The organism is Streptomyces sp. NPDC041108 (assembly GCF_055592645.1).
In genome coordinates, this window is the sequence record NZ_JBVIYK010000019.1 from 1 (window position 1) to 56358 (window position 56358).

Genomic DNA, 56358 nt, shown 5'->3' on the forward strand with positions numbered 1-56358 from the left:
CTGCGCGATCTGGCACAACCGCACCATCGGCGCACCCATCACCAGGTCCCTGACCGCCTACGACCACTGAGCCACATCGGAACTAATCATCTAGAGGTTGTCCCGTATGAGGTGTGAGTTATCCGGCGAGGGAGAGGTTGTGGAGCCGGGCGATGCCCAGCATGGCCTGGTGAATGCCGTTGCCCTTGAGCCGGCAGTCCCGCAGGATCTTCCAGTTCTTCAACCGCGACAGGGCGTGTTCCACCCGGGCTCGCGCCCGTCGGTGGACGGCATTCTCCGCTTCCTGCTGCAGGCTGAGGTGCGTCTGACCTCGTCGTTTGCGGTGCGGGATGAGCAGGCCGGTGCCCTGGTATCCGCCGTCGGCGTTGGTCGGTGCGCCGCGGCAGGCCCGGTCGACGCCGGACTCCGTGAAAGCCCGGCAGTCGTTGCGGCTGCCGGGCAGCGGCAGGCCGATCGCCACTACCAAGCGGCTGTTGGCATCGATCACGACCTGCACGTTCGTCGAGTACCGATAGTTCTTACTGGACGCGGCCACGCTGCGATCACGGGTGGGCACCAGAGTCCGTCGACGATGTAGACGGTGTCTTTGCGCGGTCGGCGGGCCGGCGAGATGGCCAGCAAGCGCGCCAAGTGATCGAGGATGCGGTCGGCCGCAGACTTCGAGACCCCGAACAACGGGGCCACCTGCCGCAACGTCAGGTTCGTGCGCCAGTACGTAGCGACCAGCAACACCCGGTTCTCCAGCGGCAGCCGCCAGGGACGGCCGCGCTGAACGTCACCACCGCGACGCCGCACCAACGCGACCAGCCTGGTGAACTGCGACTCGGTCAGCCCGGAGAACGGCTCGATCCACTTCGGATCATCCGCTGAGATCACCCCACCCATGCCCAGCCAACGCACCAGCCGCCCCACCAGTTACGGGACAACCTCTAGCCGACTCGCCCTGTCGGGTTCTCACGCCGGGAGGAACAACGGGGACGGGATGCCGTCCCACGGGTCCCGGACCTTGCCCGACCGGGTCTGCTCAGGTGGGAAACTCGCCCAACCAGTCGTGCTGGAGAAGGTGCTTGGGCAGATAGCCGGACTCGATTCCGATGGGGAATCCGCCGTCGTACGCGAGGCACGCGACGGCAAGAGGGCCGAGGGCTACAGCGCCGTCGATGTCCGTCTCCCGACTCTCGTCGCGAGTCCAGTACAGCCTGTGCAGTTTCAGCGCTTCCTCCAGGGCAGGACCGAAGCCCGCCTCGTTCCTGCGCACGAAGTTGTAGAAGAGATTGATCGGCGGATAGAGGACGCCCTGGAGCAGATCTCGTGGCGCGATCCGGGCAACCGAGGCGTCCGAGGACTGGAAGGTGACCGTCAGCTTCTCCACCAGCCCCGGACGCCGCAGCCAGTAGGTCTGCAGAGTGTCGACCCAGTGGTAGACGTACTCGTCATACTGCCCCTCCGGCGCACGCAGCCGCTCCACCGGAATCTCACACAGTTGCGTCATACGCTGCTGGTCACGGCAGATGACAGCCAGCCAGAAAGCCGTGAGCCAGTTCCCGGCATCGGCGGCGGACAGCCGGCCGGTCGCGGGAAGGCGACGCGTCTTGTGGTTGATACGGCACTCGACGTGCCCCTCGCTCGCCTCCGACACCGCGAACAGTGCCGAACCCAGCTGCATCGCGGTCACCGCGGCTTCCCATGTCTCCACGGCCGCCGCTTCGGGGTCGTCGACGCAGCGTGCCTGCAGAGCCATGACGGCACTGGGGAACGCGAAGTCGATCATCTCCGTCGACTCTTCGAGTTCGTCGATGTCCCGGGCGACAGCTTCGCCGAGGCGCTCCACAAAGCGCTCGGTATCGGGGATCACCACACCATGCCTGGCAACAGTCACGGTCACGGAAGGGTCCCCCTACTGATGTCGAACCGTCGGTACTGGTAGCCAGTGTACGCGCCCGAGTTCCTCTCCCCCTTGACGACCACATATTCCAGCTTGCCCTCTTTGAGCGCCGCCCTGAGATTCTCCACGAGGTCGATCTCTCCTCGCTTTCTCATTTCCCGGAGAATGTCGAAGAAGTACTCCCTGCTTCCCTGGGAAACCTTCTTTCCGTTCGGAAGGGATCGACCGCCGAGCTCCGTTCCCGTACTGCTCTTCGCCTCGACGACGACCACCCGGCCGTCATCGTGCTTCCATACTTGGTCGAACTGGTCGTTCCCATTCTTCGGACCGAGCAGGGTCTGTTTCTCGAAGTCCGGGTAGCGCTCGGCGATATAGTGGTGCTCCGCCGCGTTCTCACCGAACGCCTCGGTTGCCTTCCCCATGGCCGTGTGAGACTCCTTGTAAGCCCCTCGCGCCTCTCCCCACTCCGCAGCAGAGTCAGCCGTGCCGTGGATTTCGTGGGCTTTTCCGGTCTCCGCCCGCCACTCCTTGACGATGTTGTCCAACTGAACAGCGAAATGACGTTCCCGTGCCGCCCCGTCGAGAACCTCAAGCCTGGCCTGGCTTGTGACGGTGTCCGCGCCCACGCTTATGTAGTCGTCATCGAGGAAATGCGGTTCAGGTGCTGCAGGAGTGTCCTTGGCCTGAATCCAGGGTGAGTCCTCCGAGAGCCGAGCGAGCTGGGGCGGCGTGAACCCGCTCTCGTCCTGGAGTTTCAGGTTCTTCCGCCAACCGTTCTCCTTGTAATACCGCTCCATGTATCCCGGTTCATGGTTGGCGCGGTAGACCTGAATCTCCTCGATCTGCTCCAACGACAGGGACCCCCTGGGCCCATAGGGATTGGCTCCCTCGCGCATGAAAGCAGGTCGCGTCGTCTGCCCTGTCGGACCAGGACCGTCGCCGTCGGAGCGCGGACCGCCGTTCGATCCGTCGCTTGCCGCGTCGTCACCGGTGCGCCCGACCTCATCCGGACCACCGCCACCCCGGCCCCCTGGCGCATCGTCACCACGGCCGCCGGAGGCCCCCGGCCCGTCACCCCCACGGCCGCCCGTGGTGACCGTGTCGCTTCCGCGACCGCCCACCGCCGCGGCATCCCCGCCCCGCGCCCCAGCCCCCACCGCGGCCGGCTCACGTCCGCCCGCCGCCGGCGTCCGCTCCTCTCGCCCCGCGCTCTCCCCGGCCCGCTGTTCCGCCGTGTTCTCGTGGCGGATGTCGTCCAGGGACTCCCGTATCGTGCCGTCGGCGTTGTGCATGAGCAGGGTCTTGGTGTCGAGGTAGACGACCTGACCCTCGGGGGTGGTCATGCGGACGGAGTTGTCGGGGGTGAGGCCGGCGGGGAGGTCGTCCGCCAGGGTGGGGGCGTCGGTTATTCGGTAGGTGCCTTCGCCGAGGCGGATGTGGGTGCCGTCGGTGATACCGCGCAGGCTCGCCATGACGTCGCCGATCTTCACCGCCGTGCCGCCGATGCCCTTGGCGATGTACGTCATCGGGTCGACGATCCGGCCTGCCTTGCCTGCGAAGGAGATGGCCCTGGCCACGGCTCCCGCTTTGCCGGTCGCCGCGGCCGCGCCTCCCGCGCCGCCCGTGAAGACGGTCGTCAGGACGTTGAACGTCACCGCTCCCGCCGCCCGGGAGGGGTTCTTGCCCCACTCGTCGTACGCGATGAGCGCCTTGCCGGTCTCCACCACCGCTGTGCGGGAGTCGCGCAGCCAGGAGGGGAGTTTGTCGGCCGGGGTCAGCCAGTACGCGGCGCCCAGCGGCGTTCCCGTGATCAGGATGCCGGTGGCGAGTTTGCCGAGGCCGACCCAGGCCTGCCCCGCGGCGTCCCAGCCGTTGAAGCCCACGAGCGTGCCGAGGCCCTTGATGGTGCCCCACACGCCGTCGACGACGAAGCCGACGGTGAAGTCCCAGGCGTGTTCGTGGATGTAGTACCAGGGGTTGGACTCCTCCACCGGGTCGCCCCACGGCAGCCCGCCGGCGTTGTTGAGATCCTCCGCGCGGTAGCCGTACATGTTCTCTTTGTTCGAGCCGTCGTTGACGACGAGGGCCTCACCCCCGACCAGCGCGACGATCTTGTTGTGGCAGGCGAGTTCGGCGGCCTGGAAGGCCGACCAGGCGGCGTTCACCGCGTTGCGGCGGCCCGTGTTCTCCTCGATGAGGTCGCCGTCCGCGACCCAGTCGTCGTCGTCCGCGACGCGCCGTTCGAACGCCGCCGCCTCCTCGCGCAGCGAGTTGAGGCGGTCCACCAGAGGGCGGACCTCGGCCGCGTAGTCGAGCAGCGCCCTGGAGACCGTGCTCAGCTCGGTCTGCAGGTCATGGCCGGCCGCGGCGACCGGCGCGGTCGTCGCGAAGAGCTGGTCGGCCTCGGGAGCCTTGTAGAAAGGCTGCAGCAGGTTGAAGTTGGCGTCGATCAGCAGACCCGCGGCACCGACCGCCATCCCGTCGAACGCGATGTCCCCGGCGTCCGTCTCCAACTGCTCCAGATTCCCGGTGAACTCCGGTATCTCGGCCGAGACGACGGGCCTGTCCTCGCTCACGTCTACCCCCGTGGACGCCCTCGCAGATCACTCAGTCGATCATTTGTACCAAAGTTGCGATCGCGATCCCATGCAGTTCTGGCCAAAGCTCAGCCCCGCCGGGACGCCCGGCCCCCACGCGCGGCTCCTACGTTCACAAAAGCGGCCCAGGGAACCGCTGCCACCGCCGCCGCCCGTCCTCCCGGGGCGTCCGAGGAGCGGGCCGCAGAGAGCGAACCTGCCCCGTGGTGCCGGATGGTGGACTGCGCGGGGGGCTGCCCTCGGGCCTTCCGCAGGCCCGAGGGGAGCTGGTGCCGTGATTGTCGCGCCGAGCGCGAGCGCCGGGACCGCGCGTGGGCGGTCACCGGAGCCGTGGCGCGGCAGGACCCGGATCCGTCCGTGCCGCCTGAGCCGCCCGTCGGCTTCGACCCGCGGAAGCTGCTGGAACTGGCGGCGCACTGGCGGGACGCCGCGTCCGATCTCGGTGAGTTCGCGCCGGATCCCGTGTTGCGGGTCGTGAGGGGAGCGGAAGGGGCGGCCCGTTCGACGGGGGACGGCACGCAGGGGGCGTGGAAAGGGAGAGGCGCTGCCGACGGGGCGTCGGCAAAGGGGGTGGTGGGGCGGGCGTAGCGTAGATGTATGTCGAAGTACGGATCGTTTCCCGGTACGCGGCCCCGCCGGCTTCGTACGACGCCCGTGATGCGGCGCATGGTGGCCGAGACGCGGCTGCATCCCGCGGACTTCATCCTTCCCGCGTTCGTGCGGGAGGGCGTGAGCGCGCCGGTGCCGATCTCGGCGATGCCGGGGGTCGTGCAGCACACGCGGGACAGTCTGAAGAAGGCCGCCGTGGAGGCCGTCGAGGCCGGGGTCTCCGGGATCATGCTGTTCGGGGTGCCGGAGGACGACAAGAAGGACGGGCTCGGCACGCCGGGGACCGATCCCGACGGGATCCTGCAGGTCGCCATCCGTGATGTGCGGGCCGAGGTCGGGGACGAGCTGCTCGTCATGTCCGACCTCTGTCTCGACGAGACCACCGACCACGGTCACTGCGGGGTGCTGGACGCGGAAGGGCGCGTCGACAACGACGCGACCCTGGAGCGGTACGCCGAGATGGCACAGGTGCAGGCCGACGCCGGTGCCCATGTGGTCGGGCCCAGCGGGATGATGGACGGCCAGATCGGGGTCGTCCGGGACGCGCTCGACCAGATCGGGCGCGAGGACGTCGCCGTGCTCGCCTACACCGCCAAGTACGCCTCGGCCTTCTACGGCCCCTTCCGGGAGGCGGTCGCCTCCTCGCTGAAGGGGGACCGCAAGACGTACCAGCAGGATCCGGCGAACACGCGGGAGTCGCTGCGGGAGCTGGCCCTCGACCTGGAGGAGGGCGCCGACATGGTGATGGTCAAGCCGGCCGGGCCCTACCTCGACATCCTCGCGCGGGTCGCGGACGCCGTGGACGTGCCGGTCGCCGCGTACCAGATCTCCGGTGAGTACTCGATGGTCGAGGCCGCCGCCGAGAAGGGGTGGATCGACCGGGAGCGGGCGATTCTGGAGACGCTGACCGGGATCAAGCGGGCCGGGGCGCGGAACATCCTCACGTACTGGGCGGTCGAGGCGGCTCGGATGCTGCGCTGAGCATCCGGCACCCCCTCGCTTCCGCCTCCCGTACGCTCCCCCTTCCGCTCGCTCCCCCTCCGTCCGGCCCGGTACGTGCGGCGTGGTCCGCGCTCAGTACTGGAGGGCGTCCGCCGCCGTCGACTGCCAGTAGGTGACGGCCACGGAGCTGTCGACGTAGACGCCCTTGGCCGGGAGGGCGGGCGAGGCGGGGGAGCCGGCGTCGCTGCCGGGCTTGCGGCCCTGGAAGTGGACGACGACCTTCTTCTCCGTCGCGCCGGGGCCGCCGCTGCCGTCGCCGGAGGAGAGGCGGACGCCCCCGTAGCCGGACTCACCGGGGGCCAGTGTCACGACGGCCTGCGGCTGGGACTCCTCCATCACCTGCGGGGCGGACTGGGCCGCGCCGAACCGCACCGACGGGTAGTAGTAGAGGTCGCAGTACTTCGAGCCGGTGTTCTTGACGGTGATCAGCAGGTGGTTGATCGGGCGGGTCACCGGCTTCGCGGTCACCGTGGTGTTGGAGCCGTTGCAGGTGACGCGGTTGGCGGGGTCCCAGGGGTCGGTGGAGGTGGCGCTGTCGCCGCCGGTGGCCGTGCCGGTGCCGGTGCCGGTGCCCTTGGCCTTGCCCGTCCTGGCGGACGCCTGGTCGGTCGTGGAGCCGCCGGTGGACGCGTCCGAGCCGCCCGTGGTCGTCGTACCGCCCGTGGCCGAGCCCGAGCCGCCGGTGGTCCGCGAGGCCGAGGTGTCGCCGTTCACCGAGCCCTCGACCCTCGTGCCCATGCCGTTGTCGCACGCCGTCAGAGCGAGGGCGGCGAGGGCCACGCCGGTCGCCGCGAGCAGACGGGCGGGGCGGGCGGAGCGGGTGGAGCGGGTGGTGCGGGCGGTGCGGAACGTGCGCATGACGAATCCCTTTCGGACAAAGCTGGTTGAGCAGGCTGAGAACAGGTGGTCGAAGCCGTGCCGCTCGACCGGTGTGCCGGGAGCGGCGTGCTTGGATGACCAACAGCTTGTGGGGTGACCCGTCCCGGCCGCCACGGCCGGCGGACGATCCGGGACGCTGGAATGCCCGCACCGACTCTGACCTGGGGGAACGTTCCTTCTCTGGAACGCGGAACGGGACGTGCGGGTATGAGAAGACGGAGGAAGACGTGTCGGGGAGCGGTACCGAGAACGGTCTGGGGGCCGATTTCGCCGAGCTGCTGCGGGAGTTGAAGAAGCGATCCGGGCTGAGTTACGGGGTGCTCGCCAAGCGGCTCCACATGAGTACGTCCACGCTCCACCGGTACTGCAACGGGGATGCCGTACCGACGGACTACGCCCCCGTCGAGCGGCTGGCCCGTCTGTGCAGGGCGACCCCGGACGAGCTGGTCGAGCTGCACCGGACGTGGGTGCTCGCGGACGCGACCCGGCGGCGCAAGGGGAGTGACTCCGGCGGCGCGGCGGCGGCCCTGCAGACGGCGGCCCTGCAGACGGCGGCCTCGCAGGCGGCGGCCCCCGAGGAGACGGCCCCTGAGGAGACGGCCCCGGATGCGGAGGTCGAGCGGGGGCCGGACATGGACGAGGGCACGGTCCCGGAGGAGGGCGCGGTCCCTGTGCAGACGCTGGTCGGAGGCGGCGGTTCCGCGAGAGCGGGAGTACGCCTGCCGGCTCGGCGGCGTACGCGGGTCGCGCTCGTCGCCGGTCTGGCCGTGACCGCCGTGCTCGGAGCGGTCACGCTCGCCGTGAGTCTGCCGCCCGACGCGGAGGGGGACGGGACCGGAGCACGGTGGGCCGGGGACGTGTCCGTCGGCGACCGGGAGATCCCGGGGGAGGAGAAAGGCGGCTCGGGCTCGTCCGCGCCGTCCGGTGCCTCGCCCTCCGTCTCAGCGAGCGAGTCGGGTGACAAGGACGCGAAGGGCGCGAAGGGCGCGAAGGACGGGAAGGACGGGAAGGGCACCGACGAGGCCGGCGCGGCCACGGCCGGTACGACCCCCTCCGGCTCCGGCGCGGCGGGCGCGGACGCCTCCCGCTCGGCGCCCCTGTCCGTGAAGGTGGAGCCGTACACCTGGGAGAGCCCCTGCTCCCAGCGGTATCTGACCACCCGTCCGCCGGCCGAGGTGGGGCCGCCGCCGCTGGAGCAGGACGCGGGGGCCTGGGTTTCGGCGGTGGACGCCGTGTCCTCGGGGCAGCAGTTCCTGACCCTGACCGTGCAGGGCTCCGGCAAGGAGACCGTGGTCGTACGGAGCCTCACGGTCCGTACGGTCGACAAGCGGTCGCCCCTCGCCTGGAACGACTACGCCATGGGCTACCCCGGGGTCGGCTGCGGGGCCGGTGTCCCGACCCGGTCCTTCACGATCGCCCTCGACGGGGCGCGCCCCGACGTGAAGCCCAAGGCGGGCACCAGGAAATTCCCGTACTCCGTCAGCGAGTCCGACCCGGAGACCTACTACATCACCGCCGACGCCTCGGCGTACTACGTCAGTTGGTACCTGGAGCTGAAGTGGACCAGCGGCTCCCGCAGCGGCACGCTGATCCTCGACGACGACGGCGGGCCGTTCCGCACGAGCGGCAACAACGGGCGCCCGGCGTACGAGTACCCGCTCGGCGGACCGAAGTGGGTCGAGGAGGGGACGACGCTGGGCGAGGACGCGGGGAGCTAGGGCCACCGGTTCCCCGTGGCGGTGGGCGGGCTTCCGTTTCCGGGCGGCGCCAACTCGTGGTGAGGGTTAGGTTGTTGGTCATTCAATGCCCCGACCCCCAGGGAGAGCCACATGGCCGGTGACGCGCTCAGTCAGGATCCCGCCGAGCTGCGGAGAAGGATCGACACGACCAAGGCGCACCCGGCACGGGTCTACGACGTCTTCCTCGGCGGCAAGGACAACTACCCGGTGGACCGGGATGCCGCCGCCGCCGCGCTGGCGGCCAATCCGCGTGGCTACCTCGACGTCCGCCACAACCGGGACTTCATGCGCCGCGCGGTGACCTCGCTCACCGCGGACGAGGGCATCCGGCAGTTCCTCGACATCGGCACGGGGCTGCCGACCGGCGAGAACGTCCATCAGATCGCCCAGGGGCTCGCCCCCGGCTCCCGGGTCGTGTACGTCGACAACGACCCGGTGGTGCTCGCTCACGCGCGCGCCCTGCTGACGAGCGGGCCCGAGGGCGTCACCGACTACATCGACGCCGACCTGAGGTCACCGGCGGGAATCCTGGAAACCGCCGCGAAGACCCTCGACTTCGACCGGCCGATCGCGCTGTGCCTGGTGGCGATCCTGCACTTCGTGGCGGACGACGAGGCGTACCCGGTCGTGCGGGAGCTGGTGGACGCGCTGCCCGCCGGGAGCCGGCTGATCCTCAGCCATCTGACCGAGGACCTCAACCCGGCGAGCATCCGGGCCGTCCAGAAGACCTACACCGAGCGCGGGTTCACCTTCGTGCTGCGGTCCAGGGACGAGGTCGCGCGCTTCTTCGAGCAGAGCGGTCTCGTGGTGGACGAGCCCGGGGTGGTGCCGGCGCACCACTGGCGGTTCGAGGACGGCGCCCCGACGCCGGCGGCGGTGGAGCCGCATGTGCTGGCCGCGATGGACGACATCGAGAAGGTCCGGCACCGGGACATCAACGACGTGACCGACGCGGACATCAACGTGTACGTGGCGACGGGGCGCAAGGAGTAGCACGGCAGGTGGCCTCGCCCCGGGGGGCGCCTTCCCCCCGGCGCCCTCACCCTGGGGGCGCCACCCCCGTCGCCCTCACCCCAGGCGTCCTCACCCCCCGGTGCCGAACCACGTCTGCGCCAGTGACTCGAAGTCCTGCCGCGGTGGAGCGGGCAGAATGCGCAGGTACCAGTCCAGGTCGCTGTAGACGTGCAGCAGGGTGTAGGCCATCAACTCGCGCGGGTCGAACGGCTGTCGGCCGTACGCCTCGTAGAAGAGCTTCAGCAGGGCGGGGTCGGCGCGGGTCAGGAGCAGGCCGACGCTGACGAAGTCGTAGGCGGGGTCGCCGACCATGGCCGGCTCGAAGTCGAAGAGGCCGGTGAGGCGCCAGCCGTCGTGCGGGTCGACGGTGAGGTGCTCGCGCATGTACTCGGTGTGCAGCAGCACCGGGCGGCGCGTGGTGGTCAGGGGCACGGAGCGCAGGAAGTCCGGGATCTGTTCCAGCCAGGGGCCCGACAGGCCGCTGATCTCCTGCTGTTCGACCGCCGTCGAGCGCTGTGCGGCGAGGAACCTGCCCCAGTCCGGCGGCCCGGTCAGGGGGACGACCGGGGTGGCGTCCAGGGCGTGCAGGGCGGCGAGGCCCTCGGCGGCCTCGACGACGACACGTTCCTGGTCGGGCCGGGGGATCCGGGGCCACGCCTTGCTGAGATCCTCACCGGGCAGCCGGGACATCAGCACATAGCGCCAGCCGTTCTTGTACTGGTCGGCCGAGTGCAACCGGGGGGTGGGGATGGGGAGTTTGCCCCACAGTATCGACAGCAGGCGGGCCTCGCGGACGGCTTCCGTCGCTTCGAAACCCGGATAGAGCTTGAGGACGAGGGCATCGCCGACGGCGTACACCGGCAGCGAGCCCTCGGGGAAACGTACGATTCGCGCGCCTGCGAGACCGAGCTGAGCACAGAGATCCTGGGCAGCCGGTCGCAGCAGCGCCTCGTCACCGACGACTTCTTGCAACTCGTCGTTCGTGTCCACGCTGGGCAGCATGGGCGCAGCCTAGGGGGTCCGGAGCACGGTCCGCATGCCGGAAATGGTGGGTGTAGGGGGCACGCATCTGTCTAGGGTGCGGGCAGGGGCGGGATCGGGCCGTCCGCGAGTGGTGAAGGAGCCGTGGGATGAGTGCCGTGGAAGCTGTGCGGGCCGCGCGTGACGTGGGGTTTGTCGCCCGGACGGAGGGCGGGGACGCTCCGGGGGATCCGGCCGAGGGTGGTGGCGGGGCGGCCGTGCCCGGCTTCGCAGAGCGGGTCGCGGCGGTCGGGGGTTCCCCCGTTCGGGACATCCTCGCCGTCACCTCGCGTCCCGAAGTCGTCAACTTCGCGGGTGGGTTGCCCGCCCCGGAGCTGTTCGACGCCGAGGGGATAGCGGCCGCCTACCGCGATGTGCTCGCCGAGTCGGCGGGTCGCGCCCTGCAGTACGCGACGACCGAGGGCGAACCGGTGCTCCGGGCGGCGCTCGCGGCACGGTACGGGGCGCGCGCACTGCCGACCGGCGCGGACGAGGTGCTCGTCACCACCGGATCGCAGCAGGCGCTGTCGCTGCTCGCCACCGCGCTGCTGGAGCCCGGCGACGTCGTCCTGGTCGAGGACCCCTGCTATCTGGCGGCGCTCCAGGCGTTCCGGTTCGCCGGGGCCCGGGTGGTGGCCGTGCCCGGCGACGGGCACGGGGTGGACCCGGCGGCGCTGGAGGACCTGGTGGCGCGGCTGCGCCCCAAGCTCTTCTACACCGTGCCCACCTTCCAGAACCCGACCGGGCGCACCCTCCCCGCCGAGCGACGGGCGGCCGTCGCCTCCGTCGCCGCCCGGCGCGGGCTGTGGATCGTCGAGGACGACCCGTACGGCGAACTCCGCTTCGAGGGCGGCCGGGTGCCGTGGATCGCCTCGTACCCGGGGGCCGAGGACCGCACCGCGCTGCTGGGCTCCTTCTCCAAGGTGATGGCCCCCGGAATGCGGCTGGGCTGGCTGCGCGCGCCCGCGGGGCTGCGCCGGGCGTGCGCGGTCGCCAAGCAGGCGGCCGACCTGCACACCCCGACCGTCAACCAGCTCGCCGCCGCCCGCTATCTCGCCGACCGCGACCTGGACGCCCATGTCGCCCGGGTCGCCGATGCCTACCGGGAGCGCCGCGACGCCATGCTCGACGGCCTCGCCGACGCACTCCCGGAGGGCTCCGCCTGGAACCGTCCCGAGGGCGGCATGTTCCTCTGGGCCCGCCTGCCCTCCTCCTACGACACCGGCGCCCTGCTGCCGCGCGTCGTCGAGCAGGACGTGGCGTACGTGCCCGGCGCGCCCTTCTACGCCGGTGAACCGGACCGGTCGACCCTGCGGCTCTGCTTCGTGACGCAGACGCCGGAGGAGATCCGGGAGGGGCTGCGCAGGCTGGGGGCGGGGTTGCGGGGGTGAAGGCCGCTACGTCAGTCCCACCAGAAGGACCAGAGAGGTGCGCCGAGCAGGGTGCGGGCGTAGGAAGCGCGGGTGCCGTCGGTCGTGCCCTGCCAGATGTTGTCGGGGCAGAAGGCGAAGTGTTCGACGGCCAGGGCCTCGGCCTCGGCCCCGGTGGTGGGCGGGGCGGCGACGGAGACGACGAGCTGGTCGAAGGTGAGGGCGACGACGCGTATCCCGAAGCGGTCCTCCCAGGAGCGCAGGACCGCGCAGAGCCTCGCCACGTCGTTCTCGTGGTTGACCGGGCCGGTCCAGCCGATCGCCGCCGGGATGTCGGCGCTGCGACGGGCGGGCACCAGGGCGAGGCGGGGTTCCTTCAGCCGGGAGGGGTCCTGGACGAGGGCGTCGGCGGTGGCGGCGGCGAGGGTATCGGGGTCACCCGGGGGCTGGACCGGGGCCGGGGCTTCGGTGAGGCCGGGCCAGTCGGGGTCCTCGGTGCCGGCGCACTCGTCCCAGAACTCGGCCAGCACCTCGTCGGCGTCGTGGTCGCCGGGATAGGACGTCTCGCCGGGCATCAGCTCCCACTCCTGCGGCCCGCCCCGGCTGCCGCCGACGTCCAGGAGCACCGGGAGCAGACCGGCCGTACGGCGTACGGGCCGGACCGCGGCCCAGGCGCCGGGTGCGGCCGGCTCGTCCGCGCACCACAGCAGCGGTTCGTGCCACGGACCTTCGTCCGTCGCGTCGATCAGCCGCCCCTGCGGAAGCGGAAGTTCGAGCCCGAGCACACGCCCGCTCGGGTCGGCCGCCAGCTGGGGCAGCGGGTTGGGAAGGGTCGCCATGCGAGCGACTGTAGGGGCAGGCACTGACAGCGGCCCGGCCGGTCGCGCCTGAGCACGATCGGCCGGGCCGCGGCAGTCCGTTCGCCGTGGGCGCTCAGAGCTTGTCGGGGGTCCTGATGCCCAGCAGGGCCATGCCCCGGTGCAGGGTGCGGGCCGTCAGGTCGACCAGGAACAGACGGTTCTCGACCTGCGCCTGCGTCTCGGCCTTCAGGACCGGGCACTGGTCGTAGAACGAGGTCAGCAGGGTCGCCAGCTTGAAGAGGTACGCGGCCAGCTTGTGCGGCTCGTACGACTCCGCGACCTCGGCCACCGTCTCGCCGAACTGGTCCAGGTGCAGCCCCAGCGCGCGCTCCGCCGGGGCCAGTCCCAGCTCCGGGTGGGCGGCCGGGCGGGCCTCGCCCGCCTTGCGGAGGATCGACTGGATACGGGCGTACGCGTACTGGAGGTAGACGGAGGTGTCGCCGTTCAGCGAGACCATCTGGTCCAGGTCGAACTTGTAGTCCCGTACGGCGGAGGTCGACAGGTCGGCGTACTTCACCGCGCCGATGCCGACGTACCGGCCGTTCTCGACGATCTCGTCCTCGGTCAGGCCCACCTTCTCGGCCTTCTCCCGGACCACCGCCGTCGCGCGGTCGATCGCCTCGTCGAGCAGGTCGACCAGGCGGATCGTCTCGCCCTCACGGGTCTTGAACGGCTTGCCGTCCTTGCCGAGGACCGTGCCGAACGCGAGCTGGAACGCCTTGACGTCGTCGTCGTTCAGCCAGCCCGCCCTGCGCGCGGTCTCGAAGACCATCTTGAAGTGCAGGGACTGGCGCGCGTCCACGACGTACAGGAGGGAGTTCGCCTTGAGGTGGAAGACACGGTCCCTGATCGCGGAGAGGTCGGTCGCCGCGTAGCCGTAGCCGCCGTCGGACTTCTTGACGATCAGGGGCACCCGGTTGCCGTCCGGGCCCTTGATGTCGTCGAAGAAGACACAGAGCGCGCCCTCCGAGCGTTCCGCGACCCCCGAGTCCTCCAGGAGGCGGCAGGTCTCGTCCAGCATGTCGTTGTAACCCGACTCGCCGACGATGTCCGCGTCCCGGACCTCCATGTCCAGCTTCTCGAAGACGGAGAAGAAGTAGATCTTCGACTCGTCGACGAACTTCTGCCAGGTGGCGAGGGTGTGCGGGTCGCCCGCCTGGAGGTCGACCACCCTGCGGCGGGCCCGGGTCTTGAACTCCTCGTCGGAGTCGAACAGCTTGCGGGCGGCCTTGTAGAGGCGGTCGAGGTTCGACATCGCCTCCTCGCCGCTCACCTGGGCGTCCTTGTGGTCCAGCTCGTGCGGGTGCTCGTCCAGGTACTGGATGAGCATGCCGAACTGGGTGCCCCAGTCGCCGATGTGGTGCCTGCGGACCACGTTCTCGCCGGTGAACTCCAGGATCTGGACGACCGCGTCACCGATCACGGCGGAGCGGAGGTGGCCGACGTGCATCTCCTTCGCCACGTTCGGCTGGGCGTAGTCGATGACCGTCGTGCCGGGGTGCTCCGCCGTGGGGACGCCGAGACGGCCGGTGTCGTCCGCGTACCGCGCGGCGAGGTTCTCCGTGATCGCGCCGTCGGTGAGGGTGATGTTGAGGAAGCCGGGGCCGGAGACCTCGATCTCGCCGATCAGCTCGCCGGACTCGACCCGGGCGACGACCTGGGCCGCCAGCTCCCTGGGGTTGGCCTTCGCCTTCTTGGCCAGCGCGAGGATCCCGTTCGCCTGGTAGTCCGCCCGGTCGCTGCGTCGCAGCAGCGGGTCCGCGTCCGCGGTCGGCAGGGTGGCCGAGAGGGCGGTTGCGAGGCGCTGGTGGACGGAGGCGGTGAGGGACGTGACCGAAGCCATCAGGGGGAGCCGTTCTCCTCGGGGTACGGGTGGATGTCGTTCAGTATCCCACGGTGGGCAAAGGGGTTTTTCTGTGGCGCGGTGGGGGGTGGGGGGTTCTGGTTCGTGGGCGGGTGCGGGTCCGGTGGGGCTTCTCGGGCGGCTCCCCGCACCCCCTGAAAGCCCAGGCCCTGCGGGCCTGAAGAGCGACGGGCTGCGGGCCTGAGAAGCACGGGGCGCAGCCGCTGTTTTCAGGGGCTGCGGGGAACCGCGCGACCAGCCCCCACTCACCCGCACCCGCCCACGAACCGGCACCCCCGGTTTATTGGGCGCCCGGTTCGACCCACGAAGTGAAAGGCTGGGAGGATGGGGCCGTCGGCCGGGGACCGTACCGGGCGGCCATGGACAACCTTCGGAAAAAGAGGACGTGCCGATCGTGGCTCAGAGCACCGAGACCACCGACTGGGTCTCCCGTTTCGCGGATGAGGTCATCGAGGAGTCGGAGCGTCGGGCCCCGGGCAAACCGGTCGTCGTCGCGTCCGGACTCTCCCCCTCCGGCCCGATCCACCTCGGCAACCTCCGCGAGGTCATGACCCCGCACCTCGTCGCCGACGAGATCCGCCGCCGCGGGCACCAGGTCCGGCACCTCATCTCCTGGGACGACTACGACCGCTACCGCAAGGTCCCGAACGGCGTCGACGGTGTCGACGGCACCTGGGCCGAGCACATCGGCAAGCCGCTCACCTCCGTCCCCGCCCCCCGGGGCTCCGCACACCCGAACTGGTCCGAGCACTTCAAGGCGGCCATGGTCGACGCGCTCGCCGAGATGGGCGTCGAGTTCGACGGGATCAGCCAGACCGAGCAGTACACCTCCGGTGTGTACCGCGAGCAGATCCTGCACGCCATGAAGCACCGCGGCGACATCGACGCGATCCTCGACCAGTACCGCACCAAGAAGGCCCCGGCGAAGAAGCAGCAGTCGCAGAAGCCGGTGGACGAGGCCGAGCTGGAGGCCGCCGAGGGCTCCGGCGCCGCCGCCGAGGACGACGGAAGCTCCGGCAGCGCGGGGTACTTCCCGTACAAGCCCTACTGCGGGCAGTGCGGCAAGGACCTCACCACCGTCACCGCCTACGACGACGACACCACCGAGCTGACCTACACCTGCACCGCCTGCGGCTTCTCCGAGACAGTCGCGCTGAACGAGTTCAACCGCGGCAAGCTGGTCTGGAAGGTCGACTGGCCGATGCGTTGGGCGTACGAGGGTGTCGTGTTCGAGCCGAGCGGGGTCGACCACTCCTCGCCCGGGTCCAGCTTCCAGGTCGGCGGCCAGATCGTCGGGATCTTCGGCGGCGAGCAGCCCATCGGGCCGATGTACGCCTTCGTGGGCATCAGCGGTATGGCCAAGATGTCGTCGTCCAAGGGCGGCGTGCCGACCCCCGCCGACGCGCTGAAGATCATGGAGCCGCAGCTCCTGCGCTGGCTCTACGCCCGTCGCCGGCCCAACCAGTCGTTCAAGATCGCCTTCGACCAGGAGATCCAGCGGCTCTACGACGAGTGGGACAAGCTCGACGCCAAGGTCGCGGACGGGTCCGCCCTCCCCGGCGACGTGGCCGCCCACGCGCGCGCGGTGGGGACCGCCGCCGGTGAGCTGCCGCGTACGCCCCGCCCGATGCCGTACCGGACCCTCGCGTCCGTCGCCGACATCACCGCGGGCGCCGAGGACCAGACCCTGCGCATCCTCGGCGAACTCGACCCCACCGACCCGCTGTCCGGCCTCGACGAGGTACGGCCGCGGCTGGACAGGGCCGAGGCGTGGATCAACACGCAGGTTCCCGCCGACCAGCGGACCATCGTGCGCGCGGAGGCCGACGGCGAGCTGCTGAAGTCGCTCGACGAGCCGTCCCGGCAGTCGCTGCGGCTGCTCCTCGACGGGCTCGCCGAGCACTGGTCCCTCGACGGGCTCACGCATCTCGTCTACGGCGTGCCCAAGGTGCAGGCCGGATTCCCGGCGGACGCCACGCCCAAGGAGCTGCCCCCGGAGATCAAGACGGCCCAGCGGTCGTTCTTCGCCCTGCTGTACCACCTGCTCGTGGGCCGTGACACGGGCCCGCGCCTGCCCACGCTGCTGCTGGCGGTGGGGCAGGAGCGGGTGCGGTCCCTGCTCGGGGAGTAGACGGGCACCGCGGTGCCGTGAAGGGGGTGTCCACCGGGCACCCCCTTCGTGCTGGGGCGGCGGAAACGAGGCGGTCGCGGCGGCCGGGCCCAGGACGACGCCGGTCCGCGGGGAAACCGATCTGCGGGCAAGCCGTTCTGCGGGGAGGTCGATCCGCGGGCAAGTCGATCTGCGGAGAAACAGTCACGATCATCACGCATCACCCGTACGCTACGAATCGGCGGTCACTTCCGGGTCGTACCGTCATGCCCTTCCGCAGCAACTCCTCCGCACGGGTCGGTCGCTCTCGGTCACGATGCCTCGGGTGCCGTCCCGCAGACGTCATCGGGAAGCCATGCCTGCCACGTCAGATCCCCTGTGCCGGGTCGTCATCACCTACGCCCGTGTGGAACAGCACCACCGGAAGACCTTCCGCGGTCACGCGGCGGACCTGGAGCGCAACGGCGTCGAGTTCTTCGACGATCAGGACATCCCGCCGGGCGCCCCGTGGGAGGCCACGCTGTTCGACAAGCTCGACCGGGCCGACATCATCGTGCTGCTCCTGTCGTCGCACTACGTGTCGTCCGACTACTGCATGGAAGTGGAGTTCCCGCGGGCGATGCGACGGTGGCAGGCCGGCGAATGCCGGCTGTTCCCGGTGAACGTCGCCCCGTTCGACGTGACACAGGGATCTCCTCTTCGGCAGCTTCAGTGGATTCCCAGTGGCAAGTCCGTCACGGAGTACGGGACCGCCGCGGCCAGGGAGTGGAAGAAGGTGACCCAGGAGCTGCGGAAGATGACCGAAGGCATGGGCGGCGGCGCCCCCGCCGCGGGGACGCCGGTGGTCCCGTACGCAGCCGGTGGCGGGGCGAGGACCCCGGGAGGCGGGCCGGCCGCGCCCGGCAACAGCATCACGGGAAGCATCGTGCACGGACCCGCCGTACAGATCGGTGAGTTCACCGGGAACCTGACCATCGACTCGGCGCAGCACCCTCCGGCCGACAGGCGCGGCAGTTGAGCGGTTCCTCGTCCGGCGACAACATCGTCGTCGACAGCACGATCGGGACCCTGGTCCAGATCGGTGTGATCAACGGGCCGACCGTTCTCCGGTTCGTCCAGCAGGCCCCGTTGCCGGTCGAGCCGCTGGAACGGGCCGCCCAGACGCTCGCCAAGAACGTGCTCCGCCAGTGGCGTGCGGAGGCGAACGCCTGGGACATCGCCAAGCCGGAGCCGATCCGGGTGCGCTGGAGGGCCAGTTGGCCCGACGCCGATCACGCGTACAACGTCGGCGGCGAGGTGGCGGGACGGGGCGACCGGGTCGGCACCATGGCCGAGGCGTTCCTGGCGCTCAGACAGCGCCGCCTGGTCGTGCTGGGCGAGGCCGGAGCCGGAAAGACCACGCTGGCGGTCCTGTTGACGCTGGATCTGCTGACCCGGCGGTTCAGGGGAGCCGGCAGCGGTCCGGTGCCGGTGTTCCTCTCCCTGGAGACATGGAACGCGGAGCGCGACCACCTGCACACCTGGCTGGCGCGGCGCATCGCCGAGGACCACCCCGGCCTGCCGCACGTCGGCGGCCGGCACCCGGCGGATCGCCTGGTCTCCGACGGCCTGATCCTGCCCGTGCTCGACGGGCTGGACGAACTGCCTGCGCACCGGCAGGGCTTCGTCGTCGAGGCCCTCAACCGTGCGCTGGGGGACGGCGATCCGCTGATCCTCACCTCGCGCACCGCCGCATACCGCAGCGTGGTGCGGGACATGAACGGAATCACCTCGGCGGCCGCCGTCGAGGCGCTGCCGGTCGGCGGCCTGGACGCGCTCGCCTACCTGGAGAGCGGCACGCACCCACGCCACCTTGACCGATGGCAGCCGGTCTTCGAGGAACTGCGGGAGAGCCCGCCCGAGCCGATCGCCCTCGCCCTGTCGAACCCGCTGATGCTCTGGCTGGCCCGCCGGGGGTACGCGGCGCCGTACACCGACCCCGCGGAGTTGATCGACCCGAGGCGGTTCCCCACACCCGCCTCGATCGAGGATCATCTGCTGGAACACATCGTGCCCGCCGTCTTCAGCCCGCTGCCGCACGCCCCGGACCGGTTGCACGCCCCGAGCCACCGGGATCCTGCCCGCGCCCGACGCCATCTGGCCTTCCTGGCCACCCATCTGACGAGCCGTGGCAGAACCGAGTTCGCGTGGTGGCGGCTGCACCGCGTCCCCGCGGTGCGCGTCGTCGCCGTGCTCGCGGTGCCCCTGCTGTGCGCGCTGAGCGCCTGGGGCATCAAGGTGCTGAACGCCTGCCTCGACCGTTCCGTGCCCGAGTCGTCCCCGTTACGGATCGGGGCGGAACTCCCTTTCTCTACGGCCCTGGTCCTGACCGGGCTGCTCCTGGCGTTCCGCAGACTGTGGTTCCGCCGCTACGACGACGGACGGCCACGGCGGCTCGCGAACCCCTTCCGGTTGGCCGCCGCCCTGCGCTCGGCCGGTCGGGCCACCACCTTGCGCAAGGCACTGACGGCCGCCGCGGTCCCGGTCCTGCCGACGGCCGCGCTGTCCCTCTGGGCGCTGACGGCCGGCTCCGCGTACGCCGCACCGCTCATCGCGATGGCCGTGTGCTCCACGCTCCTCGCACCCCTTCTGCTCGTGGTGATCTCCGCGCCGTCGGACACCGCGGACACGAGCAGCCCCGACGAACTGCTGCGGGACGAACGCCGGGCCCTGCTCCTCTCGCTGGTCACGATCGCCCCGCTCATCGGCGTGGGGCAGGGCGCGATGGACTGGCTGCTGCCCGAGCTGTCGGGTGCGGGAGTGGTGTGGGCGCTGCTCGGCTGGTCGGGCGCGGCCCTGGTGATCGTGCTGTTCAGCCCATGGACCCGGTGGCTGCTGGCCAAGACGTCCCTGGCGGTGGTGGACCGGGTTCCGTGGTCGCTGATGACGTTCCTGCGGCAGGCGCACAGGGCCGGTCTGCTGCAACGCGGCGGCGGCGTCTACCGGTTCCGCAACCTGCGGCTCCAGGAACACTTCTCGGGACGTGCCAAGGCCGCTTCGGCGGGAGGTTCCCCGGCACGGGAGGACACGGCGGGGGCCGGCCGTGACGTTCTCTGCGCACCCCGCGGGGGGCCTTTCGGACATCCGCTGACCACCCCCCGGCAGTCGCTCGCCGACATCGAACGGGAACCGCTGGCGGGGCGGCCCAAGTGGGCGGTGCACGAGGACGAGCACGGTTTCCGGGCGTGGGGGCGCCACCGGGGTCTCACGGTGGCGCACTGGAACACGGTGGCCCTGGTCGCCCCTCTCCACTTCGTCCTCTTCGCCGCGTACGGAGACTGGCGCACCGGGTACCGGTTCGTGCTCTTCTGGCTCGGGGTGGGTGTGGTGGTGATGCTCGGCGGCCTGCTGAAGAGACCACTGGTGCTCGACCTCCGCCTGACCCATGAGGGCCTGGCGTACACCGTGGGCCGTCACGAGGCCGCTGTCGCCTGGCATGACATCGCCCGCGTCGAGGTGTCCAGGCTGTCGCAGCGGGGCTGGAAGGACGGCACCTACGGCGTGGTGATCACCGTGTACCCGGGCGCCGCGACGCATCACCGCAGGCTGCGGGTGGGCGAGCGGCGGTACGCCGTCCTGCCGCTGCTGTCACTGAGTCCTTCGGTGCCGTCGGATCTCGGGGCCGCCCTGGCCCGCTTCGCGGGTCCCCGCTGGAGCCCACCCGCGACGGGTCCGGGGGCGAGCCGCGCCTGACGGGGACGGAGGCCGAGGAGAACCGGAGGGGCCGGCACGCTGTGGAGGGTTCGGGGGAGGGGCCTGATGAGGACATTGATCGCGGTCGTGGGCAGCGCGGACGCCACGCGCACGTATCAGCCGCCCGTCGTCGATGTGGAGAAGGTGCCGGGCGCGGCCGAACAGATCGGCAGGGCACTGGCCGAGGAGGGGTGCGACCTCGTCGTCTATTCGAGCGAGGCGCAGTTCGTGGAGGACAGTGTCGTCACCGGCTATCTGTCGCACGGTGACGTCCGGAACGGCTCCATCCATGTCCGCCCGCCGTACGGACAGGGCGAGAGGGACTTTCCGATGCTGCGGGAACGACCCGAGGCATTCGACGTGCGCTTCGAGTCCGGCGACGACTGGGAGGTCAGCTTCTACCGCTCACTGCGCGAGGTGCACGGGGTCATCCTCGTCGGCGGCCACCGGTCGACCCTGGTCACCGGGATGATCTGCCTCGCGTTCGGCGTCCCCGTGTGCCCCGTGGCGTGCTTCGGCGGATCCGGCCGCAAGGTGTGGGACATCATGAACCGCGTTCCCCACGACGCCGTCGCCGAGGAGGTGTCCTCCATGGGCGCCGAGTGGTGCGACGACACGGCGCCCCGTCTGGTGCGGTTGCTGCGCGCCCAGCGACAGCGCCGGGACGCCCGGGAGGACCGGCGGGACCGGGAGCGGCGCGGTGCCGCCTGGCGCGGCGCGCTCGCCATCACCCTCGGGCTGGTGCTGCTCTGTCTCGGGGTGGGCATGATCCCGCTCGTCTACGCGTTCGACGCGAACGCCACCGTCAACCTGACCGCGCTGACCGTGGGAGCCCTCGCCACCGGCACGGCGGGTGCCATCACCCGCAACGCCTTCGATCACGGGGAGCACTGGGCCCGGACGGCGGCCCTGGGGATGTCGGCGGGTGCCGTCTCCTTCCTGCTCTTCGTCTCCGCTCAGCTGGCCGCGTCCCCGGGCATGCTGGCGGGCGAGGGCGCCAGGAGACTGCTGTTCTTCGTGCTGACCGTCGGTTTCGTCTCCGGCTTCACCTTCGACGCCGTGTACGGCCGCCTGAAGCAGACGGAACCCGTCATCGCCCAGCCGCCCCCGTCGCTGCCCCTGCCTCCCGGTCCCCCGCGCGGAGACTGAAGCCGGACCCCAGGCCCTAGGCGATGTGCTCGTCCGTCAGTTCCGCGTTGAGGCGGTTGGAGAATCGGTTCACCATGCGCTTGGCCTCGGCCTCGTCGAGCGTGACGCCGTACGTCGCCTCGATGTCGGCCATGAGCCCGCGCGGGGTGGGCGCTCCGTTCCCGCCCTTGGTGACCTCGCGGAAGACCTGGTAGTAGTCCTCCTCCGTCGGTTCCGGGGAGCCGCCGCCGTCACCCAGCTCGCGCGTGCGGCCGGGGCCGGCCGGGATGGGGAAGCTGCCGGTCTCCTCCGGGGAGGGCTCCTGCGCCCGGAGGTCCTGGCCGTCCGGCTCGGGGGTCTCCAAGCGCTGCTGCCGGTAGCGGGGGTCCCTGGGGTCCGGCTCGAACCGCTGGTACTGCGGGTACTCCGGGTCCTGCCGGTACTGGTCCGGGGCCTGCTCCTCGTACCAGTCCTCGTAGTGTTCCTCGGGGTCGTACGAGGGGTCGTAGCCACCCTGGTAGGGGACCTCCTGGGGGTGGCGGGCGTGCAGCCAGGGGCTCTCGTCGACCGGAGGTTCCTGCTCGGCGTACGCCTGTTCCCGCTGCTCGGCCTGGTCGGGGCGCTGTCCGGCGGGAGCGCTCTCCAGCTGGGGGCGCTGCTCGGCCGCGGAGGCCGCCGTGTCCGTACGGGCCGCGCCGGGGCGGACACCCGAGGCCGGGGCGATCTCCGCCGGAGGCAGCACCGCGGGCTCTATGCCCGCCGCCGCCAGGCCCGCCGGGGCCGTTTCCGCCAGGGGGACGCCGTAGCGCGCGAGGCGCAACGGCATCAGGGACTCCACCGGGGCCTTGCGGCGCCAGGCCCGGCCGAAGCGGGAGCGCAGGCGGGCCTGGTAGACGAGACGTTCCTGCTCCAGCTTGATGACCTGCTCGTAGGAGCGCAGCTCCCAGAGCTTCATACGGCGCCAGAGAAGGAACGTCGGCACGGGGGAGAGCAGCCACCGGGTGAGGCGGACGCCCTCCATGTGCTTGTCGGCGGTGATGTCGGCGATCCGGCCGACCGCGTGCCGGGCCGCCTCGACCGAGACGACGAACAGGATCGGGATCACCGAGTGCATGCCCACGCCCAGCGGGTCCGGCCAGGCCGCCGCGCCGTTGAACGCGATCGTCGCCGCCGTCAGCAGCCACGCCGTCTGGCGCAGCAGGGGGAAGGGGATGCGGATCCAGGTCAGCAGGAGGTCCAGGGCCAGCAGGACGCAGATGCCCGCGTCGATGCCGATCGGGAAGACGTAGCTGAAGTTGCCGAAGCCCTTCTGGAGGGCCAGCTCACGCACCGCCGCGTAGGAACCCGCGAAGCCGATCCCGGCGATGATGACGGCGCCGAACACGACCACGCCTATGAGAACGCGGTGCATTCGAGTCAGCTGCATTGGCGCGGCCACCCGTACTCCCCTCCCCTTGCGTGTTGTTGCGCGCAACAGAGTGGCACATGTGTACGGCGGACGAGCGGGCGGAGGCCACCGAGCCCGGCCCCCGCGGGGACCGGGCTCGGGTGAAAGCGCAGGTGGCGGGAGGCTATGACGAGGTCTTCCGGCTGCCGGACCTGGACGAACCCGAGTCCGAATCGGAATCCGAGCCACCGCCCGCGTCGGAGCTGACGTCCGCGCCGGAACCACCGGACGACGACGACTTCGTCTCCTTCTCCGACGGCTTCGTCGCCTTGTCCGAGGGCTTGTCGGAGGCGCCCTTCGACGGCTTCCCGGAAGCGCTCTGCGACGGGGACGCCGACGCGTCCGTACCGTCGTTCGCGTCCTCGATGGCCTTCACGGCCTCCTCGGCGGCGGACTTCGCGGACTTCAGCAGCCCGGCCGCGTCCGGGGTCTTGTCACCGGCCAGACCGGCGCCGTTGTAGTCGAGCGTGATGACCACGTTCGCCGTGCGCACCACGATCGTCTGCTGCTTGAAGGTGTCGCCGTCCTTCTTCAGCTCGTACTTGACCACCGTCGCCTGGTCGCCCGTGCCCGTCAGCGGCTCCGTCTTGACGTTCTTCGCGCCGTCCACGGCCTTCGCCGCGGTCACCTTCGACTCGTACGCCTTGGCCGCGCGGTCCTCACCGGGGCCGTTCGCCTCGTCCGAGGCCAGCAGATGCAGCGACACGCTCAGCCAGCGGTACTGGGAGCCGTCCACGCCGTTGTTGTCGAGGCTGATCCAGCGGCAGTCGCCGGTCACGTTCTCCTCGGCCTTGTTGATGGCCTTGCCCGACTTCACACCCTTCGGGACCACCGACTTCAGCGTCTTGTCGGAGAACACCTCGCAGGCGTCCGGCAGCGACGCGTACTTCCCCGCGACCACCTCGGGCGTGGCGCTCTCCGGCGCCGACCGGTCCGCTCCCACCGGCGTCCTGTCACCGGAGGCGCTGTCCGAGCCGGAGTCCGACGAACAGCCGACCGCCAGCAGCATCACCGGCACGACCGCCGCGCCGACGAGAACCCGGGCCCGGCCCGGACCCCCGAGGTGCCCGACGCGCGTCATCCGCGGCGAACGCGCGACGCGCGGCGACTGATGCTGATCTGACTCTGCGGCTCGTTGCATGGTTCCTTCACAATCGGATCGGGTCTCCGAGAGGCCACCGTACGCGGTGAAGAAGAAGTGCGGTTCTGATTCAGGTGGTTCACGCGAGCGCCCGAATCGCCCCCGAGAGTCCCTCAGTCGTCGAACGCGGCGGCCAGCCGGTCCGCCAGATTCCGGGCCCTGTCCTGCATTTCCTCACTGTCCGGCACCACCGTCGTGGTCGCCGGCTGCTCCTCGTACTCCACGGTCACGATCACGTTCGACGTGCGGAAGACCACAGTCACCGTCCGCTGCTTGCTCGTCCCGAGCCGGTCGTCGAGGAACGCCTCGTCGCCCAGGCCGTCGAGCGTGCGGGGCTGCAGGGAGGCGGGGGTGCCGGACGGGGAGGGAGAGGAGGAACCGGAGGAGGTGGAGGAGCCGGAGCCGGAGGAGCCGGAGGGGGATGCCGCGCGCGACGCGGAGACGGTGGGACGCGCCGACGGTTCGGCGGTGCTCGCACCCGTCTCCGACGGCTCGTCGGTCTCCTCGTCCGTCGCCCCGGTCTCCTCCTCGGAGTCGCTCGGCGCCGGCTCCGGGAGGTCGGCCGCCTCGACCTTGCCGCCGTACACCTCCTGCGCCTTGCTGTCGTCGCTGACGGCGTTGCCCCAGGACACGACGCGCTCGAAGCGGACGAGCAGATAGTCGGTGGCGTCCGGGGACTCCACCTTCCAGCGGCAGCCGGCGTTGCGGTCCGTGTCGTACGTCTGTGTGGCCTCGCCCGCGTACGCCTGCTTGCGCTGGGTCGCGCCGGGGAGTTGCCTGATGCCGGGCAGGAGGAGGTCGAGGGTGCTCTCGTCGATCGAGCCGCAGGGTTCGGGCAGCGTGTCGTAGCGGCCGGGCTGGGCGACGGTGGCGGTCGTGGTGGGGTCGCCCGGGCGTGGGTCGTCCTTGGAACCCTCGTCGCCCGAACCCGTGCACGCGGCCAGCAGTGCCGCGAGGAGCACGGCGACGCCGGGTACGTACGCCTTCCGCTGCACGGTGGGGCTCCTCTCGACGGGGTCCCTCGGGACGCCTGCGCTGTCCTGCCTGTGGTTATTGACTTGCCGCCCAGGGGTGACCCCCGGGCACCATGTGTATCGCACGCACTGCCGTGGACGCCGGTCCGGCATCCCTTTTCACCGCCCTTGGCGCCGGTTTTGCGTTCTGAGACTTTCATCTGTTTTCGGGGGAATGAGGGCGTTATGTCGTACGTCGAGATACCGGGCGCGAAGGTACCCATCCGTATGTGGGCCGACCCCGCGTCGGTCGAGGAGGGCGCCCTGCAGCAGCTCCGCAACGTCGCCACCCTCCCCTGGATCGAGGGCCTGGCCGTCATGCCGGACGTCCACTACGGCAAGGGCGCGACGGTCGGGTCCGTCATCGCGATGCGGGGAGCCGTCTGTCCGGCCGCGGTGGGGGTCGACATCGGCTGCGGAATGTCAGCGGTGAAGACGTCCCTGACGGCCAACGACCTGCCCGGCGACCTCTCCCGGCTGCGCTCGAAGATCGAGCAGGCGATCCCGGTGGGCCGGGGGATGCACGACGACCCCGTCGATCCGGGCGGGCTGCACGGGTTCGCGGCCGCCGGGTGGGACGGCTTCTGGGAGCGGTTCGACGGGGTGGCGGACGCGGTCAGGTTCCGTCAGGACCGGGCCGGAAAGCAGATGGGGACGCTCGGCGGAGGCAATCACTTTGTCGAAGTCTGCACGGATTCGACCGGTTCTGTCTGGCTGATGCTGCACTCCGGCTCCCGGAACATCGGCAAGGAGCTGGCGGAGCATCACATCGGCATCGCCCAGAAACTCCCGCACAACCAGGGCCTGGTCGACCGCGACCTCGCCGTCTTCGTCGCGGACACCCCGCAGATGGCGGCCTACCGCAACGACCTGTTCTGGGCGCAGGAGTACGCGAAGTACAACCGCTCGATCATGATGGCGCTCCTCAAGGACGTCGTCCGCAAGGAGTTCAGAAAGGCGAAGCCGGTCTTCGAGCCCGAGATCAGCGCCCACCACAACTACGTGGCCGAGGAGCGCTACGACGGCATGGACCTTCTGGTGACCCGTAAGGGCGCGATCCGGGCGGGTTCCGGGGAATACGGGATCATCCCCGGCTCGATGGGCACCGGTTCGTACATCGTGAAGGGCCTCGGCAACGAGAAGTCCTTCAACTCGGCCTCGCACGGCGCCGGTCGGCGGATGAGCCGGACGGCGGCGAAGCGGCGCTTCTCGACCAAGGACCTGGAGGAGCAGACGCGGGGCGTGGAGTGCCGCAAGGACTCCGGTGTCGTGGACGAGATCCCGGGCGCCTACAAGCCGATCGAGCAGGTCATCGACCAGCAGCGGGACCTGGTGCAGGTGGTGGCGAAGCTGAAGCAGGTCGTGTGCGTGAAGGGCTGAGCCCGCACCGCGTACGGCCGCACCGCGTACGGCGGGGTCCTCGTGGCCGGGCAGGTCGTTGCGGTCGCGTGGGGCACGGGCATGCTTGGGCGGCTGCCGGCCCGGCCGCCGGGACATGGCGGGCGGGCCGGTCCGCCTCGCGGGCAGGGGCGTGATCGGGTGGGGGCCGCGCGGCGGGTGGCGGCGGCTGTCGGCCCTACGACGGCTGCGCCAGTTCGTCCGACAGCAGGCCGAGCTGGTTCAGGAAGTCCATCTGGTCGAAGTAGAGCCGGTAGCTGGTGATCTGCCCGTCGTGGACGGTGGCGAGGTCCACGCCGAGAATCCGGATGTTCCGCTGGGTCGCGGGGATCGACGTTCCGTCGGGGAACTCCAGCGGGCCGGTGTTCCTGCCGCTGTAGATCCCCTCGTCGATGGCGGTGTCGCCGACCTCGAACGACGAGAGCGACTCGAAGGTGGCCTCGGGCACGGCGTCCGTCATCTGGCGCCAGTACTCGGCGATGTCGTCCCGTCCGTGGATCTCGCCGCCGTCGGGGGTGTGGGCGACCGCGTCCTCCGCGAAGAGGTTCGCGATGGTCTTGGGGTCCTGGTGTGTGGTGAGCGCCTCGGTGAGCTGGTCCATCAGCTCGCGCGCCTGTCCCATGATCCACCTCCTGTGCAGGGGATCACCCGTCTCATTGTCTCACCGCGCGCCTATCCTGGCTTCGCGGATCGCCGTTCGATTCGTCCACCCGCGCACACACGCTCAGGAGCAGCTCATGGCCACCGCCGTACCGTCCGCCGCCTCCCGCATCGCCGTCGTTACCGGTGCGAGCGGCGGGATCGGCGCCGCCACGGCCCGGCAGCTCGCCGCCGCGGGGTACCGCGTGGTGCTGACCGCGCGCCGCAAGGACCGGATCGAGGCGCTGGCCGAGGAGATCAACGACGGGGGCGGGCAGGCCACCGCGTACCCCCTGGACGTCACGGACCGCGCGGCGGTCGACGAGTTCGCGACCGCGTTCAAGACGATCGGTGTACTGGTCAACAACGCGGGCGGCGCGCTCGGCGCCGACCCGGTGGCCACCGGCGACCCGGCCGTCTGGCGCGCGATGTACGAGACGAACGTCATCGGCGCGCTCCACGTCACCCAGGCCCTGCTGCCCGCGCTGACCGCGAGCGGTGACGGCACGGTGGTCGTGGTGTCGTCGACGGCCGGGCACGGGACGTACGAGGGGGGCGGGGGCTATGTCGCCGCCAAGCACGGCGCGCACGTCCTCGCCGAGACGCTGCGGCTGGAGATCGTCGGCACGCCGGTCCGGGTCATCGAGATCGCGCCCGGCATGGTGAAGACGGACGAGTTCGCCCTGACCCGCTTCGGCGGCGACGCGCAGAAGGCGGCGCGTGTCTACGAGGGTGTCGCGGAGCCCCTGACCGCCGACGACGTCGCCGACACGATCACCTGGGCGGTCACCCGGCCCAGCCACGTCAACGTCGACCTGCTCGTCCTGCGCCCCCGCGCCCAGGCATCCAACACCAAGGTCCACCGGGAGCTGTGATGCCGACCGGCGGAGCCCCGGCTCCCGACGACGGGGAGCTGACGCCGGAGAAGCGCCGGCTCGCCCAGGAGAAGAGGGACGAGCGGTACGTGTGGTGGTACCTCGCGTACTTCCTCTTCGGCATCCACCTGGTCGCCTTCGTGATGATCTACGCGGTCATGCACGCGAAGTAACCGCTGCCCGTTTGCCTGCCGCCTGCCGCCTGCCGCCTGCCGCCTGCCGCCTGCCGCCTGCCGCCTGCCGGCGGTCAGGCCGGGGACACCGCGTCCGCGTACGCCGTCGGCGGCACCCCGACCGTCGCCGTGAAGTCGCGGACGAGATGGGCCTGGTCGGCGTACCCGAGGTCGGCGGCGAGGGCGGCCCAGTCGACGGCCCGGTCGGTCTCGGCGCGTTCCAGGGCCTCGTGGATGCGGTAGCGGAGGATGACCCACTTGGGGCCGACGCCCACGTACGCGGAGAACAGGCGCTGCAGGAGTCGCACGGACAGGCCCTCGGCGCGGGCGAAGTCGGTGACGCGGCGGATCGTGCGGTCGGTGCGGATACGGTCGACGAGGGCCATGGCGAGGTCCGCCTGGGGGTCGGGGTCCGGGGCCAGACTCGTCAGGAAGGCGTCGAGGGCGGCCACGCGGGCGTCCTCGTCGTCGGGGCCGAGAACCGCGGCCGGGGAGATGCCGTGGCCCGGGAACGCCTCGGGGTGGCGTACGCGGCGGCCGGTCCAGTGGGTCGCGGGGTGGGACGGGGTGAAGGGGCGGAAGCCGCCGGGGCGGAACTGGACGCCGCAGACCCGGCCCCGGCCCTCCAGCTTCTGGGTGAAGAGACCGAGGCCGATGCCGGAGATCTCGGCGAAGGGCTCCTGGCCCTCGTGGCGCTGGAAGACGACGTTCACCGAGGGGTGCGGGACGACCTGGGAGACGTACGGCTCGGGCAGGTCCCAGTCGATCAGCCAGTAGTGCTCCAGATACGGGCGCAGCGGCTCGGCGGGTTCGCGGCGGCGGAAGCGGACCCGGGCGAAGAGTTCCCCGGCGTCGACGATGCCTCGGGTGTCACGGCGTGGGGCGGCCATGAGGAGATCGTAGGGACGGCCACTGACAGTGCCCGGGTCCGAAGAAGGAGAGGAATAGTGGAGAGGGGGCCTTCGTTCACGGGTATAGTTGAATCGTAAACAACCTGGGAGGGTGGCAGCGATGATGCAGTTCGGGATCTTCAGTGTCGGAGACGTGACTCCGGACCCCACCACGGGCCGGACGCCGACCGAGCGCGAGCGCATCAAGGCGATGGTCGAGATCGCGCTGAAGGCGGAGGAGGTCGGGCTCGACGTCTTCGCCACCGGCGAGCACCACAACCCGCCGTTCGTGCCGTCGTCGCCCACGACCATGCTCGGCTACATCGCCGCACGCACGGAGAAGCTCGTCCTCTCCACCTCCACCACCCTCATCACCACCAACGACCCGGTGAAGATCGCCGAGGACTTCGCGATGCTCCAGCACCTGGCCGACGGCCGGGTGGACCTGATGATGGGGCGTGGCAACACCGGACCCGTCTACCCGTGGTTCGGGCAGGACATCCGGCAGGGCATCAACCTCGCCGTCGAGAACTACGCGCTGCTGCGCCGCCTGTGGCGCGAGAACGTCGTGAACTGGGAGGGCAAGTTCCGCACCCCGCTGCAGGGGTTCACCTCCACGCCCCGCCCGCTGGACGACGTGCCGCCGTTCGTCTGGCACGGCTCGATCCGCTCGCCCGAGATCGCCGAGCAGGCCGCCTTCTACGGTGACGGCTTCTTCCACAACAACATCTTCTGGCCGGCCGACCACACCAAGCGGATGGTCGAGCTGTACCGGCAGCGGTACGCCCACTACGGGCACGGCACGCCCGAACAGGCGATCGTGGGACTCGGCGGCCAGGTGTTCATGCGGAAGAACTCGCAGGACGCGGTACGGGAGTTCCGGCCGTACTTCGACGTCGCGCCGGTGTACGGCAACGGGCCGTCGCTGGAGGACTTCACCGACCAGACACCGCTGACCGTCGGGTCGCCGCAGCAGGTGATCGAGAAGACGCTGGCCTTCCGGGAGTACGCCGGTGACTACCAGCGGCAGCTGTTCCTGATCGACCACGCGGGGCTGCCCCTGAAGACCGTCCTGGAACAGCTCGATCTGCTCGGCGAGGAGGTCGTGCCGGTGCTGCGCGCGGAGTTCGCGAAGGGACGGCCGGCGGAGGTGCCGGACGCGCCGACGCACGCGTCGCTGCTGGCCGCGGCCGGGAAGGACACGGGGAAGTCGGGCGTGGAGGCGAAGGGCACGGAGAAGAAGGAGAGCGTGGCATGAAACTGGTCGTCGTCTCCGCGGGGCTGAGCGTGCCGTCGTCCACCCGGCTGCTGGGGGACCGGCTGGCCGCGGCGGTCGTCGGGCAGGACTCCTCGGTGGAGGTCCAGGTCGTCGAACTGCGCGACCTGGCCGTGGAGATCGCCCATCACCTCACCAACGGGTTCCCGGGCCGGAAGCTCGCCGCCGCGCTGGACGCGGTGGCGGGGGCCGACGGGCTGGTCGTGGTGACGCCGGTGTTCTCCGCCTCGTACAGTGGCCTGTTCAAGTCCTTCTTCGACGTGCTCGACCGCGACGCGCTGGCGGGGAAACCGGTGCTGGTCGCCGCCACCGGCGGGTCGGCCCGGCACTCGCTGGTGCTGGAGCACGCGATGCGGCCGCTGTTCGCGTATCTGCGGGCCGTGGTGGTGCCCACGGCGGTGTACGCCGCCTCCGAGGACTGGGGGGCGGAGGGGCTGGCCGGGCGGATCGAGCGGGCGGCGGCGGAGCTGACCGGATTGATGGGCGGGCTGTCCCGGCAGGCGGCCGCCGCACCGCCGGCCGAACCGGAGGGGCTGACCGTCGTTCCCTTCGCGGAACGGTTGGCGGCGCTGCGGGGCTGAGCGACGCCGGTGGCCGCCCGTGTGCCGAGGGCTCCAGGCCGCGTGTTGTCTCAAGCCGCGTGCTGCGTCAGGCTGCGTGCTGTCTCAAGCCGTGTGCCTGCGTCAGGCCGCGTGCTGTTTCTGGCCGCCCGCGCAGGTCCCCGCGCCCCTGAAGTACGCCGGAGCCGTCCTCTTCCAGGAGCGCAGCCCCCGGCCCAGCCAGGCCCGCGCCCGCGTCGCCCCCCGTTCCCAGGTGCGGTGGACCCTTGTCTCGCGCAGCTCGGCGAACAGGCGCTCGTACTCGGCGACGATCGGCGCCGGGTCGTAGCGGTGGGCGCTCGCGAGGGCGGCCCGGCCCATGGCGCGGCGCAGGTCCCCGTCGGCGGTGAGGTCCAGGAGGGCCTCGGCGAGGGCGTGGGCGTCGTCGACCGGGACGAGGCGGCCGTCGACGCCGTCGGTGATGATCTCGGCGGGGCCGAGCGGGCAGTCCGTGCTGACGACGGGCACGCCGCAGCGCATGGCCTCGACGAGGGTCATCCCGAACGACTCGGCGTCCGAGGCGCTGACGACGATCGACGCGCGGGCGAACTCCTCCTCGATCGGGGTGTGCGGGCCCATCAGATGGGCCCGGTCGGTGAGGCGGAGGTCCTCGACGAGGGCCTCCAGTCGGCCCCTCTGCTTGCCGCCGCCGTAGATGCGCAGCTGCCAGTCCGGCTCCTTCGCGGCGACCTTCGCGAACGCCTCCAGCAGGAGGTCGAACCGTTTGCCGCGGGCCAGCCGGCCGGCGGCCGCGATGACGGGAGCCGTGCCGTCCGACGGCGCGACCGAGGCCGGCGGGACGATGTTGGGCACCGACATCACCCGTACGCCCGGCAGTTTCATCCGCGCGCGGTACACGGCCGCGTCCGCCGCCGTGGTCGTGACGACCGCGTCCAGGGCGCGGTAGTGGCGGGCGAGGACCTTGCGCAGCTGCTTGCCGTGGGCGTCGTGGCGCAGGTGCTCCTGGCCGATGCGCAGCGCGCGGCGGGGGGCGAACCGGGAGGCGTAGACGTTGATGCCGGGGCGGGTGCCGATGACCACGTCCGCGCCGCAGCGGGCCAGATAGGCGCGGACCCGGTGGTCGGTGAGACGGCTGTACTGGCGGTGCCGCTTGTCCGCCGCGGGGAAGTCCACGGCGGGCTGCACCTGTGCCGGATCGCGCAGGTCGGGGCTGTAGGGGCGGATGTCCACCAGGGGGACGAGCGTGACCCGCGGGTCGACCGTGAAGCGTGGTTCGTCCAGGTGACGGGCCATCGAGGCGATCTCCACGTCATGGTGGTCCGCGAGCGCCGACGCCAGGTTCAGCGTCGTACGGACGGTGCCGCCGATGGCGTACGCGTTGTGCAGCAGGAAAACGATCTTCATGCGGCGGCTCAAGGCCCTGCCTTCCCGACGGTGAGGGGTGCGATGGCGCGATTGTGCGAAGATGGCACGGTTGTCCGATTGTGTTGCTTGTGATGATGATTCAGCTGCTTCGGACCCTTTGTACTCCATCTGTTCGCTCCGGCCGGGTTCCCGTGCGGACGGGTGTCACACGGACACGCTGCTCCGGAGGGGTAGGCCGGGCGCGCGGTCGGGGTGAGAGGCCGGTAAGAAGGGCCGTCCGGCGACCCTGGCGAGGTGGTGGGCGCCGGTGACCTTGGCAGACTGGTGGGGTGCCCCAGAACGTGCTGCTAGCCGAGGACGACCGCGCCATCCGCCATGCCCTGGAACGCGCGCTGACCCTGGAGGGGTACGAGGTCACGGCGGTCGCCGACGGCGTCGAGGCGCTCGCCCAGGCCCACCGCACCCGGCCCGACGTGCTCGTGCTGGACGTGATGATGCCCGGCATAGACGGGCTCCAGGTCTGCCGTGTGCTGCGCGCGGAGGGCGACCGGACACCGATCCTGATGCTCACCGCGCTCGTGGAGACCGCCGACCGGATCGCCGGTCTCGACGCCGGCGCGGACGACTACGTCGTCAAACCGTTCGACGTGGAGGAGGTGTTCGCGCGGCTGCGCGCGCTGCTGCGGCGCACGGGCACCGCGGACGGCTTCGCCCGGCCCCTCCCGCCGCCGGCCGGCGCGCCGGCCTCCACCGTCGGGGCCGCGGCCCCGGACGCCGGCGGGCTGCTCACGGCCGCCGGGCTGCGGATGGACGTGCAGGCGCGGCGGGCCTGGCGCGGGACGCGCGAACTGGAGCTGACCCGGACCGAGTTCGACCTCCTCGAACTCCTCGTCCGCAACGCGGGCATCGTCCTCGACCACGCGACCATCTACGACCGCATCTGGGGCTACGACTTCGGGCCCGGCTCCAAGAACCTCGCCGTCTACGTCGGTTACCTGCGCCGCAAGCTCGACGAGCCGGGCGCGCCGGCGCTGATCCACACCGTGCGGGGTGTGGGGTACGCGCTGCGGGAAGACTGAGGCGGCGCCCGGTGCCGCCGCGTCCCGTGCGGGCACTGTCCCGGCTGCTCTCCCGGCTGCGGCCGGTCCCCTCGCTGCGGGCCACGTTCACCGTGTCGTTCGTGGCGGTGGCGTGTGTCGTCACCGTCCTCGTCGGGATCCTCAGCTACAGCGCGGCGGCGCGGCTGGTGCGGGTCGACGAGCAGACCGTGTTCGCCGAGGTCGTGCGTGATCTGCGGGAGCTGGTCGAGCAGGACCGGCTGACCCCGGAGGACTTCGCGCCGAGCGGCAGCGGCGGCCCGCGCGACGACCTGATCCGCTCCGGCCGCACGGACGTCCAGGTGCTCGGCCCGCACGGGGAGATCCTGGAGAAGGGCGCCCCCGGCCTGCCCGTACGGGACGCGGACCGCCACACCGCCGACGCGGCCCTGCCCGGGGTGATGGTCGAGCACGGCGAGGTCGAGGTCGGCGACGACCGCTACCGGGTGGTGACCGTCGCGCTGGGCGGCGGCCGGGGTGCCGTGCAGGTCGCGCAGGAGTTCAGCGACACCGAGGACCTGCTGCGGGAGCTGCAGCAGCGGACCCTGCTGTTCGTGTCCGGCATCGTCATCTCCGCCGGGCTGTTCGGCTGGTGGCTGGCCCGGCGGCAGACCCGGCGGCTCGTGCAGCTGGCGGGGGCGGCGGAGGACGTGGCCCGCACGGGGCAGCTGGGCATCCAGGTGCCGGTCGCGGGCCGGGACGAGGTGGGGCGGCTCGGCCGGTCCTTCGACCGCATGCTGGTCCGCCTCGCGCAGTCGGAGGAGGATCAGCGGCGACTGGTCCAGGACGCGGGGCATGAGCTGCGCACTCCCCTCACGTCCCTGCGTACGAACATCTCGCTGCTCCGGCGTATCGACGAGCTGCCGCCCCGCGTGCGCGCGGAACTCGTCGACGACCTCTCCCAGGAGGCGCTCGAACTGACCGACCTGGTGAACGAGTTGGTGGACCTCGCGGCCGGGCAGTCCAGCACCGAGCCCGTGCAGCGGGTCGAACTGGCCGACCTCGCCGAGGAGGTCGCGGGGACCGCCCGCCGCCGTACCGGCCGCGAGGTCGTCGTCCGCGTGGCCGGTGACACGACCGTCGAGGGACGGGCGGGGGCTCTCCAGCGGGCCATCTCCAACCTGGTGGAGAACGCGGCGAAGTTCGATCGCGAGGGGTCCGGCGCGATCGTGGTGGTCGTGGCGCGGGGTTCGGCGGGAAGCCTGGGGGAGCTGGGCGGCCTGGAGGAGCTGGGGCAGCGGGGGGAGCCGGGGCCGGGGAGCTTCGGTGAGCCGGGTGGCGCGCGGGAATCAGGCGGCGCGCGAGAAGCGAGCGGTGCGCGTGCGTCGAGCGGTGGGCGTGATGTGGGCGGCGCGCGGGAAGCGGGTGGCGGCTCGGAAGTCGTCCGCGTCGAGGTCCTCGACCGGGGGCCGGGCGTCCCGGACTGCGACCTCGAACGCATCTTCGACCGCTTCTATCGGGCCCCGGACGCCCGCAGCCTGCCCGGGTCCGGGCTCGGACTGTCGATCGTGCGCGCGGTGGCGGCCGCCCACGGCGGCGCGCCGTTCGCGTTCCGGCGGGAGGGCGGGGGGCTGGTGACCGGGTTCACGGTGCGGGGCGTGGGCGGGTGACCGGGTTCACGGCGCGGCGGGACGAGGGCGTGCCTGTGCAGCGGGCGGAGGTCCGGGGGGCGGGGGCGGCGGCCGTGGGGCTGGTGTCCGGGTCGGTCGTCTCGCCTCCTGGGCGATCCGGGTGGCGTGACCGTGGTGCCCAGGGGCGTCTGAAGTGAGGAAAGTGTGAGGGAGGTGGCCGTTCCCTGACCGGGGCGGGTGCGGGGCGGCCTCCCGGGACGCCGTCCGCACTCCGTCAGGCGGTCGGGCGGGCCGCTCCCGCGCTCCAGCGGCCGAGCACCGGCTCGCCGAGGGTGCGGGCCGTCCGGCACAGGGTCTGGCCGTGCCGGGCGAAGAGTTCGTCGCGGTCGTCGAAGTGACCGAGGTCGGCGACCACCTGGGCGGAGAGGTCGCAGGCCGCGCCGGGGGCCGTACCGCAGGCGTCCCACCGGACGCCGGTACGGGCGATCGCGTCGAAGAGGGTCTCGCCGCCCTTGTTGGAGAAGCCGTCGCCGCCCCGGGCGGGGGCGTCGAAGAGGTCGCCGATCGGGAGCCACGCACCACTGATCCTGAACTCCGGCCAGGCCAGCAGCACCTGCTCCGGCACGAACGGCTTCAACCTGGGGAACCTCGGATACCAGAAGGTGCCGTCCACCAGCAGCCCGCGCACCCGCGTCCGTACGCGCACGGCCCGGGCGACCGCCTCCAGCGCGGCCATCCGCTGACTGCACGAGCCGCGCCGCAGCCGCAGGGTCCGCGACACGCGCCGACGGTCCTCCACCGAGTACACCGGGCGCACGTCCCGCGCGATGATCCGGTGCGCGGTCCGCAGCGCGTCACGCGGCGTCGCCTCGCTCAGCACCCGGCGCGCGAGCACCCCGACCAGCGGGTCGTCGTGGTCCAGGATCGCCGTGGCCCGCGTGGACCCGGCCACACCCGCCGATTCCCGGACCGGGGCCCCGGCCCGCCCGGCCTGTTCCCTGTACGACATGAGCAGCCGACTGGTCATGACAGTTCCGTCCCCGTACCCGTTGCGTTCCCGCTCCCCGCGGGGAGCGCCGCCCGTCCCCTACGGGCGCCCGCCGCCCATCATCACACGGCGTCCCGGCCGGACCGCGGGCCGCTCGCGGCGAGGGCCGGACCGTGGCGCCCCCGCCCGGGCGGCCCCGCTTTCGTAGTACTTCCACCGACCCCATTGCGGCGGCGCGAACACGCCGACTACGGTCGATCCTGCGCTCACGGAGAGTGCTCATCTGGTTACTCGCGCGCATCCGCCCGCACCCGGCGCCGTACTCAGACTCCATCCCCTGGAGTTGATCACCCATGACCGAAACCGCCCATGGCCCCGCGGCCCCGCTCGCGGGCCTCGCCCCCTGGCTCTCACCCGCGACGACGACGTACACCCTCTCCTGTCCGTCCCTCGACACCTCCCCGCACATCGCCCGCGACTTCGTCGCCTCCGTCCTGCGCGCCCTCGGCCTCGACGCCCTCGTCGACGCGGCGGCCCTGTGCACCTCCGAGCTGGTCACGAACGCCTGTGTGCACGCCAAGGGCGGAGGGTCGGTGCTCCGGCTGGCGGTCGAGTCCTTCCGGGTCCGGGTGATCGTCTACGACGGCGACGAGAACCCGCCGGTCATGAGGGAGCCGACCGCGGGCGGCTGGGAGGAGGGGGGCCGCGGCCTCCACCTCGTGGACGCCCTCACCGAGGGCCACTGGGGAACCTCCCGGGGCGACGGCCGCTTCCAACCCGACGGCAAGGCGGTGTGGTTCGACCTGCACACGCCCGGCGGCCGGTACGAGCGGTGCCCCGGGGAGGACGGCCGGGCGGCCGCGCCGGGCATGTGGTGAGGCCGCCCGGGAGGCCCGTTCAGGCGCGGTCGATGTGCACGTTGGTCGACTTCACGCGGGCCGTGGCCTCCATGCCGACCTCCAGGCCCAGTTCCTCCACCGCCTCCCGGGTGAGCAGGGACACCAGGCGGTGCGGGCCCGCCTGGATCTCGACCTGGGCCGCCACGTCACCGAGTTTCACGGCGGTGACGATGCCGGGGAAGGCGTTGCGGGCCGATGTGTACGGGGCGTCGGCCTCGTCGGCGGGGTCCGAGGCCAGCTCCACGGAGAAGGCGGCGAGGTCCGTGCCGTCGATGAGCCGGCGGCCGTTCTCGTCACGGCGGGTCGCCACCCGGCCCGCGTCCGCCCACCGCCGGGCGGTGTCGGGGCTGACCCCGAGCAGCCGCGCGGCCTGACCGATTGTGTAGGACTGCATGGCGCCAAGATATGCGCCGTCGGCGGCCCGCTCGGCCCCGCCACCGACGGACCGGCCGGCGCCGCCGACGGGACGGCCGACACCACCGGTCACCGCAGGGTCGTCAGGAACTTCCCCAGCCGGGCGATGCCCTCGCGCAGCTCGTCCGCCGAGGCCGCGTACGAGAGGCGGACGTGGGTGTCGGCGGTGTGCGTGCCGAAGTCCCGGCCGGGCGTCAGCGCGACGTGCGCCTCCCGCAGCGCCCGCTCGCAGAACTCCCAGGACGTCAGGCCGGTCCCGCCGACGTCGAAGTAGACGTAGAACGCCCCGTCGGGCGGCACCGGGACCGGCAGCCCGATCCGCGCCAGCCCGTCCAGCACGAGCGCGCGCCGCTCACCGAACTCCACCCGGCGGGCCTCGCAGACCGCCAGCGACTCGGGGGTGAAACAGGCGAGGGCCGCGTGCTGGGCGGGGGCGGAGGCGCAGAGGAAGTAGTTCTGGGCGAGGCGTTCCAGCGCCGGTACGAGGGCCTCGGGGACGACGCACCAGCCGAGCCGCCAGCCGGTCATGCCGAAGTACTTCGAGAAGCTGTTGATCACGACCGCCCCGGGGTCGTACGACAGCGCGCTGCGCGGCGGCCGGCCCCGCTCGTCGTGGTCGCCGAGGTCGAGGTAGATCTCGTCGACGAGACGCCACGCGTCGCGCTCGCGGGCGAGGTCGCACAGCGCCGCCAGCTCGCCGGCGGGGACGGAGGTGCCGGTGGGGTTGGAGGGGGTGGCGACCATCACACCGCGCGTACGGTCCGTCCAGTGCGCCCGCACCGCCGCCGCGTCCAGCTGGAACCGGCTCGCGGCGGTGGTGGGCACGAGGGTGACCTCGGCGCCGAAGCTCTCGACGATCTGGCGGTTGCACGGGTAGGAGGGGTCACCGATGAGCACCTCGTCACCCGGGTCGACGAGCGCGGCGGTGGCCAGGACGAGCGCGGCCGAGGCGCCGGCCGTGACGACGACCCGGCCCGGGTCGACCTCGACGCCGTGCCGGTCGGCGTAGAACCCGGCGATGGCCTCCCGCAGCGCCGGCAGCCCGAGCGCCGCCGTGTACGTCATCGGCCGCCCGTCCATGACCTCCCGCATCGCCGCCACGACGGCCGGGGGAGCGCCGAAGTCCGGTTCCCCGAGGCTGAGTTTGACGACGTCATGGCCCTGCGCGGTCAGTGAGGCGGCCTGCTTGGCGAACTCCATGGCGTAGAAGGGGGCGACGGCCCGGGCCCGCCGCGAGACCCGCACGCCGCCGGTGTCCCCTGAACCACCCGTACCGCTCACATCACTCATGCCGCTCACGTCGTTCACATCACTCATGCCGCTCATGCTGCGGCCCCGAGGGGGCTCGGGGCCAGTACCGACCGACGTGCGGACGGCCCGGCCCCTGCCCCGGCCGGCGGCCGCTACGCCGTGAGCGCCCCCGCGACCAGCCCCGCCGCCCTGGCCACCAGCGCATTGTCCGTGGGGCCCGCGGGGTCGTACTTGGTCGACAGGACGGACAGGACGAGAGGCGGGCGGCCGGGCGGCCAGACGACGCCGACATCGTTGGCGACCCCGTACGCCGACCCACCGCCGGTCTTGTCCGCGAGCGTCCAGTCGGCGGGCAGGCCGGCCCGGAAACGCTCCACGTTCGTCGAGTTGGCGATCAGCCAGCCGGTCAGCAGCTCCCGGTCCGCGTCCGGCAGGGCCCGGCCCAGCAGGAGCCGTGCGTAGGTCCCGCCGATGGCCCGGGGGGTGGTGGTGTCCGTGATCCGCCACGGTTCCGCCGTGTTCAGCTCCGGCTCCCAGCGGTCGAGGCGGGTCGTCCGGTCGCCCAGCGAGCGGCAGAACCGGGTGATCGCGGTGGGCCCGCCCAGCTCGCGCAGCAGCAGGTTCCCCGCCCCGTTGTCGCTGTGCGAGACGGTGGCGGCGCACAGCTCCCCGACGGTCATCCCGGCCGCGACGTTCTCGTCCGTGCTCGTGATGGGGCAGTAGCCCGCCGCCGTGACGTACGCCTTGGTGTAGCGGATCCGCTTGCCGAGGTACGCGCCGTCGCGGTCGAGGTCCCGTAACACGGCCCCCGCGGCGAGGGTCTTGAACACCGAGCAGAGGGGGAACCGCTCGTGCGCCCGGTACGCCACCGTGCGCCCGGTCGCCGTGTCGTGGGCGAAGACCCCCAGCCGCGCGGCGTACTCCCGCTCCAGCTCGCCCAGCCGCCGCGAGAGCCCCGCGTCGTCGGGGGACGCGGCATGCGCCGCCCCGGCGCCGAGCGATCCGAGAACACCTGCGGCGCCCAGACCGCCCAGACCGAGCATCGTGCGACGGCGGGGGTGTGCTCCTGTGGTTCCCAAGGTTTCCTCCGTACCTGACGGTGATCTCTGTCGGTACGCAGGACGCGACGGCCCTGACACCCGGTTTCGCCTCCGGGGTGTTTGCCGGCACATGACGAGGGCGGGGTCGCGAAACCCCGCCCGGACCTCCCTGGAGGTCAGCTCACGGCCAGACCAGGCAGTACGGCTGGTGGCCGGCCTCGTGCAGACGGTGGCTGAAGTCCTGCCATTCGTGGAGCAGTTGGTAGACGTTGAAGGCGTCGCGAGGGCCGCCGCGGTCCGGGACCGTGGACCAGATGAACGCGGCCGCGCCGACCGCTTCCTCGCCGATGCCCCGGAGCGGGTCGACGACGGTCATCGGGAGCTTGACGACGGCGTAGTCGGGGTGGAGGACGACCAGCTCCAGCGGGGGCACCTTGTGCAGGGGGACGCCCTCGATGCCGGTCAGCACCATCGCGGCCATCGTCTCCGGCTTGATCTTGGTGAACATGCCGTTCATGCCGAGTTCGTCGCCGCCGAGTTCCTCGGGGCGCATCGAGATCGGGACACGGGCCGCGGTCGCGCCGTCGGGCGCGCCGAAGTATTTGTACGTCACCCCCACCCGGCCACCATTCCCGCTCCCCGCCCGGAGCCGGTTGACCACGTGGTCCAGGCCGTCCACACGGCCCGCGCCGTCCGCACTCTCGACGCGGTCCGTACGGTCCTTGCGGTCCGCGCGGCTCCTGCGCTCCGCGCGACTCCTGCGATCCACCAGGTCAGGCCGGTCCATCCGGTCCGTCTGATCCATTCCGTCCACACGATTGACACGATCCACATGATCGGCACGATCCATACGGTCCATACCGTCCATACGGCTGCGGCGCCCGATCCGCTCAGGCCCGGTGCTCTGGATCCGGTCGGAACCATTGGACGGGACCCGGTCGGAACCGCTCTGCATACGGTCGCCACCGGTCTCGGGACGGCCGGAACCTGCTTCCGTGCGGTCGGTACGGTCGGCGTCGCCCCGCGGACCGTGCGCGTCGTGTGTGCCGTGTGCACCCTGCGGACCGTACACGCCCGGCCGACCCTGCGGGGTGTGCGGGGGCTGTGACCCCGACGACCCCGACAGCCCCGAAGGCGCCGGTGGTACGACCGGGGGCGGCGGCACGGGCGGCACGGGAGGTGCGGAGGGCGCGGGGGGCACGTGAGGCGGCACCGGCGTCGATCCCTGCGGACCGGGGCCCGCCGGTCCGCTCAGCTCGCCGGGTGCGGTCCGCTCGCCCTGCGCGCTCCGCTCCGGGGGCGCGCCGCGCTCCGGGGAGCCGCCCCGGTCGGCCGAGGCGCCCCGGTCGGTGGACGCGCCGCGCTCCTGACGGGTCTCCGCGGCCTCCTCCGCCTCGCGTCGGTGCCTGCCCCGCCGGGCACGACGAGGACCGAGGTCACCGGTCCCGTCGCCCAGTCCGCCACCGCGATGCATATCTCCACCCGAACGCATTTCTGGGCCGCGTGACCCCCGCCGCGCAACCCGATCATCGTGTCAGTGACCTCCCCCGCGACCGCTCGCCGAAACGTGTGCGCAAACACCAGTCGGCGGGATCTCCGGAGCCTCTGACACCATGGCCTGTGTGAGCTATCCGTACGAAGCCCCAGTTTCGCAGACTCTTTTCGAGCGCGCGGCGGCCGTCACGCCCGGCGGCGTGAACTCTCCCGTGCGCGCCTTCCGCGCCGTGGGCGGTACGCCCCGGTTCATGGTGTCCGGTACCGGTCCCTATCTGACCGACGCCGACGGCCGCGAGTATGTAGATCTTGTGTGTTCGTGGGGTCCCATGATCCTCGGGCACTCCCGTCCCGAGGTCGTCGCCGCCGTTCAGGACGCCGTCTCGCGCGGCACCTCCTTCGGTACGCCCGGTGAGGGCGAGGTCGCGCTCGCCGAGGAGATGGTGGACCGGGTCGGGCCGCTGGAGCAGGTGCGGCTGGTGTCCAGCGGGACCGAGGCCACCATGTCCGCGATCCGGCTGGCCCGCGGCTTCACCGGCCGGACCAAGGTGGTGAAGTTCGCCGGGTGTTACCACGGTCACGTCGACTCGCTGCTGGCCGCCGCCGGGTCCGGGGTCGCCACCTTCGCGCTCCCCGACACCCCGGGCGTCACCGGCGCCCAGGCCGGCGACACCATCGTGCTGCCCTACAACGACCTCGACGCCGTACGGGCCGCCTTCGCCGCCCACCCCGGCGAGATCGCCTGCGTCATCACCGAGGCGTCCCCGGGCAACATGGGCGTCGTACCGCCGCTGCCGGGCTTCAACCAGGGCCTCAAGGACGTGTGTGCCGAGCACGGTGCCCTGTTCGTCTCCGACGAGGTCATGACCGGGTTCCGCACCAGCCGGGCCGGATGGTTCGGCATCGACGGGGTCGTCCCCGACCTCATGACCTTCGGCAAGGTCATGGGCGGCGGCTTCCCCGCCGCCGCCTTCGGGGGGCGGGCCGACGTGATGGCGCACCTCGCGCCCGCCGGGCCCGTCTACCAGGCCGGCACGCTCTCCGGGAACCCGGTCGCGACCGCCGCCGGGCTGGCGCAGCTGCGGCTGCTGGACGAGGCGGCGTACGACACCGTGAACGCGGTCTCCGCCCAGGTCCAGGGGCTCGTCACGGAGGCGCTCGCCAAGGAGGGTGTCGCGCACACGCTGCAGAACGCCTCCAACATGTTCTCCGTGTTCTTCACGGACACGCCCGTGCGGAACTACGAGGAGGCCAAGGCGCAGGAGTCGTACCGCTTCAACGCCTTCTTCCACTCGATGCTGTCGCAGGGCGTCTATCTGCCGCCGTCGTCGTTCGAGTCGTGGTTCGTGTCGACCGCGCACGACGAGCGGGCGGTTCAGCGGATCGCCGACGCCCTTCCGGCGGCGGCGCGGGCAGCAGCGGAGGCTTCGGCAGCATGAGTGACATCACGGTCGTCCATCTGATGCGGCACGGCGAGGTCGCCAACCCGGACGGGATTCTCTACGGGCGCCTCGGCGGGTACCACCTCTCCGACCTCGGGCGGCGGATGGCCGACCGGGTCGCCGACCATCTGGCGTCCCGGGACGTCACGCACGTCGTGGCGTCCCCGCTGGAGCGGGCGCAGGAGACGGCGACGCCGATCGCCAAGGCGCACGGGCTGGACCTCGCGACCGACGGGCGGCTCATCGAGGCGGACAACGTCTTCCAGGGCAAGACGTTCGGTGTCGGCGACGGTGCGCTGAAGCGGCCGGAGAACTGGAAGCACCTGGTCAACCCCTTCAGGCCGTCGTGGGGGGAGCCGTACGTCGACCAGGTCGTCCGCATGATGGGGGCGCTCGACGCGGCGAAGGACGCGGCGCGGGGGCACGAGGCCGTGCTGGTCTCGCACCAGCTGCCGATCTGGATCGTGCGGTCGTACGTCGAGCGGCGGCGGCTGTGGCACGACCCGCGGCGGCGGCAGTGCACGCTGGCGTCCCTGACGACGTTCACGTACCAGGGCGACAAGATCGTGTCCGTCGGGTACAGCGAGCCCGCGCGGGATCTGGTGCCGGCGCATCTGCTGGCCGGGGCCAAGCCGGTGAAGGGGAAGGGGAAGGCCTTCGGAGCGTGAGCGCTCCGCGGGGGCGGGGGCGGGGGTGTGGGTGGGGGGCTGCTGTGGTGGCGGGCCGTGGGTGCGTCGTGGCTTGTCGTGCAGTTCCCCGCGCCCCTGAGGGGGCGGGGCTGGTTGTGTGAAAGGGCTTTCGGATTGCGGGGTTGAAACCTCCGGCGTCACCTGTGGCTCCGTGGTCCGCGTAGTGGCGCATGGGTCGTAAAGATTTGCGCTGGTCGGAGATCAATGGGAACCCCTTCGTCCTTTCGTGCCTCTCAGTCGGTGTGCTTCACGTGAACGGGTGCGTGGAATGACCGAGGGGGATGTAATGCGCGAGATATCGCGGAGGGGGATGCTCGGGCTCGGTGTCGGGGCGGGGGCGGCCGCGGGGCTGGGGCTGACCGGGTGCGGGACGGGGCTCGGCGGGAAGCCGAGCGAGGCCGGCGGGTCCGGGGGCGACGGGAAGAAGCCGGGGAAGAAGGGCAAGCCCGGCAAGAAGGCGAAGCCGCTGGGTGACGGCTCGACCTCGTACACAGGGAAGCAGCCGAACCAGCCGGGCAAGCCGCGGCCGCTGGAGCCCGGCGAGAAGCCGCCGCAGTTCGTGGTGTTCTCCTGGGACGGGGCCGGGGACGTCGGGAACGGGCTTTTCGAGCGGTTCCTGAAGGCCGGGCGGGACCATGACGCCCATATGACGTTCTTCCTCTCCGGTATCTATCTCCTCCCGGAGTCGAAAAAGCGCGTGTATCTCCCGCCGAACAACGCCCCCGGCGCCTCCGACATCGGTTATCTGACGGACGAACACATCAAGTCGACGCTGGGTCACGTGCGTACCGCATGGCTCGACGGACACGAGATAGGCACCCACTTCAACGGCCACTTCTGCGGCGGTTCCGGCTCGGTCGGGAACTGGACGCCCAAGCAGTGGCGCAGCGAGATCGAGCAGGCGAAGTCCTTCGTCAAGGAGTGGCGGACCAACAGCGGCTGGACGGACGTCGAACCGCTGCCGTTCGACTACGACAAGGAGCTGATCGGCGGCCGCACGCCCTGTCTGCTGGGGCAGGAGAACCTGCTGCCCACCGCGCGCGAGCTGGGCTGGCGCTACGACTCCTCCTCGCCCGGCGGCCTCCAGGTCTGGCCCAAGAAGAAGCAGGGCATCTGGGACCTGCCGCTGCAGTCCGTGCCGTTCCCGGGCCGCAGCTTCGAGGTGCTGTCCATGGACTACAACATCATGTTCAACCAGTCGCAGAACTCCACCCAGGCCCCGCCCGCGAACCACCCGGCCTACCGCACCCAGGCGACCGGCGCGTACGTCGCCGGGTTCCAGCGCGCCTACGAGACGAACCGGGCGCCGTTGTTCATAGGCAACCACTTCGAGGAATGGAACGGCGGGGTCTACATGGACGCCGTCGAGGAGGCCCTCAAGCACATCGCGCGGGCCAAGGAGAAGGCCAAGGACGGGGAGATACGGATCGTGTCCTTCCGGCAGTTCGTGGACTGGATGGACGCCCAGACCCCGGAGGTTCTCGCCAAGCTCCAGACCCTCGGGGTGGGCCAGCAGCCCACGGGCGGGTGGAAGGAGTTCCTGGGGGCCGGTTCAACCGCCTGACCTGCGGGCACGGGGGCGGCTGACCCCGCCGGAAGCCCCCGAAACGGGCATGCGAAACTTTTCACATGAGTGTCCGTACGAGCCGCAGGCGTGCCGCTTTGCTCTCCGCCGGGGCAGCCGCCCTGGTCCTGACGCTGTCCGCCTGTGCGGGCGGCGGCATCGAGGGCGGAGGCGGCCAGACCGGGTTCATCACCGGCTCCGACGGGATCGCGACGGTGAAGAAGGGGGACCGGGACACCGCGCCCGACCTCTCCGGCAAGACCATCGACGGCGACCAGCTGGACCTCTCCGCCTACAAGGGCAAGATCATCGTCCTGAACGTGTGGGGTTCCTGGTGCGCGCCGTGCCGTGCCGAGGCGCCCAACCTGGTGAAGGTCTCCCAGGACCTCGCCGGCCGGGGCGTGCAGTTCGTCGGCATCAACACACGGGACACGAGCACCCGGCCGGCGGTCGCCTTCGAGGAGCAGTACAAGGTCAAGTACCCGAGCCTGTACGACCCCACCGGCAAGCTGCTGCTGCGCTTCGAGAAGGGCTCGCTCAACCCGCAGCTGATCCCGTCCACGCTGGTCATCGACCGGGAGGGCAAGCTCGCCGCACGCACGCAGCAGGCGCTCAGCGAGGAGAAGCTGCGCAAGATGCTCAAGCCGATCCTCGCGGAGAAGTGACGTGCCCGGAATGTCCGTCACGGCCGCCGCGTTGACCACGACCGCCACCGAGATGAACGAGACCGTCTTCAACGGCGCCCTGCTGCTCGCCCTGCCGATCGCCGTCCTCGGCGGCCTCGTCTCCTTCTTCTCGCCCTGCGTCCTGCCGCTCGTGCCCGGCTATCTGTCGTACGTCACCGGCGTCGGCGGCACCGACCTGGTCGACGCCCGCCGGGGCCGGATGGTGGCCGGGGCCGGACTGTTCGTCCTCGGCTTCACCTTCGTGTTCGTGTCCGGCGGCGCGCTGTTCGGGTACTTCGGGCAGACCCTGCTGGAGCACCAGGACGTGCTCAACAAGGTGCTCGGCGTGCTCATGATCGCCATGGGGCTCTTCTTCATGGGCCTGATGCCCTGGTTCACCCAGCGGGAGTTCCGCTTCCACACCAGGCCGGCCACCGGGCTCGTGGGCGCCCCGATACTGGGCGCGCTCTTCGGCATCGGCTGGGTCCCTTGCATCGGACCCACCCTCACCTCCGTCAACGCCCTCGCCCTCGAACAGGCCAGCGCCGGGCGCGGGGCCCTGCTGATGGTGGCGTACTGTCTGGGGCTGGGCCTGCCCTTCATGCTCGCCGCGGTGGCCTTCCGCAAGGCGCTCGGCGCCTTCGCCTGGGTCAAGCGGCACTACGTGTGGGTGCTGCGCATCGGCGGCGGCATGATGATCACGATCGGACTGCTCATGCTGACCGGCGCCTGGGACCGCATCATTCAGGAGATGCAGGTCTGGTCCGCCGGCTTCACCCCTGGGATCTGAGCCAATGACGACGGACCTGAGCCAATGACGACGACCGACTCCGGCAACCGCGAGAACGCCGCCCGGCCCGCGAGCGGGACCCCCGACGACAGCGACCTCGGTGCCGCCGGCTCGCAGCTGTCCACCGCGCCGGAGGAGGACGCGCCCCACCTGCCCTCGCTCGGGGTGATCGGCTGGGCCCGCTGGTTCTGGCGGCAGCTGACGTCCATGCGGGTCGCGCTGCTGCTGCTGTTCATGCTGTCGCTCGCGGCCATCCCCGGCTCGCTGATCCCGCAGTCGGGCCAGGACGAGTCCCGCGTCGCCGACTTCATGCAGCGGCACGACACCCTGGGACCTCTCTACGAGAAGCTCGGGCTGTTCCACGTCTACAGCTCGGTGTGGTTCTCGGCGATCTACATCCTTCTCTTCGTCTCGCTCATCGGCTGCATCGTCCCCCGCACCGGGCAGTTCGTCGGCCAGCTCCGCGGCCGCCCGCCGGGCGCGCCCCGGCGCCTGACCCGGCTGCCCGCCTACGCGACCTGGCGCACGCAGGCCACGCCGGAGCAGGTGCGCGAGGCCGCGCTGCGGGCGCTGAACAAGCGCCGGTTCCGCGCGCATGTCGCCGGGGACGCCGTCGCCGCCGAGAAGGGTTATCTGCGGGAGACGGGCAACCTCGCCTTCCACATCGCCCTGATCGTGATGCTCGTCGCCTTCGCCTGGGGCCAGCTCTACCGGTCCGAGGGCAACAAGCTGATCGTCGAGGGTGGCGGCTTCTCCAACACCCTCACCCAGTACGACGACTTCAAGTCCGGCAACCTCTTCACCGCCGACGACCTCAACCCGTTCAGCTTCGACCTCAAGAGCTTCCGGGCCACGTACGAGACGAGCGGCCCCAACAAGGGCACGCCGCGCGTCTTCGAGGCCTTCGTCGACTACGGCGTCGGCGCCGACGGCAAGTCACGGTCGACCAGGATCGAGGTCAACAAGCCGCTGGAGATCGGCGACTCGAAGGTCTACCTCGTCAGCCACGGATACGCCCCCGTCCTCACCATCAAGGACGGGCGGGGCAAGGTCGTCTTCCAGGACGCCGCGCCGCTGCTGCCGCTGGACTCCAATGTCACCTCCACCGGTGCGATCAAGGTTCTGGACGGTTACACCGACGCCAAGGGCGTCTCGGAGCAGCTCGGTATCCAGGCATTCTTCCTCCCGACGTACGGCGGCAAGAACACCGCCGTGGTCTCCCAGTTCCCCGCACTGCTGAACCCCGTGCTCAACCTGGAGCCGTACCACGGTGATCTCGGGGTCAACGCCGGTATCCCGAAGAACGTGTACCAGCTCGACAAGTCGAAGCTGAAGGGGTTCAAGGACTCCAAGGGCGCGCAGGTGCGGGAGAACCTGAAGATCGGCGAGTCCATGACGCTGCCGAACGGCGCGGGCACGATCACCTTCGACGGGGTCAAGGAGTGGGCCGGCTTCCAGGTCACCCAGCAGCCCGGCAGCGGATGGGCCCTCGGCGGTGCGATCACCGCCATCCTCGGTCTCGCCGGATCGCTGTTCATCCAGCGCCGACGGGTGTGGGTGCGCGCGGTGGCCGGCCCCGACGGGGTCACCGTCGTCGAGATGGCCGGGCTCGGCCGCAGCGAGTCGGCGAAGGTGCCGGAGGAGCTGGGTGACCTGGCGGCCGCCGTGCACGACAAGGCTCCCACCGCCGCCGAGACCGGACCCGACGCCGCGCCCGCTCCTGAGAACCACACCACCCCCCAACCTCCAGCCGTACCGTCCGAAGGGGCTGAGCAGCAGTGACTCTCGCCGCCGCCACCAACGAAAACCTCGCGAACATCAGCAACACGCTGATCTACTCCGCGATGGCCGTCTACACCCTCGCCTTCTTCGCCTACATCGCCGAGTGGCTCTTCGGGAGCCGGAGCAAGGTCGGCCGTACGGCCGCCGCGCTGACCGCCGGCACCAAGGACGCCAAGGACGCCAAGGACGCCAAGAAGGCCGACGCGCCCGCGGTGACGGTGCAGTCCGCCGGCGGGACCAGCGTCCTGGAGCGGCCGAAGGTGGTCGTGCGGGCCGCCGCCGGTGCCCGGGACGTGCCGGACGGGCCGGGCGCGCATGGCGGGGACGAGCAGGGCGACCTCTACGGCCGTATCGCCGTGTCCCTCACCGCGCTGGCCTTCCTCGTCGAGTTCGGCGGGGTGCTCACCCGGGCCCTCTCGGTGCAGCGGGCGCCGTGGGGCAACATGTACGAGTTCAACATCACCTTCTCCACCGTGGCCGTCGGGGTGTACCTCGCGCTGCTCGCGCTGAAGAAGAACGTCCGCTGGCTCGGGCTTCCGCTGATCACGACGGTCCTCCTCGATCTCGGTCTCGCCGTCACTGTCTTGTACACCGCCAGTGACCAGTTGGTTCCCGCCCTGCACTCGTACTGGCTCTACATCCACGTCTCCACCGCGATCTTCTGCGGCGCGGTCTTCTACGTGGGCGCGGTCGGCACGATCCTGTACCTGTTCAAGGACTCCTACGAGAGCAAGCTCGCGGCCGGCGGGCGGCCCGGCCGGTTCGCGACCTCCGTCATGGAGCGGCTGCCCGCCTCGGCCTCCCTCGACAAGTTCTCGTACCGCGTCAACGCGGCCGTCTTCCCGCTGTGGACGTTCACGATCATCGCGGGCGCGATCTGGGCGGGCGACGCGTGGGGCCGCTACTGGGGCTGGGACCCCAAGGAGACCTGGTCGTTCATCACCTGGGTCGCCTACGCCTGCTACCTGCACGCCCGTGCCACGGCCGGCTGGAAGGGCCGCAAGGCCGCGTACATCGCGATCGTCGCCTTCGCCTGCTGGCTGTTCAACTACTACGGCGTCAACATCTTCGTCAGCGGCAAGCACTCCTACGCGGACGTGGGCCTGGCGGCGCTCCGGTCCGTGGGGGCCTGACCGCCCCTTCGGTTCCAGCGAGCGGAAGCGGTCGGCGGCGTCCCGTCCTACGCCGCCCGGTCCGTTTTCTCTACAACTCCGGTATCACCCACCGCGGTCGTCTCATTCCCAGGGGGGAGGGAAGGGCGGCCCGGTGGGGGATCCGCAGGCGTGGCCCCTTCTTGAATGATCCTTCCTGTCCGAACGTGTGACCGGAAGGATCGAACTCGTGCGCAGAAGACGTCTCATGCCCCTGTTAGCCGTGAGCGTCACGGCGACGCTGGCTCCCGCACTCGCCACCTCCACCGCCACCGCCGCTCCGGCGGCCTCCCCGGCGACCACGTCTCTGTCGACGGCCTCCGTGTCGACGGCCTCCGCGGCGACCGCCGGGGGCGCGCTGGACCCGTACGTGAAGCAGAAGCCGAAGTGGAAGCGGTGCCACGCCGACGCTCCCGCGAAGTTCAAGTGCGCCACCATCAAGGTCCCGCTGGACTACCGGGCCCCCGGCGGCAAGCGGATCGACCTGGCCATATCCCGGCTGAGGAGCACCGCCCCCGACAAGCGCCACGGTGTCCTGTTCTCCAACCCCGGCGGCCCCGGGGGCTCGGGGCTCTCCATGCCGCTGGGGGTCCAGGAGATCCTCCCCAAGGCCGCACAGCGCAAGTACGACCTCATCGGCTTCGACCCGCGCGGTGTGGGACAGAGCAGCCCGGTCTCCTGCGGTCTGAAGCCGAAGGAGGAGGACTGGCTGCGGCCCTACAAGAAGAAGACGTTCGCCAAGGACGTCGCCTGGGCACGCACCGTCGCGGACAAGTGCGAGAAGAAGGCGGGCGCCACACTCCGGCACATCACCACGCGCAACACCGCGCGTGACATGGATCTGATCCGGGCGGTCCTCGGTGAGAAGAAGATCTCGTACCTGGGGTACTCGTACGGCACCTACCTCGGCGCCGTCTACACCCAGCTCTTCCCGGGCCGGGCCGACCGGTTCGTGCTGGACAGCGCGGTCGAACCGGCGCGCGCCTGGCGAGGGATGATCCAGTGGTGGGCGGAGGGCGCCGAGCCCGCGTTCGACCGGTGGACCGAGTGGGCCGCCGCGCGTTCGGCGACCTACGGCCTCGGTGACACCCCGAAGAAGGTCGACCGGACCTTCTGGGACCTGGTCGCGCAGGCCGGTGAGAAGCCCATCGAGGTGGACGGGCAGGCGGTCACCGGTGACGACATCCGCAGCGGTATGCGCGGGGCGGTCTTCAGCCCGGACTACGCCTCCGACATCATGATGGAGCTGAAGAAGGCCGCGGCCGGCAAGCCCGCCTCCACGAGGAAGCTCGCGGTGTTCGCCGGCTCCGAGAGGTCCCGGACGGCCGGTGCCGTCGCTGCCGCCAAGGTGCCGTCCGACAACGAGATGGCGAGCTTCTGGGCCGTGGTGTGCGGCGACAACTCGGCCGCGTGGTCCCGCGATCCCGAGAGCTACCGACGGGACGCCATCGCGGACAAGCGCCGCTACCCGCTCTTCGGTGACTTCGCGTCCAGCATCAAACCCTGTGCGTTCTGGGACAAGTCCGTGGAACGGGCGACCAAGGTGAACAACAAGGTCGGCTCCCTGGTCGTCCAGAACGAGTGGGACTCGCAGACCCCGCTGCCCAGCGGTCAGGCCCTGCACGCCGACCTCAAGGGCTCGAAGATGGTCACCGTCCACGGCGGCGAGGGCCACGGCGTCTATCCGAGCGGCAACGCCTGCTCGGACGGCGCGGTCAACGGCTACCTCCTCACCGGGAAGCTCCCGGCGAAGGACGTGACCTGCGAGGCGACGACGGACTCGAACGAGGAGGCCCGGAAGAACCGACAGCGGGACGTGCTCCCCGGTTCTCCGCTTCCGGAGCGTGCCCCGGACCGCTTCTGAGCTGTGAAGGTGGGGCGGAGCCTCCTGGCGAGGTCCGCCCCTTCGGGCACGGTCTCCGCTCACCCCACGCGTAGGGGGCGGCCCGCGAGCGCGTCGTCCGGCCAGTCCCGCGACGCCCGCCGCAGGAGGACGTCGGCGGCCGGGCGGCCGGCGGAGAGCTGTTCCAGCTCCCGGCCCAGGCGTTCGGCGACCTCCGGGTCCGGCAGGACGAGGGGATCCGTCAGCTGCCACACCGCGTGCAGCAGACGGCGCACGCGCGAGTGCAGGGCCGGGTCCGGGCGGCCGAGGGCCACCGCGCCCCGGTCGTCCGGGCCGTCGTACGGGGCCGACGCGATGAAGGCCAGGGACGTCAGCCAGGTGCGCAGGTCCGCCCCGTGGAACGTGTCGCCGAGGTGCGCCACCGCGAAGTCCGTGTCCCCCAGGGCGAGTTCGTGATGGGCCCGGTAGGCCGCGCGGGTCGGACCGTAGTGGTCGGCCAGGGTGCGGTGGACCGCCCGGCTGCTCTCCTGGTCCGGGTCCCGGTGCCGCAGCCCGAGCTGGAGCAGGGTCCGTAGGAAGCGGTCGCCCACGAAGTGGCCGGGCGTCGGGGCGTGGCCCTCCCGGGTGAGGCGTTCCTCCAGGGCCAGTACGGCCGACTCGTCGAAGCCGTCGGGGAGCCGGGACCCGGCGAGGGCGAGCGCGGAGTCGCGGTCGTGGGCGGCGGCGAGAACGGCCAACTCGTCGAGGTGGCTCTCGTCCGGGAGGAGACGCTCGAGCAGGACCCGGTACGTGGGGCGTTCGTCGTGGTCCTCGTCGGGCACGACCATGACGGCCGACAACAACCCGGTCAGGGTGGTGACCCCTCGGGGCAGGTTCTGGCGGGCCGACTCGGCGATCAGCGCCGTGCCGAGCGGACTGCCGCCGGTCAACCGGTGTGTCGCGTACGAGAGCCGGGGAGGAACCGGCACGCCCGGGCAGGCCGCGCCGATGATACGGAGCGTGTTCTCTGGGGAGAGCGGGGGGAGCGGGATCAACAGGGCGTGGGACGACGGGGTGGCGCCCGGTGTCCAGCCGCTGGTCCCGGTCGCCTCCGGCAGGGTGCGGCGGGCGGCGTTCCGCAGCGCCGGGTGGCCCTGCCCCCGCAGTCCGGCGAAGAACGCCACCTGGTCGGCCCTTCCGTCGGCCCGGTCCCGCAGCACCGACTCCAGCAGCCTCCGTCCCGCCGCCTCCTGCACGTTGTCGAGCAGGATCACCGGCCGCCCCGCCCGCTGCGGGCGCGGTACGACCCCCGCGTACGCGTCGTCCAGGTCCGCGAGCAGCGCCCGTACGAGATGGTGCTCGGCGTAGGTGCGGGCGTCTCCGCCGGCCCTGAAGTGCCGTGAGAGGAGGACCAGGCCGCGCTTGGGGTTCCCGGCCGCGTGCGGGTGGTCGCGGTACCAGACCGCGCCCCGGCGCAGCCGCCGGTGCGAGGACGACATTCCCTCGCTGAACGCCTCCAGCGCCGCCTCGATGATCGCCTCCACCGCCGGCCGCCCCTGCGCCGACAGCGACGACACCAGCCGTGCCACGGCCTTCCCCACCCACCGTCCCGCCAGCCAGCCGCCCGTGTCGCTCAGCAGCAGGACCCGCTCGGCCTCCGCGCAGATCCTCGACAGTCCGCGGTCACCCCAGCCCCCGGCCGCGACGGCGAGCAGCCCGCACGCCAGCCGGGGGAACGTGATCCGCCCGGCCCCGCCCACGGGCTCGCCGAGCTGCTCCGCGATCGCCGACAGCGCCTCGTACGCGGGCGACCAGGACTCCGGGGGCCGGCCCGGGGGAGGTTGGTCGAACCGTGTCTCCTCGCCGTCGATCAGCGCGACGGGCGTACGGCCCCGGTGCGCCGCCCGCAGCTCCCGCAGAGTCGTGCTCTTGCCGAGCCCTCGGGCTCCCGTCAGCACGATGAAGGGGTGTTCCTCGGAGTGCCGGTACGCCGTGGGTATGCCGGAGAGGGCGTGGGTCTGCGGTGTCGCCGTTGCCGTTGTCATAGCTGCTGTGGTTATCAACAGCTGTGGGGGGAGGGGCAGTTGTTTCGGAGTACGGCGAAGTCTGCCCGTTCGCTTACGACTCTGACCGTACGGCGCCTATGAAGGAGAGCCAGGCGGAGCGGTTGATGACCAGTACCGGGCCGTCAGTGTTCTTGCTGTCGCGGACGGGGACGAGGCCGGGGATATCGGGGGCGATTTCGATGCAGTCGCCCGCGTTCTCGCCGCTGTGGCTGCTCTTGATCCAGGTCGCCTTGCTCAACTCGTACCTGTGCATGATGCTCGTACCCCTTCATCACGTCGCTGATCAGAGCGGCAGACTCGCGAGCTGACGGGATGTCGGCCCGCAGCACACCATAGGTTCGGCTATGTCGGGCGTAGGCCGCCGGTTCGTTGTTGAAGTAGCTGTGGTCAAGTGACTCGGAATAGAGCCATCGTTCGTCCGGAAACTCGATCAATGCCATGGACTGCCTGGGGCGGCGGAGGCCGAAATGGTCTGCTGGGGCGACTTGGATACGGATATTTGAGTGCTGTCCGACGCGGAGCAGGTGCGCGCAGTTGTGGGGCCTGCGCCGAGCTGGCCGCACGGCGCGGGGAGGCGCGGGCCCGGTACGACCGGAGCGCGGAGACCGACGCGAACGTGCTGCTGCGGCACCATCAACGACGGGAGCACGCGGGAGGCGCCCGCGGAGTCGGGCGTGCGGAGTGATCCGGCGGCGATGGGAGGACGTCCCTGTGTGGGCGGCCGTACTGAAGAGCTGTTCGTCGGTGGCCGGGGACGATCGAGGATCGGCGCACACGGGTCTGTCCTCTCCGTGAGCCGGTCCAGGGCCTCGGCCGCTACGGCGGTCAGCAGGCTGTCCTTGTCGGGGGAGTGCCGGTACGGCGCCCCGCGAGTGACTCCCGCGAGTGACTCCCGCGCGGGCTCCGACCGCGCCCGGACCGCCGCTGTCGAGCAGACCGGCGGCCGCATCCAGCAGGGCGCGCGGCGTCGCGGCAGCGGATCAGGGCTTACCCGCAGGCAGCCCCTTGACAACGACTCGATGCCCTCAATAAGTCATGGACATGATTGGCGGCGGGTCCGTATCGTGCTTCCCGACCAGTCCGTCGGTCATGCAGGACCGACGGCACGCGGCCGGCCCGACCAGCCGGCCCGAACAGTGGGGGATCCCATGCTCAACAGGAAGACGCCCGGAAAGAAGAAGCTCACCTCGCTCCTCTCCGCACCGTTGCTGCTCGGCGGCATCGCCGTGGCCGCGCCCGTCGCCCTGGCCACCCCGGCCGTCGCCGCGCCGCACGGCTGCGGGTTCACTCAGATCAACACCTACTCGATCAGCCAGACCTGCCACTTCGGCCCGGGAGAGCAGCGGCTCAAGATCCGCTGCACGGACGGCATCAACGGCGACACGTACACCGTCTGGGGCCCGTGGAAGGAGTGGTACCAGAAGTCCGTGGCCGCGTGTGGCGCGCCCCAGCGGACCACCGCGAGGTTCCTCGACACGCAGGTCAGGAACTGACCCGCAGCCCGACAGGCTCTGGCTGGATCCAGAACTGCCGCGCCTGCTCCGGCGGTACCTCCCGCCATGCGTCCTGCGGCCCGGAGCAGCTAGTGCCCCAACAGGCAACATTCGCCCCGTCGCGACGCCCGGCACGCCGAGAGCACGCACCGGACGCCGCTCCTTGACGGGCGAACGTTGCCTGCCGGGGCACTAGGGCCGGTCCGGGCCCAGGGCTTCGCGGACGGCCGTCAGGATCGCCTCGGAGTCGGCGCCCAGTGCGCGGGCCGACGCGGTGAAATCGCGGGCGAGCGTGGCCAGTCGGACGGTGTGCGGCCGGGCCGGGCCGGTGGGGGGTGCTGCCACCCGGGTGCCCGCGCCCCGGCGGGTGCGGATCAGTGCGCCGGCCTCCAGTTCGCGGTAGGCGCGGGCCACGGTGCCGGGGGCGAGTCCGAGGTCGGTGGCCAGCTGGCGGACGGTCGGCAGCCGGTCGCCCTCGGCCAGCCGCCCGGTGACGATCAGCGCGGCGAGCTGCGCGCGGATCTGCTCGTACGGCGGGACCTGGCTGGTGGTGTCGACGCGGACTGCGGCCTCACTCATCGTCGGAGGGCCCTTCCGTCGCCTCGTCGTCGACGGCCCGGGGCGCCACCACGGTGACGAGCGACCAGACGACGGTGAACAGGTTCAGCAGGGCCAGCGGGTAGAACACCCAGAAGGTGAGCACGCCCAGCACACCGGCGCAGCCCGTCTCCGTCAGCGCGAGGGAGACCATCAGCACGGCGTACAGCTGTTGGCTCGACACCAGCAGGCCCCAGGCTCCGGTGACCGCCCACGCGCGGTCCCGGCGCTGCTGTTCCCCGCCCGGGCCGTGGGCGATGCGGCGCAGGGCCCAGACGCAGGTGGGGGTGGCTATGGCGAGCGCCCCGAACATCGGGAGGGTGTAGTACAGGCCGGGCCAGGGGCCGGCGGTCGCGCGCATCCCGTTGCAGGTGAGGGTGAGGACCTTGCCCGTGCTGAGGATGCGGGCGGGGTCGACGGAGGCCGTGGCGGCCGTGATCACGAGCAGGACGGCGAGGGAGACCCCCTGGAGCGCGATCAGGGGGCCCATGTGCGGTGGGACATGGTCTCTGACCAGGCGCGGGGCGAGGCTCGCGGTGCGGACCGCCTCCTGGGGGCGCAGGGTCAGCGCGTCGGCGAGGAGGACTCCGGCCACCGCGCACAGGCCGAAGGCGGTGATGCAGAACACCACGCGCTGCTCGAACTCGACGTCCCCCAGTGTGGACAGCGCCTGGGCGACCACGAGACCGATGGCCAGTCCGGACCAGCGGGCGTAGTGGTCGGCGTGGTCGAGGAGCCGGTGCTGGAACGGGGCAGTGTCGAGCATGCGGAGATCCCCCCGGATCATCTTGTATCAAGCGGTGAGTACAAGATGCCGTGGGGCGGGATCTTGTGTCAAACGCTCGATACAAGACGACGTGGACGCCAGGGGAGACGGCCCGGGGGGCGCGAAGGTTCCCCGGCGAGGAGATCTCCCCGCCGTGACGAAGGGCGGTCAGCCGACGGTGATCGAGTCCA

The 56358-nt window shown here is 71.2% G+C and carries 47 protein-coding genes and 2 pseudogenes (1 of these 49 only partly in view); 25 read left to right on the forward strand and 24 right to left on the reverse strand.

Going from position 1 to position 56358, the window contains the following annotated elements:
* Positions 1-118 precede the first annotated feature (118 nt).
* From ACZ6BB_RS35595 to ACZ6BB_RS35605, 3 genes and pseudogenes are all read right to left on the reverse strand, one after another.
* Positions 119-885, reverse strand: a pseudogene (locus tag ACZ6BB_RS35595) (transposase).
* Between the two features lie 139 nt (positions 886-1024).
* Entirely contained in the window at positions 1025-1885 is an 861-nt protein-coding gene (locus tag ACZ6BB_RS35600; RefSeq protein ID WP_471619265.1) for an immunity 49 family protein, read from the reverse strand.
* Entirely contained in the window at positions 1882-4461 is a 2580-nt protein-coding gene (locus ACZ6BB_RS35605) for a hypothetical protein (RefSeq protein WP_471619266.1), read from the reverse strand. Before ACZ6BB_RS35605 ends, ACZ6BB_RS35600 begins: the two co-directional genes overlap by 4 nt.
* Positions 4462-5079: 618 nt before the next feature.
* On the opposite strand from ACZ6BB_RS35605, the gene hemB reads away from it, so the two are divergent.
* Complete coding sequence (gene hemB, locus ACZ6BB_RS35610) at positions 5080-6072, forward strand: porphobilinogen synthase (RefSeq protein ID WP_471619267.1); 993 nt, start codon at positions 5080-5082, stop codon at positions 6070-6072.
* Positions 6073-6165: 93 nt separating this feature from the next.
* Here hemB and ACZ6BB_RS35615 read toward each other — a convergent pair whose 3' ends face one another.
* Positions 6166-6951: a DUF4232 domain-containing protein gene (locus ACZ6BB_RS35615; protein WP_471619268.1), complete on the reverse strand. Its 786-nt coding sequence runs from the start codon at positions 6949-6951 to the stop codon at positions 6166-6168.
* Between the two features lie 248 nt (positions 6952-7199).
* On the opposite strand from ACZ6BB_RS35615, the gene ACZ6BB_RS35620 reads away from it, so the two are divergent.
* The gene (locus tag ACZ6BB_RS35620) at positions 7200-8690 is read left to right on the forward strand and encodes a helix-turn-helix domain-containing protein (RefSeq protein ID WP_471619269.1); all 1491 of its coding nucleotides are present in this window, start codon (positions 7200-7202) and stop codon (positions 8688-8690) included.
* Between the two features lie 111 nt (positions 8691-8801).
* Entirely contained in the window at positions 8802-9704 is a 903-nt protein-coding gene (locus ACZ6BB_RS35625) for an SAM-dependent methyltransferase (protein ID WP_471619270.1), read from the forward strand.
* A gap of 90 nt (positions 9705-9794) precedes the next feature.
* Here the strand turns inward: ACZ6BB_RS35625 and ACZ6BB_RS35630 are convergent, their stop codons facing one another.
* On the reverse strand, positions 9795-10727 hold the full coding sequence (locus ACZ6BB_RS35630) for a phosphotransferase family protein (protein ID WP_471619271.1): 933 nt from the start codon (positions 10725-10727) through the stop codon (positions 9795-9797).
* A gap of 128 nt (positions 10728-10855) precedes the next feature.
* Here ACZ6BB_RS35630 and ACZ6BB_RS35635 point away from each other — a divergent pair, with 128 nt between their 5' ends.
* Entirely contained in the window at positions 10856-12136 is a 1281-nt protein-coding gene (locus ACZ6BB_RS35635; RefSeq protein WP_471619272.1) for an aminotransferase-like domain-containing protein, read from the forward strand.
* Between the two features lie 11 nt (positions 12137-12147).
* Here ACZ6BB_RS35635 and ACZ6BB_RS35640 read toward each other — a convergent pair whose 3' ends face one another.
* Positions 12148-12954: a DUF4253 domain-containing protein gene (locus ACZ6BB_RS35640; protein WP_471619273.1), complete on the reverse strand. Its 807-nt coding sequence runs from the start codon at positions 12952-12954 to the stop codon at positions 12148-12150.
* 94 nt (positions 12955-13048) lie between these two features.
* Entirely contained in the window at positions 13049-14818 is a 1770-nt protein-coding gene (argS, locus tag ACZ6BB_RS35645) for an arginine--tRNA ligase (RefSeq protein ID WP_471619274.1), read from the reverse strand.
* 406 nt (positions 14819-15224) lie between these two features.
* Here argS and lysS point away from each other — a divergent pair, with 406 nt between their 5' ends.
* The 4 genes from lysS (at position 15225) to ACZ6BB_RS35665 (ending at position 21830) form a co-directional block, all read left to right on the forward strand.
* Positions 15225-16970 (forward strand): lysine--tRNA ligase, encoded by a 1746-nt coding sequence (gene lysS, locus ACZ6BB_RS35650; protein ID WP_471619275.1) that lies wholly within the window; start codon positions 15225-15227, stop codon positions 16968-16970.
* Between the two features lie 334 nt (positions 16971-17304).
* Entirely contained in the window at positions 17305-17967 is a 663-nt protein-coding gene (locus ACZ6BB_RS35655; protein ID WP_471619276.1) for a toll/interleukin-1 receptor domain-containing protein, read from the forward strand.
* Positions 17964-20681, forward strand: coding sequence for an NACHT domain-containing protein (locus tag ACZ6BB_RS35660; RefSeq protein ID WP_471619277.1), 2718 nt, complete (start codon positions 17964-17966; stop codon positions 20679-20681). Before ACZ6BB_RS35655 ends, ACZ6BB_RS35660 begins: the two co-directional genes overlap by 4 nt.
* Positions 20682-20747: 66 nt before the next feature.
* A complete protein-coding gene (locus tag ACZ6BB_RS35665) occupies positions 20748-21830 on the forward strand; it encodes a hypothetical protein (RefSeq protein WP_471619278.1) in 1083 nt (360 codons plus the stop codon).
* A gap of 16 nt (positions 21831-21846) precedes the next feature.
* On the opposite strand, the gene ACZ6BB_RS35670 is transcribed toward ACZ6BB_RS35665, so the two are convergent.
* The 3 genes from ACZ6BB_RS35670 to ACZ6BB_RS35680 all read right to left on the reverse strand — a co-directional run bounded on the left by ACZ6BB_RS35670 (position 21847) and on the right by ACZ6BB_RS35680 (position 25392).
* Positions 21847-23235: a DUF2637 domain-containing protein gene (locus ACZ6BB_RS35670; RefSeq protein WP_471619279.1), complete on the reverse strand. Its 1389-nt coding sequence runs from the start codon at positions 23233-23235 to the stop codon at positions 21847-21849.
* A 145-nt stretch (positions 23236-23380) separates the two neighbouring features.
* Positions 23381-24337, reverse strand: a complete 957-nt coding sequence (locus ACZ6BB_RS35675) for a hypothetical protein (RefSeq protein ID WP_471619280.1) — start codon at positions 24335-24337, stop codon at positions 23381-23383.
* A gap of 173 nt (positions 24338-24510) precedes the next feature.
* The gene (locus ACZ6BB_RS35680) at positions 24511-25392 is read right to left on the reverse strand and encodes a DUF3558 domain-containing protein (RefSeq protein WP_471619281.1); all 882 of its coding nucleotides are present in this window, start codon (positions 25390-25392) and stop codon (positions 24511-24513) included.
* Between the two features lie 204 nt (positions 25393-25596).
* Between ACZ6BB_RS35680 and ACZ6BB_RS35685 the strand changes: the two genes are divergently transcribed.
* On the forward strand, positions 25597-26790 hold the full coding sequence (locus tag ACZ6BB_RS35685) for an RtcB family protein (RefSeq protein WP_471619282.1): 1194 nt from the start codon (positions 25597-25599) through the stop codon (positions 26788-26790).
* A gap of 196 nt (positions 26791-26986) precedes the next feature.
* On the opposite strand, the gene ACZ6BB_RS35690 is transcribed toward ACZ6BB_RS35685, so the two are convergent.
* Positions 26987-27430, reverse strand: coding sequence for an ester cyclase (locus ACZ6BB_RS35690; protein ID WP_471619283.1), 444 nt, complete (start codon positions 27428-27430; stop codon positions 26987-26989).
* Between the two features lie 115 nt (positions 27431-27545).
* On the opposite strand from ACZ6BB_RS35690, the gene ACZ6BB_RS35695 reads away from it, so the two are divergent.
* Both ACZ6BB_RS35695 and ACZ6BB_RS35700 read left to right on the forward strand, forming a co-directional pair.
* Complete coding sequence (locus tag ACZ6BB_RS35695; RefSeq protein WP_471619284.1) at positions 27546-28322, forward strand: SDR family NAD(P)-dependent oxidoreductase; 777 nt, start codon at positions 27546-27548, stop codon at positions 28320-28322.
* Positions 28322-28495, forward strand: a complete 174-nt coding sequence (locus ACZ6BB_RS35700) for a hypothetical protein (protein WP_471619285.1) — start codon at positions 28322-28324, stop codon at positions 28493-28495. Before ACZ6BB_RS35695 ends, ACZ6BB_RS35700 begins: the two co-directional genes overlap by 1 nt.
* A 74-nt stretch (positions 28496-28569) precedes the next feature.
* Here the strand turns inward: ACZ6BB_RS35700 and ACZ6BB_RS35705 are convergent, their stop codons facing one another.
* Positions 28570-29385: a DUF6597 domain-containing transcriptional factor gene (locus tag ACZ6BB_RS35705; RefSeq protein WP_471619286.1), complete on the reverse strand. Its 816-nt coding sequence runs from the start codon at positions 29383-29385 to the stop codon at positions 28570-28572.
* A 124-nt stretch (positions 29386-29509) separates the two neighbouring features.
* On the opposite strand from ACZ6BB_RS35705, the gene ACZ6BB_RS35710 reads away from it, so the two are divergent.
* Both ACZ6BB_RS35710 and ACZ6BB_RS35715 read left to right on the forward strand, forming a co-directional pair.
* Complete coding sequence (locus tag ACZ6BB_RS35710; protein ID WP_471619388.1) at positions 29510-30643, forward strand: LLM class flavin-dependent oxidoreductase; 1134 nt, start codon at positions 29510-29512, stop codon at positions 30641-30643.
* Entirely contained in the window at positions 30640-31242 is a 603-nt protein-coding gene (locus tag ACZ6BB_RS35715) for a CE1759 family FMN reductase (protein WP_471619287.1), read from the forward strand. Before ACZ6BB_RS35710 ends, ACZ6BB_RS35715 begins: the two co-directional genes overlap by 4 nt.
* A gap of 102 nt (positions 31243-31344) precedes the next feature.
* On the opposite strand, the gene ACZ6BB_RS35720 is transcribed toward ACZ6BB_RS35715, so the two are convergent.
* Positions 31345-32625, reverse strand: a complete 1281-nt coding sequence (locus ACZ6BB_RS35720; RefSeq protein ID WP_471619288.1) for a glycosyltransferase family 4 protein — start codon at positions 32623-32625, stop codon at positions 31345-31347.
* A 290-nt stretch (positions 32626-32915) separates the two neighbouring features.
* On the opposite strand from ACZ6BB_RS35720, the gene ACZ6BB_RS35725 reads away from it, so the two are divergent.
* Both ACZ6BB_RS35725 and ACZ6BB_RS35730 read left to right on the forward strand, forming a co-directional pair.
* Positions 32916-33665 carry a response regulator transcription factor gene (locus tag ACZ6BB_RS35725; RefSeq protein WP_471619289.1) on the forward strand — a complete coding sequence of 250 codons (750 nt, stop codon included), beginning with the start codon at positions 32916-32918 and terminating at the stop codon, positions 33663-33665.
* A gap of 11 nt (positions 33666-33676) precedes the next feature.
* A complete protein-coding gene (locus ACZ6BB_RS35730) occupies positions 33677-35293 on the forward strand; it encodes a sensor histidine kinase (protein WP_471619290.1) in 1617 nt (538 codons plus the stop codon).
* A gap of 235 nt (positions 35294-35528) precedes the next feature.
* Here the strand turns inward: ACZ6BB_RS35730 and ACZ6BB_RS35735 are convergent, their stop codons facing one another.
* Positions 35529-36281: a transglutaminase domain-containing protein gene (locus ACZ6BB_RS35735; RefSeq protein ID WP_471619291.1), complete on the reverse strand. Its 753-nt coding sequence runs from the start codon at positions 36279-36281 to the stop codon at positions 35529-35531.
* Positions 36282-36595: 314 nt separating this feature from the next.
* Between ACZ6BB_RS35735 and ACZ6BB_RS35740 the strand changes: the two genes are divergently transcribed.
* Positions 36596-37120 carry an ATP-binding protein gene (locus ACZ6BB_RS35740; protein WP_471619292.1) on the forward strand — a complete coding sequence of 175 codons (525 nt, stop codon included), beginning with the start codon at positions 36596-36598 and terminating at the stop codon, positions 37118-37120.
* A gap of 19 nt (positions 37121-37139) precedes the next feature.
* Here ACZ6BB_RS35740 and ACZ6BB_RS35745 read toward each other — a convergent pair whose 3' ends face one another.
* The 4 genes from ACZ6BB_RS35745 to ACZ6BB_RS35760 form a co-directional block, all read right to left on the reverse strand.
* Positions 37140-37535, reverse strand: a complete 396-nt coding sequence (locus tag ACZ6BB_RS35745) for a TOBE domain-containing protein (RefSeq protein ID WP_471619293.1) — start codon at positions 37533-37535, stop codon at positions 37140-37142.
* 89 nt (positions 37536-37624) lie between these two features.
* Complete coding sequence (locus tag ACZ6BB_RS35750; protein WP_471619294.1) at positions 37625-38872, reverse strand: pyridoxal phosphate-dependent aminotransferase; 1248 nt, start codon at positions 38870-38872, stop codon at positions 37625-37627.
* Between the two features lie 86 nt (positions 38873-38958).
* On the reverse strand, positions 38959-39849 hold the full coding sequence (gene bla / locus ACZ6BB_RS35755) for a class A beta-lactamase (protein WP_471619389.1): 891 nt from the start codon (positions 39847-39849) through the stop codon (positions 38959-38961).
* 178 nt (positions 39850-40027) lie between these two features.
* Positions 40028-40465: a hypothetical protein gene (locus ACZ6BB_RS35760; RefSeq protein ID WP_003974483.1), complete on the reverse strand. Its 438-nt coding sequence runs from the start codon at positions 40463-40465 to the stop codon at positions 40028-40030.
* 994 nt (positions 40466-41459) lie between these two features.
* Here ACZ6BB_RS35760 and hemL point away from each other — a divergent pair.
* The 8 genes from hemL (at position 41460) to ACZ6BB_RS35800 (ending at position 51287) form a co-directional block, all read left to right on the forward strand.
* Positions 41460-42779 (forward strand): glutamate-1-semialdehyde 2,1-aminomutase, encoded by a 1320-nt coding sequence (gene hemL, locus ACZ6BB_RS35765; RefSeq protein ID WP_471619295.1) that lies wholly within the window; start codon positions 41460-41462, stop codon positions 42777-42779.
* Positions 42776-43450, forward strand: a complete 675-nt coding sequence (locus tag ACZ6BB_RS35770) for a histidine phosphatase family protein (RefSeq protein ID WP_471619296.1) — start codon at positions 42776-42778, stop codon at positions 43448-43450. Before hemL ends, ACZ6BB_RS35770 begins: the two co-directional genes overlap by 4 nt.
* Before the next feature lie 307 nt (positions 43451-43757).
* Positions 43758-45035, forward strand: a complete 1278-nt coding sequence (locus ACZ6BB_RS35775; RefSeq protein ID WP_471619297.1) for a polysaccharide deacetylase family protein — start codon at positions 43758-43760, stop codon at positions 45033-45035.
* A gap of 65 nt (positions 45036-45100) precedes the next feature.
* Positions 45101-45700, forward strand: a complete 600-nt coding sequence (locus tag ACZ6BB_RS35780; protein ID WP_471619298.1) for a TlpA family protein disulfide reductase — start codon at positions 45101-45103, stop codon at positions 45698-45700.
* A 10-nt stretch (positions 45701-45710) separates the two neighbouring features.
* Positions 45711-46490, forward strand: a complete 780-nt coding sequence (locus ACZ6BB_RS35785; protein WP_471619390.1) for a cytochrome c biogenesis CcdA family protein — start codon at positions 45711-45713, stop codon at positions 46488-46490.
* A 24-nt stretch (positions 46491-46514) separates the two neighbouring features.
* Entirely contained in the window at positions 46515-48272 is a 1758-nt protein-coding gene (gene resB / locus ACZ6BB_RS35790) for a cytochrome c biogenesis protein ResB (protein ID WP_471619299.1), read from the forward strand.
* The gene (gene ccsB, locus ACZ6BB_RS35795; protein ID WP_471619300.1) at positions 48269-49405 is read left to right on the forward strand and encodes a c-type cytochrome biogenesis protein CcsB; all 1137 of its coding nucleotides are present in this window, start codon (positions 48269-48271) and stop codon (positions 49403-49405) included. The genes resB and ccsB overlap by 4 nt, the downstream gene beginning before the upstream one ends.
* Before the next feature lie 226 nt (positions 49406-49631).
* Positions 49632-51287: an alpha/beta hydrolase gene (locus ACZ6BB_RS35800; RefSeq protein ID WP_471619301.1), complete on the forward strand. Its 1656-nt coding sequence runs from the start codon at positions 49632-49634 to the stop codon at positions 51285-51287.
* Between the two features lie 59 nt (positions 51288-51346).
* Here ACZ6BB_RS35800 and ACZ6BB_RS35805 read toward each other — a convergent pair whose 3' ends face one another.
* The 3 genes and pseudogenes from ACZ6BB_RS35805 to ACZ6BB_RS35815 all read right to left on the reverse strand — a co-directional run.
* Positions 51347-53290 carry a hypothetical protein gene (locus ACZ6BB_RS35805; protein ID WP_471619302.1) on the reverse strand — a complete coding sequence of 648 codons (1944 nt, stop codon included), beginning with the start codon at positions 53288-53290 and terminating at the stop codon, positions 51347-51349.
* Positions 53291-53363: 73 nt separating this feature from the next.
* The gene (locus ACZ6BB_RS35810; protein WP_471619303.1) at positions 53364-53564 is read right to left on the reverse strand and encodes a DUF397 domain-containing protein; all 201 of its coding nucleotides are present in this window, start codon (positions 53562-53564) and stop codon (positions 53364-53366) included.
* 37 nt (positions 53565-53601) lie between these two features.
* Positions 53602-54087: pseudogene (locus ACZ6BB_RS35815) on the reverse strand (Scr1 family TA system antitoxin-like transcriptional regulator); the annotation flags it as partial.
* Positions 54088-54459: 372 nt separating this feature from the next.
* Between ACZ6BB_RS35815 and ACZ6BB_RS35820 the strand changes: the two are divergent.
* Positions 54460-54804, forward strand: coding sequence for a hypothetical protein (locus ACZ6BB_RS35820; protein WP_471619304.1), 345 nt, complete (start codon positions 54460-54462; stop codon positions 54802-54804).
* Between the two features lie 192 nt (positions 54805-54996).
* Here ACZ6BB_RS35820 and ACZ6BB_RS35825 read toward each other — a convergent pair whose 3' ends face one another.
* The 3 genes from ACZ6BB_RS35825 to ACZ6BB_RS35835 all read right to left on the reverse strand — a co-directional run.
* Positions 54997-55383, reverse strand: coding sequence for a GntR family transcriptional regulator (locus ACZ6BB_RS35825; RefSeq protein WP_471619305.1), 387 nt, complete (start codon positions 55381-55383; stop codon positions 54997-54999).
* Positions 55376-56167, reverse strand: a complete 792-nt coding sequence (locus ACZ6BB_RS35830) for a hypothetical protein (RefSeq protein ID WP_471619306.1) — start codon at positions 56165-56167, stop codon at positions 55376-55378. The genes ACZ6BB_RS35825 and ACZ6BB_RS35830 overlap by 8 nt, the downstream gene beginning before the upstream one ends.
* A 168-nt stretch (positions 56168-56335) precedes the next feature.
* On the reverse strand, positions 56336-56358 hold the 3' portion of the coding sequence (locus tag ACZ6BB_RS35835; protein WP_471619307.1) for an isopenicillin N synthase family dioxygenase. 973 nt of this gene lie beyond the right edge of the window; only the last 23 of its 996 coding nucleotides appear in the window; its start codon lies beyond the right edge, outside the window — the gene reads right to left on this strand; the stop codon is at positions 56336-56338.

Bases quoted from the DNA above. Each gene is read 5' to 3' on its own strand.
- hemB (WP_471619267.1), top strand. From the start codon at position 5,080: ATGTCGAAGTACGGATCGTTTCCCGGTACGCGGCCCCGCCGGCTTCGT.
- ACZ6BB_RS35615 (WP_471619268.1), bottom strand. From the start codon at position 6,951: ATGCGCACGTTCCGCACCGCCCGCACCACCCGCTCCACCCGCTCCGCC.
- ACZ6BB_RS35625 (WP_471619270.1), top strand. From the start codon at position 8,802: ATGGCCGGTGACGCGCTCAGTCAGGATCCCGCCGAGCTGCGGAGAAGG.
- ACZ6BB_RS35630 (WP_471619271.1), bottom strand. From the start codon at position 10,727: ATGCTGCCCAGCGTGGACACGAACGACGAGTTGCAAGAAGTCGTCGGT.
- ACZ6BB_RS35635 (WP_471619272.1), top strand. From the start codon at position 10,856: ATGAGTGCCGTGGAAGCTGTGCGGGCCGCGCGTGACGTGGGGTTTGTC.
- ACZ6BB_RS35640 (WP_471619273.1), bottom strand. From the start codon at position 12,954: ATGGCGACCCTTCCCAACCCGCTGCCCCAGCTGGCGGCCGACCCGAGC.
- argS (WP_471619274.1), bottom strand. From the start codon at position 14,818: ATGGCTTCGGTCACGTCCCTCACCGCCTCCGTCCACCAGCGCCTCGCA.
- ACZ6BB_RS35655 (WP_471619276.1), top strand. From the start codon at position 17,305: ATGCCTGCCACGTCAGATCCCCTGTGCCGGGTCGTCATCACCTACGCC.
- ACZ6BB_RS35665 (WP_471619278.1), top strand. From the start codon at position 20,748: ATGAGGACATTGATCGCGGTCGTGGGCAGCGCGGACGCCACGCGCACG.
- ACZ6BB_RS35670 (WP_471619279.1), bottom strand. From the start codon at position 23,235: ATGCAGCTGACTCGAATGCACCGCGTTCTCATAGGCGTGGTCGTGTTC.
- ACZ6BB_RS35675 (WP_471619280.1), bottom strand. From the start codon at position 24,337: ATGACGCGCGTCGGGCACCTCGGGGGTCCGGGCCGGGCCCGGGTTCTC.
- ACZ6BB_RS35685 (WP_471619282.1), top strand. From the start codon at position 25,597: ATGTCGTACGTCGAGATACCGGGCGCGAAGGTACCCATCCGTATGTGG.
- ACZ6BB_RS35690 (WP_471619283.1), bottom strand. From the start codon at position 27,430: ATGGGACAGGCGCGCGAGCTGATGGACCAGCTCACCGAGGCGCTCACC.
- ACZ6BB_RS35695 (WP_471619284.1), top strand. From the start codon at position 27,546: ATGGCCACCGCCGTACCGTCCGCCGCCTCCCGCATCGCCGTCGTTACC.
- ACZ6BB_RS35700 (WP_471619285.1), top strand. From the start codon at position 28,322: ATGCCGACCGGCGGAGCCCCGGCTCCCGACGACGGGGAGCTGACGCCG.
- ACZ6BB_RS35705 (WP_471619286.1), bottom strand. From the start codon at position 29,385: ATGGCCGCCCCACGCCGTGACACCCGAGGCATCGTCGACGCCGGGGAA.
- ACZ6BB_RS35710 (WP_471619388.1), top strand. From the start codon at position 29,510: ATGCAGTTCGGGATCTTCAGTGTCGGAGACGTGACTCCGGACCCCACC.
- ACZ6BB_RS35715 (WP_471619287.1), top strand. From the start codon at position 30,640: ATGAAACTGGTCGTCGTCTCCGCGGGGCTGAGCGTGCCGTCGTCCACC.
- ACZ6BB_RS35720 (WP_471619288.1), bottom strand. From the start codon at position 32,625: ATGAAGATCGTTTTCCTGCTGCACAACGCGTACGCCATCGGCGGCACC.
- ACZ6BB_RS35735 (WP_471619291.1), bottom strand. From the start codon at position 36,281: ATGACCAGTCGGCTGCTCATGTCGTACAGGGAACAGGCCGGGCGGGCC.
- ACZ6BB_RS35740 (WP_471619292.1), top strand. From the start codon at position 36,596: ATGACCGAAACCGCCCATGGCCCCGCGGCCCCGCTCGCGGGCCTCGCC.
- ACZ6BB_RS35745 (WP_471619293.1), bottom strand. From the start codon at position 37,535: ATGCAGTCCTACACAATCGGTCAGGCCGCGCGGCTGCTCGGGGTCAGC.
- ACZ6BB_RS35750 (WP_471619294.1), bottom strand. From the start codon at position 38,872: ATGAGTGATGTGAACGACGTGAGCGGCATGAGTGATGTGAGCGGTACG.
- bla (WP_471619389.1), bottom strand. From the start codon at position 39,849: ATGCTCGGTCTGGGCGGTCTGGGCGCCGCAGGTGTTCTCGGATCGCTC.
- hemL (WP_471619295.1), top strand. From the start codon at position 41,460: ATGGCCTGTGTGAGCTATCCGTACGAAGCCCCAGTTTCGCAGACTCTT.
- ACZ6BB_RS35770 (WP_471619296.1), top strand. From the start codon at position 42,776: ATGAGTGACATCACGGTCGTCCATCTGATGCGGCACGGCGAGGTCGCC.
- ACZ6BB_RS35775 (WP_471619297.1), top strand. From the start codon at position 43,758: ATGCGCGAGATATCGCGGAGGGGGATGCTCGGGCTCGGTGTCGGGGCG.
- ACZ6BB_RS35780 (WP_471619298.1), top strand. From the start codon at position 45,101: ATGAGTGTCCGTACGAGCCGCAGGCGTGCCGCTTTGCTCTCCGCCGGG.
- ACZ6BB_RS35785 (WP_471619390.1), top strand. From the start codon at position 45,711: ATGTCCGTCACGGCCGCCGCGTTGACCACGACCGCCACCGAGATGAAC.
- resB (WP_471619299.1), top strand. From the start codon at position 46,515: ATGACGACGACCGACTCCGGCAACCGCGAGAACGCCGCCCGGCCCGCG.
- ACZ6BB_RS35800 (WP_471619301.1), top strand. From the start codon at position 49,632: ATGCCCCTGTTAGCCGTGAGCGTCACGGCGACGCTGGCTCCCGCACTC.
- ACZ6BB_RS35805 (WP_471619302.1), bottom strand. From the start codon at position 53,290: ATGACAACGGCAACGGCGACACCGCAGACCCACGCCCTCTCCGGCATA.
- ACZ6BB_RS35810 (WP_471619303.1), bottom strand. From the start codon at position 53,564: ATGCACAGGTACGAGTTGAGCAAGGCGACCTGGATCAAGAGCAGCCAC.
- ACZ6BB_RS35820 (WP_471619304.1), top strand. From the start codon at position 54,460: ATGCTCAACAGGAAGACGCCCGGAAAGAAGAAGCTCACCTCGCTCCTC.
- ACZ6BB_RS35825 (WP_471619305.1), bottom strand. From the start codon at position 55,383: ATGAGTGAGGCCGCAGTCCGCGTCGACACCACCAGCCAGGTCCCGCCG.
- ACZ6BB_RS35830 (WP_471619306.1), bottom strand. From the start codon at position 56,167: ATGCTCGACACTGCCCCGTTCCAGCACCGGCTCCTCGACCACGCCGAC.